The sequence below is a fragment of the Enterococcus sp. ZJ1622 genome (assembly GCF_011038845.1).
Classification (GTDB): Bacteria; Bacillota; Bacilli; order Lactobacillales; family Enterococcaceae; genus Enterococcus_B.
In genome coordinates, this window is the sequence record NZ_JAAKDW010000004.1 from 1 (window position 1) to 57,671 (window position 57,671).

Sequence of the window (57,671 nt, forward strand, 5' to 3'; positions counted from 1 at the left end):
TGAACAATCATATTTTAACGATTTGAAGGGCTTTTTGGTAGAACCCTTTATTCCCCACCCGCATAGCAGGTGGTTTTATGTTTCACTCGCTTTGCGAGCTCAACTAGGTCTAAAGACAATAATAAAAAAAGCTGCCCGAGTTTTCTCAGGCAGCTTTTCGATTAGCGCATTGTAGGGAATAATAATACGTCACGAATGGACTGTGCATCCGTTAAAAGCATGACTAAGCGGTCGATTCCGATACCAAGTCCCCCAGTTGGCGGCATACCGTATTCTAACGCTTCAAGGAAATCTTCATCCACACCATGTGCTTCATCGTTTCCTAGTTCCCGTTCTTTTTCTTGAGCTTCAAAACGTTCTCTTTGATCGATTGGATCATTCAATTCGGTGAAGGCGTTCGCGAATTCTCTACCGACGATAAACAATTCAAAGCGATCGGTGAATCTTGGATCTTCAGGATTTTTCTTCGCTAGCGGTGACACTTCTACTGGATGTCCATAGATAAAGGTTGGCTGTACCAGAGTTTCTTCGACAAATGTTTCAAAGAATTCATTGATTACGTGCCCTACACCCATTGCATCCGTTACTTCTACATTATGTTCTTTAGCAAGCGCTAAAGCTTCATCCAATGTCATCTCTTTCCAAAAATCAACACCAGTTTGTTCTTTGATTGCATCTACCATATGAACGCGTTTGAAGTCACTCTCCAAATCTACAGCTTGACCATCATAAGTAATCTTGGCTGTTCCCAGCACTTTTTCTGCTGCGTTACGGATGATGCCTTCTGTTAAATTCATCACATCTTGGAAATCTGTATAAGCTGTGTATGCTTCTAACATCGTAAATTCTGGATTGTGCGTTGTGTCGATCCCTTCATTACGGAATACTCGGCCGATTTCATATACTTTTTCCATACCGCCGACGATCAAACGTTTCAAGTGCAATTCCAAGGCGATACGTAAGTAAAGATCCATGTCCAATGCATTATGATGCGTGATGAATGGACGGGCTGCTGCACCCCCTGCTTCATTATGCAGCACTGGTGTTTCAACTTCGATATAGCCGTTCCCATCTAAATAGCGGCGAATCTCACTGATGATTTGACTGCGTTTCATGAATCGGTCAAAACTTTCACGATTGCTGATCAAATCCAAATAGCGTTGTCTGTAGCGTTGCTCCACGTTTGTCAAACCATGATATTTATCAGGCAGTGGGCGTAACGCTTTTGACAATATAGTGATTTCTGAGGCTTTGATCGATACTTCACCCGTGTCTGTTTTCATGATTTGCCCTGTTACACCGAAAAAGTCTCCTAAGTCTGCGTGTTTGAACACATCATAAGCTTCATCGCCTACTTGATCTTTACGTACATAGATTTGGATTTGCCCTTCACGATCTTGAAGATGCGCAAAGCCTGCTTTTCCTTTACCGCGGCGAGTCATCATACGTCCTGCTACGCTAGCAGTCAATCCCATTTCCGCTAATTCTTCTTTTGTTCTTGGATCAAAAAGTTCATGCAGCTCTGCTGAATTGTGTGTACGGTCAAAACGCTTGCCGAATGGATCAATCCCATTTTCTCTTAATTGCTCCATTTTTTGACGACGAACAAGCATTTGATCATTTAAATCTTCTACTTGATGTTGTTGTTCCTGTGTCACAAAAGTTCCTCCATTCTCATGTTAATCTCTTTCCTATAATGCCAATGAAACACAAAAAAAGCAAGCCGAACTTGAAGTTTCGGCTTGAAAATTCATGAAAAACTTAAAAATCACCTTTATTGTTTCACAGGAGATTTCTCTGTTTTTTCTAAAAACTGATCTAAGAGATCGTTGATTTCTTGCTGGTTTTCCGTATGATTGATTGCTGCTTTCACTTTAGCTGCACGCGAAATCCCCTTCAAATAATAAGAAGCATGCGTTCTGAATTCACGACAAGCGATGATTTCACCTTTCAAATCTACTAGACGTTCTAAATGTACCTTGGCTGTTTCGATTTTTTCTCTGGGTGTCGGTTCTGGAATCAGTTCGCCTGTCTCCAAGTATTGCTGCGTGCGGTGAATCATCCACGGATTTCCCAAAGCTGCTCGACCGATCATCACTGCGTCTGCTCCTACGTACTCGAGCATTCGCTTGGCATCTTCAGGTGTTTTTACATCCCCATTTCCCATGAATGGGACTGTCAGATGCTTCTTGACTTCTTTCAATACTTCCCAATCTGCTTTTCCTTCATACATTTGTACACGTGTCCGTCCATGCATCGCGATAGCACTAGCTCCTGCCGCTTCTGCTGCCAGCGCGTTCTGCACAGCAAAGACGTGCTGCTCATCCCAGCCGATACGCATTTTCACTGTCACAGGGATATCTACAGCAGAAGAAACGGCATGAACCATCTCATATACTTTGTCCGGATCCAGCAGCCATTTTGCTCCCGCTTCAGCTTTGATTATTTTATTCACTGGACACCCCATATTGATGTCGATGATGTCTGCTGTCGTATTTTCCTGTACGAATTGAGCGGCTTCTACCAACGTATCCTTATTTCCGCCAAATATCTGCAGACTCAATGGGTGTTCTGTTTCTTCGATGTGGAGCATCTCAAGCGTTTTTTTGTTCCTGAAATGGATCCCCTGGTCACTGATCATTTCGCAAACGACTAGGCCTGCACCAAACTCTTTCACCGTGACGCGAAAAGCAGCATTTGTGATTCCTGCCATTGGCGCAACGACTACACGATTCGGGATATCAACATTCCCGATTTTCCATGTGTGATCCAATTAGTTTCCTCCTAATGCTTCTGCTTTCAATTCTGTCAACTCTTGTTCTGTATATTCATATTTGTTATTACAGAAAGAGCAGACTGCTTCTGCGCCATGATCTTCTTCGATCATTGCCTGGATTTCTTCTGCGCCTAACGCGATGATCGCTTCAGCGAATTTTTCTTTTGAGCAGTCACATTTGAATTGGACAGGCATTTTTTCTAAAATATTCAGTTCATCTGTTCCTAGCAATCCCTCCAAGATTTCTTCAGGTGTCTGACCTTCATCCAATAAAGTGGAGATCCTTGGCGTGGTTTTTAATTGCTCTTCGATTTTACTGATCGTCTCGTCATCTGCACCAGGCATGATCTGGATCATGAACCCGCCTGCGGTTTTGATGCTGTCATCAGTGTTGACGAGAACACTTAATCCGACTGCTGATGGTATTTGTTCAGATATAGCGAGATAATAAGTGAAATCCTCTGCAATTTCGCCTGAAACGATCGGTGTTTGTCCAGAAAAAGGTTCTTTCAGCCCAAGGTCTTTTGTTACAGTAAACATCCCTTGTGTACCTACCGCCCCGCGTACGTCGATTTTTCCTTCAGCGTTCAATGGAAGACTCAAATGAGGATTCTTGATATATCCTTTTACTTCTCCCTTGCCGTTCGCATCCACTACGATACCATTTGCCGGGCCGTCCCCCTGGATCCGTACAGTCAATTTATCTTCACCTTTCAATGTCGCACCAAGCAAAAGACTACCAACTAATGTACGTCCTAAAGCCGCAGAAGAGGTGTGCCATGTATCATGACGCTCTTGCGCCTCCGCTACAGTATTTGTTGCTCGAACAGCATATGCTCGGACAAATCCGTCATGAGCAAGTGCTTTGATCAAATAATCTTCCATCATTTATGTACCCCTTTTTCCGTTTTTAAACTCATAGTGAATCATACTAGCAACTTTCATTTTTTTCAACTTTTGAATGCTTAACTTAAAAATAAATCAACGAACCGGGATTAAGAACTGCACTATCAAAAAAAGAACTGCGGACAAATCCGCAGTTCTTTCTAGTTTCTCGTTCTAGCGTTCATTCGAATCGTTCTTGGAGGAATGACCATCTGACTGATGTTCTTCTTTTTCCTCTTCGTTCAATTCATGTTTTGCTTCTTCAAAATCCTTTTTTTCTTCCGCTTGTTTTTCCGCGTCTTTTTCTTCCAAAGCACGTTTTGCTTCTTCGAAAGTTTTCGCTTCTTTTTCGCTTGGATAATCGGCAGATTCTGAACCTTCAGGCATTACACCTTTTTCGAACAGGGATTTGATTGCTTTTGCATCTAGTGTTTCGAATTCTAAAAGTTTTTCAGCGATCAGTTTATGCTGTTCACGGTGTGCTTCGATGATTTCACGTGCTTTGACATGTGCTTCCATCAGAATCTTGCGAACTTCCTGATCGATCTCGAATGCGACTTGTTCAGAATAAGCTTTCGTTTGACCGTAATCTCGACCAACGAATACTTGATGGTTTCCTTCGTATTGAACTGGACCTAAGCGATCGCTCATCCCATACTCTGTTACCATGCTTCGTGCTAAAGCAGTTGCTTGTTCAAAGTCATTTGAAGCCCCTGTAGATTGTACATTGAAGATGATTTCTTCTGCTGTACGTCCGCCGAGCAATCCAACGATTTGTTCAAACATATCTTCTTTTGTCATCAAGAACTGATCTTCTTTTGGCAAAGCGATCATATATCCGCCAGCGCGGCCGCGAGGGATGATCGTTACTTTGTGGACAACACGTGCACGGCTCAAAACAAGTCCGACGATCGTATGCCCAGCTTCATGGTACGCAACCATTTCGCGTTCTTTTTTGCTAATTACGCGGTCTTTCTTCGCAGGTCCTGCGATCACGCGATCTTCTGCTTCATCAATATCTGAAGCATCGATTTTCTTTTTGTTCCGACGAGCAGCTACAAGCGCCGCTTCATTCAAGACATTTTCTAAATCAGCACCGGCAAAGCCTGGTGTTTGTTGTGCAACGACTTTCAAATCGACATCGTCTGCCATTGGCTTGTTCCGTGCATGGACACGAAGGATTGCTTCACGACCTTTTACGTCTGGACGACCGACTAAGATCTGACGGTCAAAACGTCCTGGACGCAACAACGCAGGGTCCAATACATCGGATCGGTTCGTTGCGGCAATGACGATAACTCCTTCATTTCCGTCAAACCCATCCATCTCAACAAGCAATTGGTTCAATGTTTGTTCTCGTTCATCATGTCCGCCGCCCATGCCGGCACCACGTTGGCGTCCGACCGCATCAATTTCATCGATAAAGATGATGGCAGGGGCGTTTTTCTTCGCTGTTTCAAATAAATCACGCACACGGCTTGCACCGACACCGACAAACATCTCAACGAAATCAGAACCTGAGATAGAGTAGAACGGTACGCCGGCTTCTCCGGCTACAGCTTTCGCTAACAATGTTTTACCAGTTCCCGGAGGTCCTTCTAGAAGGACACCAGCTGGGATACGCGCGCCTAGTTCGACGAATCGGCGAGGATCTTTCAGAAACTCAACAACTTCGACAAGTTCTTGTTTTTCTTCTTCCGCGCCTGCTACATCTGAGAAACGTACGCGATTGGCTTTTTTATCTGCTTCTTTCGCTTTCGATTTCCCGAAGTTCATCACACGGCCACCGCCGCCACCGCCGCCGCCTTGTTGTCCCATCATCATATAGAAGAAGAAAATGATGATAACGATCGGCAAGAAGCTAAGCAGTAAGGATACCCAGACACCGCTACTTGATTCTTCTTTCACTGTTGTAGCGACATTATTTTCTTTTGCCAGATCTGTCACTTGGCTGAGTGTCGTATCATTTGGCAAAATAATCGTTGTAAAATGGGTAGTAGTCGTATCTGTTGAACCTAAGATAGCTAATCCGCCGCTGTTAGCGACTTTTTGCTGCTCTTTGTATTCACCAGTGATCTTATATACACCATTTGCAGGCTGTACTTCAAACTCTTTGATCTTGCCTGCTTGTAGTTGTTCTGTGAATTTTGAGTACTCGATATCTGACGATCGCTGGCCATTGTTACCAAAAATAAAGTAAACGACCATAACCATCGCTAAGATTACGAGGACATAATACAAGGCATTTTTCATCATGCCATTGTTCTTTTTGTTCATAGTTGCCCTCCCTAAGCGTCAATTTAATTTAGCAGTCTTTTATCAATCCTGACCATTCTATTGTACCATAATTTATGGAAGATACAGCACTAATTTGATTGATAAACACTTGGTTTCAATACACCGATGTATGGCAGATTACGATAAGCTTCTGCATAATCCAAACCATATCCTACGACAAATTCGTTCGGTACATTGAATCCGACATAGTCTGCTTCGATATTGACGACTCTTCCTTCTGGCTTATCAAGCAATGTCACGATTTTCACTGAGTTTGCTTTGCGATATTTGAAAAGATCGACCAGATAAGCGAGCGTACGTCCACTGTCAATAATGTCTTCTACGATCAGCAGATCACGACCTTCGACATTTGTATCCAAGTCTTTGACAATCTTTACTTCTCCTGAGGAAACCGTCGCATTTCCATAACTTGATACATCCATGAAATCCAATTCCAAGTACGTATCAATCGAACGCACGATATCTGCCATGAATGGAACAGCCCCTTTTAAGACACCTACCACTAACGGATTCGTGTCTTTATAAATCGCTGTTAACTCTTTGCCTAATTCTTCACAACGAATTTGTATCTCTTCTTTTGAAATCAAGACTCTTTCAATATCCTTTTCTAACATCAGTTTCTCCTTCCAATTGCTTCTTTTTGATATTTGTAAAGAAGTATGTAGTGTATTTTATCAGTTTCTGCACTAATACTCAAATGAGAATAGGCAAAAGGAAGCAGACTGTAGATATTTCTTTCTTCATCGGTGACGACCCAAGCCTGTTTTCTTTGTGAATCAGGTATTTTACGATCGATGAAATATCTGGAGATTTTTTTTGACAGCTTTTCAGTTAATTGGATGCGGTCACCAGGTTTCCGCTTATCGGCAAAAAGCTGCTGGTCAGGCGCAAGCCAAAGGTCATGCGAAAATTCCGACCATGTATGAATCGTTTGTGCTTCTTTTTCTGCTAGCTCCGGCGAGAACAAGCCAATCCATTCTGTCTCGCTGACATAAACCTTTTGATTCGGCACTAGCAAAAACTTCTCTGATTCCTCGTCACTACGTTCTTTCAGATTCTTCTTTTCAAGAACAACCTGTTCATACACTTGTCTCAGTACCCAGTCGTTTCCAATATCGATCTGCCACTGCCCTTTAGGATGATCTAATTGTGTCAGGATCAATTTAAGCTGCTGTTCTTTGATGACAATCTCTGTTTGCGGAAATGCCCAATCGAACAGACCTTGAAAAAAGAAGTAACGCTCATAGGATGCTAGAGAGCGAATCAGTGTTGTCGGTAATTCGAATCTTTCTGGGGATTCCACCACATTTTTTTCAATCAGCTGTCTCACTTGTTTTTGGATAAATAAATCCGCTTGCTGGATTTGATTGGAAAAATCCTGGAAATGCGCAATTGCTTGGCTGTTTTCCTTTTTCAGCTGAGGAACGACCAGATGGCGCAAACGATTCCGCTGCACATCCAGCTCCTGATTCGTAGGGTCTTCAAAGTAGACAAGCTGTTTAGCTTTTGCATACGCATAAAGTTGTGCCTTACTGAATCCTAACAAAGGTCGAACGAGTTTCCCAACAGAAAACTTTTGACTGCTTTTGATGCCAGAAAATGTTCGTAATTGTCCTCCGCGCAGAATCTTCATCAGGATCGTTTCGATTTGATCGTCTCCATGATGGGCAGTCATCAGCGTATCATAGTGATGCTCTTCCATCAGCTGTGCGAATGTGTCATAACGAAACTGGCGTGCAGCTGTCTCTATCCCATGATCTGCAGGTTTTTCCCAGATGACTGGATGCAACGTCAGATCCTTTTCTCGGCAATATCGTTTTACATAAGCTGCTTCTTGTGCGGACGCTTCTCTCAGCTGATGATCGACATGGACGACGCTCAATGAGAAACCTGCTTGCTGCTTTGCGATCAGCAATAGGTGAAGCAGAACCATCGAATCAACACCACCAGATACGGCGACTAAAATCTTAGAATCCTTTGTCCAAGCACCACTTATCTCATTCAGTCGAATAAATGACTGCTGTAAAGCGGCTGCTTTGTTCCCATCTTCTCCCATAGCCATTTTCTCCATCCTTTCTCCGTAAGAAAAAGAGAGCAGTCAAACGTCTAAAACGACAATCGACCTGCCCTCTATGAATTTTCTAGTGCTAGTTTTCTTATATTAAAAAGAAAGTAAACATCCTAGGCTTAGCTTTCCTTCATTTATGACATAGGACAACCAGAACCAGTTCTCTCTTATTTCCTGTCTTAGCTGCGACGTCCGCCACGTCCGCCACGTTTTCCTTCTGTATTGCGTTTCAAGGAAGTTAACCGATCATCACTATCTTTCAAAAATGAACTCATCAATGAATCGAAGTCTTCTTTGTTGTTAGTCGTTTGACTGCGAGAAAAAGGCTTTTTCTGCGTTGAACGGCTGCGATTATCTCGAGGATCCTTTTGCTGAAATTTTTTTGGACGGTGTTCTTCACCAGTTTCTGCTGGCTGTTCTTGCGCTTTGCGAATGGACAAGCCGATTTTTCCATCATCATTGACAGAAATGACTTTGACTGTGACTTCATCTCCCACACTCAAAACATCATGAATATCTTTTACATACCCGTTCGATACTTCACTGATATGAACGAGACCAGTTTTCCCGGATCCAAGATCAATAAATGCACCAAAATTTGTGATTCCTGATACTTTTCCTTGCAGTTTTGCGCCTACCTCGATTGACATAAAAAAAATGTTCCTCCTAATTATTCCCTTTTTTTATAATACTGCTTAGTTTGCAGTTGTAGAACTCGTTGATCGGTCGGATTCATCCGCTGAGCTGCCAGTATTCGATTCAAATACAGGATAGACTTTTTCGCCTTCTTTGGAATAAAAGAATTTGCTTCTGGCAAGCTTTGCAACATAATCGTCGTCTTTCAGCAGAGTGACGTCTTCATTCAGCTGACTGACGTCTGCTTTGACCTCTTTCATTTCCGTATTTGCTTCGACTCTCAATTCGTTCAATTGATTCATTCGTTGCATGTCATGGAAAATTTGTATACCTATGATCGCGAAAATGACCAAAGCACCTAAAAAGATCACAGCCAGTCTACGTCTTCGAAAAATCAGTTGACGTTGTTGCTGTTGAAATTCCGCATATTTCCTTTTGGCATATTCCGTATCCAGCGCAGCGATTTTATTGCTTTTTTTCGTCATCCATCTTCGCTCCAATCTTTTTTGATTGTCTTTTTTATTATACCAACATCCTGAATGCTTGTCTAATCTATTTCGCTCGTGTTTGAGGTACGATTTTCGGAAATGATCTCATACATTTTCAACGCGTCCTCTTTTTTCGTCGACTCATGTAATTCGCTGATTTTCACTTCCATTGTTTTGTTCCCGAATTGGATCTTTAGTATGTCGCCTACCTTGACGTCGCTTGAAGATTTGGCTAGTTTTCCATTGATTTGGATTCTTCCTTTATCCGCCACTTCTTTGGCTACGGATCGTCGTTTGATGATTCGGGAGATTTTAAGAAATTTGTCTAAACGCATCATGATTCCTCACTTTTCGCTTTTATTTTTGTTTTGGTTTTTATTTAAACGTAATATTTTTTTACCAAATGGCAGCATCAGCCACTCTCGAAGAGTAAACAGTTTTGTTCGAATGACGGCATAGATGAAAACAGTCGCTCCTAATCCTACACCTGCGAGACTTGCAAAAAATGCTGTTGATCGATGGGCGACAGGCCCAAAGATAAGACTCTGCACACCATAGTACATAAACAATGCAGCAATCATCCAGCCTAAACACTGCACCAGCTTCTTTCCAAATTGCCGTTCTTTCCAAAAGCTATTCAACGCTTCCGGTCCAGTGTGGACAAAGTACCATAACGTCACGGATAATCCTAGCAAGGTGGATAGGCTAGCGCCTACTGTACCTAGACTTCCTGTCAGAAAGGAAGTGGTCAAGCCTTTTGCCAGCAATCCCCAGCCAGCTCCTTTCAACGAAGGACGGAAGGAATTCCTGCTTTGCGCAATGCTTTGATAAGCTTGGATCACAGCGGTCAAAGCAATAGAAAATACAAATAACACTAGCGCAGCATTTCCTGCATAATCTTTGAACAACGCATAATTGATGTAAGGAAGCAAGACAGCTAGACCAACAGAAGCCGCCAACGCCAAAGCAGTCGTCAGCCGAAGATAGATCTTTGCCGTTTTGAGAAACTGATCATGTTCCCTTTGTGCCAGATAGCGTGTCAAAGCAGGCAAAAATGTTGCACTCAATGCCGTAGCAATCACCAGGCCCAGCTGCACCAAAGGCTGTCCACGGTCATAGACTCCCTTGGCGATTTTCGAATTGAATTCTGTCAGCCCATGGATCTGCAAGGCATTTTTGACAAAAAAAGAATCGATCAGCTGAAAAAAAATCAGCAATCCGCTATAGATAGAGACCAAGCCACCTTCTACTAGAAAACGACGAATCAAATGCTGCGTAGGCAGTCTGAAAATCGGGAATCGGCGAAAGCTCAAGGCACCTCCGTGGATTTTCCCCTCATAATAATGTAAAACCCCATACGCACACGCTCCACCAAAAACTGCACCGCTCATGGCAGCTGTTCCGGTTTCATAAACGGTCCAACCTAACTGCTTAAAAGCAATCGCACTGAAAACGATGATCGCCACCCGCACAAACTGCTCCACCACTTGTGAAACAGCTGTTGGTTCCATCAGAAATCTCCCTTGAAAATTCCCGCGATAAAAAGAAAGTCCCGGCATCAGTAAAAACGTGAACGACACCACTTGGATCAAGGGGCGCAGTTGTCCGTCCCCCATCAGCTGTGCGATCAGCTTGCTGAACAAAAAAGTAAACAGCCAAAGCAGCACGCCTGTCCAAAAAACAAGTGGATACAGATTTTGCAGTGCTTCTTTTCGCTTCAACGGGTCTTTTCTTTCCGCTACGTATTTCGAGATGAATTGCGGAAGTCCTGATAGAGCAAGTGTCATGGCGATCCCGTAAATCGGGTAGACTTGCTGATACACATAAAAGCCTTCGTCGCCGACTAAATTCTGGAGCGGTATACGATAGAGTGCACTTAGCACTTTTGCAACGAAAGAAGCAAGCGTCAGTACAAACGCACCTTGCATCACTCGCCGCATCTCTTTGTGGTCCAAAGGGGTCGCTCCTTCCTATGCTGTCAGGTATTTTTGTTCACGCAAGGCTTTGACAAACTGCTGGATCTCTAAAAGCCAAGCTGCTTCATCGAGTGATTGCGGAATCGTCAAACGGATCACCATCTGTTCTTTTTCGACACCTAGCCCCGCTTTCAATTTTGTCGCTGTCAATGCTTCGAATAATTGTTCTACGGTATATCGTTTCGTTCCGACTTTGCTTAGTGTGAAAATCACCGTCTGCTGCTGTTTTCGGATCGTTTCCAGCAATGCTCGATCCCCATCCATCTTGATCTGACCGATTGTCAGCAAATGAGCGACTTCTTTCGGATATTCACCAAAACGGTCTAGGAGATCATCTTCTAGTTCATCCAGCATTTCTTGCGAATCGAGTTCTCTGATCCGTTTGTAAATCTCGATTTTTTGACGCTGATCAGAGACGTACTGTTCTGGCAGATACGCATCGACACCTAGATCGATCTCTACTGTTGTTTTTTCCACTTGATTGTTCTTGCCTTGTTTGCGTGCTACTGCTTCGCTCAGCATCTGTGAATACATGTCAAAACCGACCGCATCAATAAATCCATGCTGCTGTGCACCTAAAAGATTGCCTGCGCCACGGATGGAAAGATCGCGCATGGCGATCTTGAATCCTGATCCCAGCTCGGTAAAGTCTTTGATCGCTTGCAGACGCTTTTCGCTGACTTCATTCAGGATCTTCTGCTGTTCATACATAAAGTAGGCGTAAGCTACACGGTTGCTTCTTCCTACGCGTCCTCGAAGCTGGTAAAGTGTCGAAAGACCCATATAGTCTGCATTTTCAACAAACAATGTATTCACATTCGGGATATCTACCCCTGTTTCGATGATCGTTGTCGTGATTAAGACATCATACTGTCCTTCGATAAAATCAAAAAGTGTATTCTCCAACTGCGCTTCGGTCATTTGTCCGTGCGCAAAACCGATGCGGGCTTCTGGTACGAGTTCCTGGATCTCTTCTACTTTTTGTTCGATCGTCTCTACACGATTGTACAGATAGAAGACTTGACCGCCTCGTCCCATTTCACGATGGATCGCCTCTCGGATTGCTCCGGGATTTTTTTCCATGACATAAGTCTGGATCGGGTATCGATTTGCCGGAGGTGTCTCGATCACAGACAAGTCTCTTACCCCTAGCATCGACATATGGAGTGTTCGAGGAATTGGCGTGGCTGTCAGCGTCAGAACATCGACTTGTGCTCGAAGCTGTTTCAATCGTTCTTTATGTTTTACACCAAACCGCTGCTCTTCGTCAATGATTAATAATCCTAAATCACTGAATTCAATATCTTTAGATAAGATCCGGTGAGTCCCCACGACAATATCTATTTGTCCTGTACGCAATTGTTCGATCGTTTCTTTTTGCTGCTTTCTCGTACGGAAACGGCTTAACAATCCGACATTGACTGGGAACCCTTCGAAACGTTCAAGCATCGTTTCATAATGCTGCTGTGCAAGAATCGTCGTTGGCACAAGGAAAGCGACTTGCTTGCTTTCTTTGATCGCTTTGAAAGCTGCTCTGAGTGCCACTTCGGTTTTCCCGTATCCCACATCACCGACCAGCAAGCGATCCATTGGTTTTTCTTTTTCCATGTCCCGTTTGATCTCAGCCGCACTACGCAACTGATCGTCTGTTTCAGAATAAGGGAAGGCATTTTCAAATTCCTTTTGATAAGCATCATCGGGTCCGAATGCGTACCCTTTTTCAGATTCACGAGCAGCATATAATTTGATAAGATCATCTGCAATGTCTTCGATTTTCGAAGTGACTTTCCGTTTGGTCTTCGTCCACTCGCTTCCTCCAAGCTTATTGATACGTGGCGCTTTGGATTCAGAGGCAACGTATTTCTGGATCAGATTCAGCTGAGTGACTGGAATAAACAGTTTATCATCATTCTGATACAGGATCGTCATGTAATCCTGATGGACACCGTCGACTTCCAGCGTTTCCATCCCGATGTATTTCCCGATCCCGTGGTTTGCGTGGACGACATAATCGCCAGCTTTCAATTCATTGTAGCTCTTCAGCCGTTCTGCGTTCGTCACTGTTTGCCGGCGCGTATGTTTCTTGGTGGTTTTTTGGAAAATTTCCTTTTCAGTAATCGTCACCAGTTTTTCTTGCGGCAGTTCGAACCCAGTTTGCAGGGCACCTTCGACCAGCTGGACTTGCCCTCTGATCAGTTTGTCTTTTTCTGTTTCTACTACTAATATGTCTTCATCCCGGAGCATTTCTTCTGCTTTTCGGATACGTTCTTTGGTTGGGATAAAAATGACTACTGTTTGCTTTTGCTTACGCCAACGGTCCATTTCTGTTTTCAATAATGGCATCTGACCGAAAAACTGCTGCATCGTTCGGTATTGGAAATGATGGATCGCTTGAAAGCGTAGATTGCCCATCCCTTTTTGGAACAAGGCAAAGAAAGTCGTTGTAAACTGTTCCTTTTGGACAAGCTTATGGACATCTGCGGTAAAGGTCTGCTCTGAAAACACGCGCATCTCACTGATTTTTTGTGTTTGCCACTCTGCTGCTTCGCGTTCGATCTCCCGATTCGTTTCCATGATTCGCTGATAATCGTCTACGACCAGCAGGCTGTTTGAAGGAAAGTAATCCAAGATCGTTACTAGTTCCGGGTATAAAAGATCAGTATAAAATTTCGCTTCGTCTGTCGGAATGCCCGCTTGCCAATTCGACATTAGCTGACCGAAGTATTCTTGTAAAAATTGACGGTCTGATTCATTTGCGGCAGTGGCTGATCTTTTTTCCAGTAATTTTTCTAATTCCGCCATCCCGTGAGCCAAATCATCTGCTGAATAGACCTGTTCGCTTGTGGGGGATACCCAGATTTCTTCCGTTTTATCGATGGAACGTTGTGTTTCCGCTTCGAAATAGCGCATCGAATCGATCTCTACGTCAAACAATTCTACACGCACAGGATACTCCATCGTCAAAGGATAGATATCGACAATACTGCCGCGTATACTGAATTCACCAGGTTTTGCAACCATCTCCTCACGAGTGTATCCCATCAATGTCAATTGACGAGGCAGGTTTTCGACATCGATTTCGTCACCTATCTGCCAGTGAAGCTGGGCATCCTTCCAGGTTTTCTGTTCAGGCAGACGTTTGTGAAGGGCTGCGACCGGCAATAGATAGATCCCCTTCTTTTTTCCCTGCAATGCATTCAAAGTAGCAACTCGTTCCGCTCTCGCTTCTGGAGAAGAAAAAGCCATTTCAGCCGAAATCACTTCATCTACTGGAAACAAATGAATCTGATCTTGCGGAATCACATGTTGAAGATCATCTGCTAATTGGTTCGCATAATACAGATTCGGCATGAGAATGATCAAATTTTTGTTCAATTTTTGAAAAGCCCGTGCAAATAAAAGAGTTTTTGCTGAACCAGCCAATCCTGTCACTAATTGCCTAGGCGTTTTTTCTTCTAACTTGCTGATCCATTCTTTTACTTGCACATCTTTTCCGACTAATTGGATAATATCCAAGTTTCTTCCCCCTTTCTCAATTGAATTCATTCATCGCGTCTACGAATGAATGCCCTTCGATCATAAATTCAGCAGCTTTTGCTGATTGGTCGATCGCTGCTTCTATCAGCGGCTGGTTTGCCTTGCTGAAAGGACTCAACACATGCTGAACGACCGTTTGTTTCCCTTCAGGTCTTCCGATCCCTACTTTTATCCGGTCAAATACGTTGGTATCCAAATGAGAGATGATACTTTTGATCCCATTGTGTCCACCTGCACTGCCTTTTTGGCGCAAACGGATTTTCCCGACTGCAAGATCGAGATCATCATAGATCACCAGCAGCTCTTCTGGATAGATGCCAAAATAAGTCATCAAAGGACCTACTGCACGTCCTGATTCATTCATGAATGTCTGAGGTTTGACTAGCAGGATCTTCTCTCCTCCTTGAAAGAACTCGGCTACTTCTGCCTCAAAAGGATTTTTTTTGAATACAGCTTGATGGTCCTGCGCAAGACGATCTACGACCATAAAACCGATATTATGTTTTGTTTTCTGATATTTCGTTCCTGGGTTTCCCAACCCGACGATCATTTTCATGTTTAAATACCACCTAATTCTAAAAAGCAACACAAAAGGCTGGACTGCTAGTCAGCGGTCCAGTCCATGGCTCATTTTTCTTTTTTGTACTTTCAATAGTAGTATAACACATAATGAGGTATTTCGGCTAAAAGAGATTCGTTAATAAATGATAAAGAAATTAAAATTTTCTTCAAAGTTTAATGGAACGCTTGTTTTTAAGAATAGTGAAATAACGCACATGTAAGCTTTTACATATAGAACACCTTCAAAAACTGTTACATTTCCTAGCCAAATAGGGTGACATGAGGCTTGAGAAATGTTAGCATAAGCATGGGAAAAAACAAATCAATGGAAGGATTGATATCAATGACTGCATCTGCAGAAAAAAAAGATCATCAAAAAGTTATTCTTGTCGGAGATGGCGCCGTAGGTTCTAGTTATGCTTTTGCATTAGTTACTCAAAACATTGCTCAAGAAGTGGGTATTGTAGATATAAACACTGCTAAAACTGAAGGAGACGCAATCGACTTGTCACATGCGTTGGCATTCACTTCTCCTAAAAAAATCTACTCTGCTACTTACGCAGACGCTCATGACGCTGACCTTGTTGTTATCACAGCTGGTGCTCCTCAAAAACCAGGTGAAACACGTTTGGATCTAGTAAATAAAAACTTGAAAATCAACCGCGACGTAGTAACTCAAATCGTTGAATCAGGTTTCAACGGTATTTTCTTAGTCGCTGCTAACCCAGTAGACATTTTGACTTACTCAACATGGAAATTCTCAGGATTCCCTAAAGAACGCGTTATCGGTTCAGGTACTTCACTTGACTCTGCTCGTTTCCGTCAAGCACTTGCTGAATTAGTTGATGTAGACGCACGTAACGTCCATGCGTATATCTTAGGTGAACACGGAGACTCAGAATTCCCAGTTTGGTCACATGCAAATGTTGCCGGTCTGCAAATTTATGAATGGGTGAAAAACAACCCTGATATCGATGAAGAAGCTATGGTCAACTTGTTCTTCGGAGTACGTGACGCTGCCTACACAATCATCGAGAAAAAAGGTGCTACTTTCTATGGTATCGCCGTAGCATTAGCTCGTATCACTCGTGCAATCCTTGATGACGAAAATGCTGTTTTACCATTATCTGTCTTCATGAATGGCGAATACGGCTTGAACGATATCTACATTGGTGCACCAGCTGTCATCAACCGTCAAGGTATCCAAAAAGTCATCGAAATTCCTTTAAGTGATAGCGAACAAGACCGTATGGCTGCTTCTGCTAAACAATTGAAAGAAATTTTGGATGAAGCTTTTGCTAAATTAGATGCTGAATAAGCTTATCTGAATATGTAATGCTCGGGAAAAGACCTTGTGTCTTTTCTCGAGTTTTTTTATTGGTTTCTAAATTTTTTCATAAAGAGCATTTAACCTTCGTCTTTTCGAATAAATTGTGCTATGATGATTGCGTTACACCCTAATCTATTTCTTAAGGAGTTGTCGCTATGACAAGAGCTTCCCACCGAAAAAAATCGACGCACATTGGCATACTCGCTGCCCTTGGTGTGATTTTGGTTCTCGTCGGTTTTTATACCTATCGCAGTACATATTACACAAAACACTTCCTGCCAAACACTGAGATAAACACAGTGAATGTCAGTAACCTGACGATCGAGCAAGCAAACGAAAAATTGAAAGATGCTTATTCGAACAAGACGCTTTCTATTGAAGATAACGGCAAAGTCTGGCAAGAAGTAGCGAAATCTGAGCTTGGCTACAAAAAAGATTTCTCGGAGGATCTCTCAAGCGTTCTGAAAGATCAGAATGCCTGGAGCTGGGGCATGAATTACGTGTCAGCTGCTGAGAAACAAGAGATCGACCCTCTTAGTACAGACCATGGAACCTTGGATGCTACTATCGAGAAACTGTCAGACGAATTAACAGAACTGAATAAAGAAAAAACGCCGACTTCGGATGCAACGATCGAGAAATCCGGCAATGCTTTCACCATCAAGCCAGAGGTCAATGGCGACACGATCGATGTGGATGCTGCAATCAAAGAATTGAAAAACACCGTCAACTCCGGAAGCAGCAAACTAGAATTGACCAACTTCAAAACAAAACCGAAAGTTACTTCTGAAGATAAAAATCTGAAGACACAATTGGATTCGATGAATGCAATCGCGAATGTGAAAGCAACTTATAGCATCAATGGCAATACGTTCCAAATCCCATCTACTGATATCTCTAGCTGGCTAACGTATACTGACGGCAAAGTCGATCTAGACAATGACAAGGTCAAACAGTATGTAACAGATTTAGGGGCAAAATACAACACAAGTACAAATGACACGAAATTTAAAAGTACAAAACGCGGAGAAGTAACCGTCCCAGTTGGTACCTACAGTTGGACGATCCAAACTGACGCTGAAACAGAGGCACTGGAAAAAGCGATCTTAGCTGGCAAAGACTTCACTCGTTCACCGATTGTGCAAGGCGGTACGACCGCAGATCATCCACTGATCGAAAACACGTATATCGAAGTTGATCTTGAAAACCAGCATATGTGGTACTACAAGGATGGACAAGTTGCTTTAGAAACAGATATCGTTTCCGGTAAACCAACTACTCCTACTCCAGCAGGCGTTTTCTACGTTTGGGACAAAGATGAAGATTCCGTTTTGAGAGGAACAAATGACGACGGAACGCCTTATGAAAGCCCAGTGAATTACTGGATGCCGATCGACTGGACAGGCGTGGGGATCCACGATTCAGATTGGCAGCCAGCATATGGCGGCGACTTATGGAAGACCCGAGGCTCACACGGATGTATCAATACCCCACCAAGTGTGATGAAAGAATTATTCGGAATGGTCGAAAAAGGAACTCCTGTACTGGTCTTTTAATCAAAAACAACCACCTGCAAGCAATTTGCAGATGGTTGTTTTTTTTCATTCTGTTACATTTCTGCTGAAGTGAAGACCTCTGATACATCATCATCGTCTTCTAGTCGTTCAACTAGTCGTTCTAATTGTTCCTGCTGATCTTCTTCCAGTACGATCGTTGTTCGGGGAATCATAGTCAGCTCTGCTTGAGCTAAGGTGAATTCTTTTTCCAATCGATCACGAACAGCCACGAAATCTTCTGGTGCGGTGTAGATTTCAAATACTTCTGGAGAGGTCTCCAAATCTTCTGCTCCAGCTTCCAGTACATCTTCAAACATCGTCTCTTCATCCACAGCCAAGCCAAAACGTTCGATCACGAGATATCCTTTTCGGTCAAACATGTAACTGACTGATCCGGTTTCTCCTAATGATCCACCATTTCGAGTAAATGCGACACGTACATTCGTTGCCGTACGATTTCGATTATCTGTCAATGCATGGACTAAAATCGCGACCCCACCTGGTCCATAACCTTCATAAGTGATCTCGTCATAATTGGTCTCATCTGCGGCACTTGTTGCTTTTTTGATCGCCCGGTCGACATTGTCATTGGGCATGTTCGCTGATTTTGCTTTATCTACTACTAAACGCAATGCGGGATTCATCGCCGGATCAGGCCCACCCGCTTTTGCTGCCATATAGATTTCTCTAGAAAGCTTTTGAAAGATTTTTCCACGTTTTGCATCCTGTGCGTTTTTTCTTCCCTGGATGTTGTGCCATTTACTATGTCCTGACATGTTGATTCCTCCCTTATATTCCACACTACTATTTTAGACCTTCTACTGAAAAAAGCAATTCTAGTACAATCAGACTTTTTCAGTCACAATCGTTTTTTGAAAGCAGCGAAAAGCACACATAAGACAACTGCTGTCAATGCACCCATGGAGTCTAGCATCACATCTTGGAACATCGGTGAACGACCACCTGTCATCATCTGATGAAATTCATCTAATCCAGCATACCCCGTTGCAGCAAGCCAGGCAAGGATACTAGTCAGCCACCAGATTTTCATTTTCGGAAATACACCTAAAAACAGGCTTCCGCCCAGAATGAAGTACGTACCGAAATGCGCTGCTTTTCGAATGAAAAACTCAATGAAATTAGCGTAACCTAGATGGTTGATGCTCACTTCGCTGCCGCCATACATAAAGCGGATATCCCCCAGCATTTCTTTAAACGGCTGATTAGGCAGCCACTGCGTTATTCGAGATACCTGAGACTGCTGTCCATAGGTTTGTGATGAGCTGTAAAATAAAACAGCGATGATCACAAATGCGATCACTAAATAAAAATTACCGTTTTGTCTTTGATTTTTGAATGAATTCATAGGTCACCTCTGTTTTCTATCTTAGCCTTTTTTTCGAAAAACAACAATCGTTTCAAGACTTCTTCATTGATAAAATGATATACTTAAAATTGTACGATCATATGGAAGGAGTTTTTTTATGAGCTATTCATTAGTTTGGGATTTAGATTCGATTTTTCCAGGAGGCAGCCACTCCACGGCTTTAAACGAACGTATGGAACAACTAGGACATCAGATGAATGAGTACTATCAACTTGTCAGTCAATGGGAATATTCCGCTGGACATCAAGAACAGCTAACAGCTATCTTGCAGCTTCAAGAAACGATCACTGATGGATTCACGCAGTGTGATAGCTATATCACTGCTTTACTTTCTGCGAATGTATCAGATGCTCAAGCAAAGATCCTTTCTGGCAGACTGTATGCGTTATTACCTAAATTGCAAGCAGCTGAAACAGTTTTGTCGAATAAATTTGCAGAAATATCTGACGATGACTGGAAAGCACTCACAGCAAATGATTCTTTGCAAAAGATCGCTTTTCGGTTGAACGAGATCCGTCGTGATGGCTCACAGTTATTATCAGAAGCAGAAGAAAACATCATCAACACGCTTTCTCTTGATGGGCTTAATGCTTGGAGCAGCCACTACGATACGATCGTCGCAAGTATCACGATCCCTTTTGAAGAAGATGGGAAAATGATCGAATTATCAGCTGGACAAGCATTCAACAAGATGATGGGTGATCCTGATCCTCAAGTACGTAAAAATCTATTCGATGCTTGGGAAAAAGCCTGGCAGGAAAAAGCCCCTCTGCTGACCGATACGTTGAACCATTTGGACGGCTTCCGTCTTTCTGCTTATAAATTGCACGGAATCGATGATTTTTTGCAAAAGCCTTTGGAATACAATCGCTTGAAGAAAGAAACCTTAGCCGTCATGTGGGAAACCGTCCAAAAAAACAAGCAGCCTTTAGTGGATTACTTGACGCGTAAAGCCAATCTTTTCGGTAAAGAGAAAATGGAATGGCAAGACCAGGATGCACCAATCATTTTAGGTGATTTGAAGGAAAAAACCTTCACTTTTGATGAAGCTGCCGCATTTATTATCGAAAACTTTAAAAAATTCAGTCCGAAAATGGCTTCATTCGCTCAATCTGCCTTTGAAAAGAGCTGGATCGAAGCAGAAGATCGTCCTGGAAAACGTCCAGGAGGATATTGTACGGAGCTTCCAGAGACAAAAGAATCCCGTATATTCATGACTTATAGTAATTCGGTCAATGAAGTGGCTACCTTAGCCCATGAACTTGGTCATGCGTTCCATAGCAGCACGATGTGGGATCTGCCAGCTCTCAATCGGGAATATGCAATGAATGTAGCAGAAACTGCAAGCACTTTTGCTGAGCTGATCGTAGCTGACGCAACACTCAAAGCTGCACAAACGAAAGAAGAGAAAATCAATCTTCTAGATACGAAACTGCAAAACGCTTTGGCAATGTTCATGAATATCCATTCTCGGTTTATCTTTGAAAATCGTTTCTATGAAGCACGTCAAGAAGGTTTGGTAGCAGAAGATACGATTACAAACATGATGCTCGAAGCCCAAAAAGAAGGCTATCAAGATGCCTTAGCAACCTATCATCCATATTTTTGGGCAGCGAAACTCCATTTCTTCATAGATGATGTCCCATTTTACAATTTTCCGTACACGTTCGGTTACCTATTCAGCTTAGGGATCTATGCCTATGCGAATAAACAAGGCTCAAGCTTCGAACAGGAATATATCGACTTGTTAAGAGATACTGCTTCGATGACAACGGAAGAACTTGCACAAAAACATCTTGGAGTAGACTTGACTCAGCCTGACTTCTGGCAAGCCGGGATCGACATGGTCTTAGAAGACATCGATACGTTCATGGAATTAACAGAGACATTCATTTGATCATCGATTCCATCACAATAAAAAAAGAGTTAGTCCAAATCGGGCTAACTCTTTTTGAATAGTCATTCTTACATGCTGACAGCAAAGTCAGGTGCGAACCATTGAACTGATCCGACTTTCACGCTTTCGCCAGGTTGTGGTGCGTGGATATATTGTCCGCCGCCCAAAGCAATCGCTACGTGATAAGTTCCGCCAGCTGCGCCCCAGAATAGCAAGTCTCCAGCTTTCGCTTGAGAAACTGCGATTTTAGTTCCGGCAGCTTCTTGAGGAACTGTGTATCCACCGATGTCACGGCCAGTTACTTGCAAGTAAACATAGCGTGTGAATCCAGAACAATCGAAACCACTTGGATCTTTACCGCCCCAAACATACGGTGTACCGATATATTTGTAAGCTTCCGCTACGATTGCCGCGCCGTTCACGCTGCCAGAAGGTGCTGGAGCTGGTGTTGGATCAGGCACAGTTGGTGTTGCAGGCGTTGGTGTTGGTGTTGGTGTCGGAGTTGGTGTTGGAGCAGGTGTGCTGTCTTGTGTACCATTTCCGTTTCCAGGATCAACGCTTGGTTGTTCTGTAGTTGGTGCTGTTGGTGTTGAATCTTCTGTAGAAGATTCAGGCACTGTTGTTTCTTCTGTTGCTGAAGACTGAGCAGCTGATGATGAATCTTCTGTTGCAGATGAAGATTGTGCAGCTGATGATGATGCTTCAGTTGTTGAAGATTGAACAGTTGATGATGCTTCGGTTGCTGAAGTTGAAGATTGTGCAGCAGCTTGTGCTTGTGCTTCAGCTTGCGCTTGTTCACGTGCTTCTTTTTCAGCTTTTTCTTGTGCAGCTTGTTGACGTGCTTGTTCAGCTAAACGTTCTTGTTCGCGGATACGAGCTTGTTCAGCTTCTGCTTCTGCTTTCTTGCGGTTCAAGTCAGCTTTCTTGTCTTCAGCAGTTGCTTGTTCAGCAGCTAATGAAGTTTTCAATACATTCAAGTCAGCTTGTTTTGATAAAAGATCGCCTTTTTGAGCTTCCAAAGTTGCTTGGTTCGCAGCTAATTCTTTCAATTTAGCGTCGTTTTCAGCTTTTTTGTCTTCAACAGCTTTTTTATCTTGTTTTTGTTGTTCCATCAATTCATTGTTTGCTTTTACCATTGTCGTCATCGCTTGGATACGGCCAACAGCATCAGCTAATGAATCAGCGTCCATCACTGCATCGATGTAGTTTGAGCTTGTGTTGCTCACTTGTGCTTCACGTGCTTGTTTTTGGATTGTTTCTTCGCGTTTTTCAATACGTTCTTGTAGATCTGCAATGTCTTTTTCTAATTGAGCAGACTCTTGACGCAATGTGTCTTGTTTTGATAGTAAGTCTTGTGCTTTCGTGTTGATTTCAGAAACTTGGCTTTCCAGCGCATCGATTTGTGATTGCGCATCTGCTTGTTGGTTCTGCAAATCTGCAATTTTTTGATCCTGTTGTTGTATCTGTGAATCAAAATCGTCCGCCGCGGCAGCGATCGGTGATGCTACGGCAGTTAAGGTCATTGAACACACCATTACTGCTGATATTAAACTTTTTTTCACTCTTCATTCCTCCGACTGGCTTAATTTAATAAATATCTAAACATATTTAAGTCTTTCTTAACGATAACAAAATTGTACCATAGCAGTATGTCAGCGATATAATAGTTATGTTACAAAAATGTTTCAAATCGACCTCTAAAAATGACAAATTTGTTCGTTTACAAAAAAGAAAAAAAAAAGAAATTATTCATCGCTGAATAATTTCTTAAATGGAAAGATAAACAATACGAAAAGAATCATATTCAATAATAACGTAGGACCTAAGAAGCGAGTAATGAAATACGTACTGTTCACAACAGCTAGTTTGAAAACCAGTTGGACTAGCATCGTAAACAACTCATACCCTGTAACGAAGATGATCATACTGAAAAATTCAGTAAAAACGTTGATATGAATGATTTTTTTCATGGAATACATGAGGAGCACGATCACAGGGATCGCTACGGCATAGATTCCGATCACCCCAATATAGTAGGCATCGAAAATCGCACCGATAATGATCGTCGTTATCAATAAATAACGTTTCGAAAACTTAAGACTGCAACATAGCAAAGCCAGTATCAAAAAATGAGCAGTCGGCATATACACACCATGTGTCCATTCACCTAACATCCTTGTCATATGCCCATCGATCAGCATCAGAAAAAACAAAATGACCGGCAGATAATATTTCATTGTTTCTTTTTTCAACATGGACTATTCCTCCACAAGTCGTTGGACAATCGTCACAACTGACAGATCATACATTTGTGCATAAGGCTTCACATAGATTTCTCTATCCAAGCCATAGCTGTCAGGTTTGGTCTTCATGACTGTGCCAATCGGCAAGCTGGCTGGTGAATTGCCGCCAAGTCCTGAGGTTTGGACGACATCCCCTTCTTTGATATTCGTCTCTCCAGTCAACTGGGTCACGACTAACGCTTGCAGTTTTTCGTCATAGTTTTTTAGTAACCCGAATGCCTCACCGCTGTCAGAGGAAACTCGGACTGGAAAATGATTCGAACTTTCATTGGATGAAGTCAGCAGCTCGATTTTTGAAGAAGCTGTATTGACTTCCACTACTCGTCCAATCAATCCTTCTTGAGACATAACGGCCATGTTAGCTTCGATTCCGTCTTTTGAACCTTTATCGACGATCAACATATCCTGCCAGCTGTCTGGCGAGCGGGTGATCACATTTGCCGTCACTTTCTCATAACTGGTCAATGTCTGATTCAGGTTAAGCTCTTTTTTCAATGCTTCGATTTCTTTTTCATAATTTTTATTTTGCTGGGCGACTTCATCATAGCTATCGATTTTTTCTTTCAGACGCTCATTTTCAGAATAAGTGGAAAATAGGTTATGGACGGAATTCACCCCATTTTCGACCCATCGTACGGGAGCAGAGATTGTTTTATCAATCATTGCCACACTGTCATTAACGATAGATTGGAAGAAATTAGGCTTTCCTTCGTTCGCTCGCTGGGCAGCGGTCACACTTAATATCGTCACCACAATGATAACAATAACTAAGGTAATAATAATATTTTTATTAGGATTGAACTTCTTCACAAAGACACCTCGAATTAATTAGACTCTTAAGTTCAATTTTATCACTAAATACAGCGAAACAAAAGGCAAGTCGCTTCTCTTAAGCTTTTTTTTAGCAAATAATTGATGTTGTCATTTTTTCTTCATAAAAACTGTTTTGACTATGGAGAAAACCACTCAGTCTTTGCTTTGAATAACTGCAATCATACCTGATGAAAAAGAGAATGAAGCAGTCTCTGAAATAAATTCATTGCTAGCATAAGAAGTCGGCTGCAATACTTGGGCGTCATCCAGCGTATATTTGCTATTCTTCAAGGTCAAATGAGCGACCGGCGTCATGCAACAGTACGCGAGGTATTTCATATCAGTTATTCTTTGGATCTCGTATTTTCCCGGCGGATAAAAGGTTAGATGGTTTTTCTTGTCCTTCAGAGTGATTTGACGGACATATGGGTAGAATCTAGGTTCTAGAGCCAGCCACAGATTTGCCAGCAGATGATCCAGTCTTCCTCCTGTGGCACCGATCAGTGTGACCGAAGCTCTAGGAAAGCGTTCAAACGTTCTTACTAACCCTAATTGTGTATCTGTATCGTCTTTTTCTGCAGGAGCTCGATTCACTTCCCTAGCTTTGCCAAAAACCAGCTTTCTCTCCTCTTCTTCAAGCGAGTCGAAATCACCGATTGCCAGATCTAGCGGAAATCCGTTTTCCAGAAGATAAAAGGCACCGCGATCGATGCCTACATAATAATCAAACTGTTTCTCAAGCGGATCGGGCCAATTCTCCGGCTGCCCGCCTGCGACTAGTAAAATTTCCATTTATGCCAGCGCCTCTTTTAATTTGCTGATCTGTCCAACTGGATCTTCTGCTCCGTAAATGTAAGATCCTGCTACAAAAATATCCGCCCCTGCATCTCGGCAAATCTTCGCTGTTTCGGGAACGATACCGCCATCTACTTCAATCGTATACTGCCAGCCGTTTTCTTCGCGCAATCGGGCTAATTCTGCGATTTTCGCTACAGTTTCTTCGATAAAACTTTGCCCGCCGAAACCGGGATTGACGGTCATCACCAGGACTTGGTCTGTCAATGAAAGAACATGTTCAATCATCGATATCGGTGTTCCAGGGTTGATGACGACTCCTGCTTTCACGCCTAAATTCCGAGTCATTTGGACCGCACGATGGATATGCGGTGTCGATTCGACATGCACAGTGATGATATCTGCGCCTGCTTTCGCGAAATCAGAGATATAGTTTTCAGGATTCACGATCATCAAATGGACATCCAATGGCAGTTTTGTCACTGGTCGTATCGCCTGGACAACATTTGGTCCAAAAGTGATGTTCGGAACGAACTGGCCGTCCATCACATCGACATGGATATAATCTGCGCCGCCTTTTTCCACTAATTCGATCTCACTTTGCAGGTTTGCGAAATCTGCGCTTAAAATAGATGGTGCTATCTTCATCAAAAATTCCTCCTACTTTCGTTTACCTTCTTTTTTTGTATAGACAGGACGTCTTTTTTCAACCTCTTGCAGAAACTGCAGATAATTGTCATATCGAGATTGTGCGATCTCGCCGTTCTCGACTCTTCGTTTCACTTCACATCCAGGCTCTTTGGCATGCATGCACTCTCTGAAGCGGCAATGGACAGATGCTTCTACGAATTCTGGAAATTGTTTTGGGAGTTCCGAAGCTTCGATGGTCAAAAAATCGATCGAGCTGAAACCAGGCGTGTCTGCGACAAGTCCGTCGTACAAGGGTAATAATTCTACATGGCGAGTCGTATGGCGCCCGCGGCCAAGCGAAGTCGATATTTCACCTGTTTCCAAATTCAGATCAGGAGAAATCTGATTCAGCAAAGTCGATTTTCCCGCCCCAGATTGTCCCATAAACACAGATAATCTTTCCGGAAAATAACGAATAAGTTCTGAGGTATCTCCAGGATGTCTAGGGATGATCACAGAATAGCCGATCGTTTCATATATTTGTCTGATTTCCTTGATTTTGGGACTATCCGGTGCTAAATCCGTCTTCGTCAAGTAAATGATCGGTTCGATCGATTCATATTCTAGCATCACTAAAAAACGGTCCAGAAGATTATAAGAAAAATCCGGTTCGACCAAGCTTGTGACAACGATCCCTAGATCAACATTCGTGATTGGCGGACGTACAAGTTCATTTTTCCGCGGCAGGATCTCCATTAAATAACCATCTGTCTTGTTCTCACTCTCAAAAATCACTTGGTCTCCTACCAGTGGTGTGATCTTTCGATTACGAAAATTCCCTCGTCCTCTTGTCTGATAGGTTTCGCCGTCTGCGTACACATAGTAGAAACCGCTGATTGCTTTTCTGATTTGTCCTTTGATGTGTGCCACCTCCGTTTTTTTATTTATTTTAACACAGGAAGGAGAAAGTAGGTGTTTTCATGACAAACTTCTTAAAAAGTATACAGCACTTAAAAAGACAAAAAGCATCGAAGCGACAAGCAAGCCTCGATGCGGATGGTTCAGCCTATCGCTTCGAATCGATAGCAAAACACAGTTTTTTTACAAATAAGGAGCAATGCCTTCCTTGATAATCAGCAGCCCTTTTTCTAAGACATCCAGATGGTTCGAAGATAAGGAGATGCGGATAAAAGCATCTGGCTGCTTTTGACTCGTAAAGCGATTCGAATGATAAATCCGGATACCTTTTGCGAGAAAATCCGTTTCAATTTCCGTTTGCGAAAAACGCGGATCAATCGGGATATTCCTGTAATAGGGATAAGGATTTGAAGGTCTGGGCAACTCAAAAAAATCATCAAATAATTGATTCGCCTTTTGTGTATATCCTGCTTTTATTTCTAATATTCTTCTTGCAGTTGGCGAACGAAGCACTTGTGTCACGATCTCAGTATCGAGTCCTGATGTCTTCACATTGATATTGAAGATGGCCCGTTCAATTTTCTTTTTCACTGTTTCCGGAAAGACGAGGTAAGCCACTCGTAATCCGGAACAGATATATTTTGTCAATCCAGCCAAGTAGATCGTTTGTTCAGGAAGCAGTTTTTGAAAAGGCGGAATGACTTTGTCTTGACAGTAAATCGTCAAAAAAGAATGGATATCGTCTTCAATCACCCAAAGATTTTCTTTTTTGATCACTTGCATCAAGTCATTACGTCTCTCAAACGTCATCTGGAACCCCATGGGATTGCTGCAAGAAGGCATGAGGAAAATACCATGAATTTTTTTCTTGCGGCATTCTTGCTTTAATAATTCCGGACGCATTCCTTGATCATCAAAATCCACCGGAACGACTTCCAGATGATAAAGATGGGCCAATTCAATAAAATTTGAATACGTATAACGATCGACTGCAATCCTGTCTCCAGGAGAAAAAAGAGCGGCCAGCGTGACTGCCAATCCATTTTGTACGCCCGAAACCACAGCAATGTTCTCTGGCTCTGCGGTGACCCCTTGCGTTTGAAGCCAATTCGATGCGGTCATCAACTGGAAATTCGTCCCTCTAGGTTCTTGATAATTCAACAATCCTGAAATATTAGGATTCTGGCTGACTGATTGAATGAACGGCAGAATAAGATCATTACATTGTTCAAAAGAGCTAACTAACCCGAAGTCAATGATATGCTCTGCTACTTCATGATTCGAGATCGTGATCGAATCAAAAGCATGAGGCGAGACGAACGTGCCGCTTCCAGTGTTCGTATACAAAAGCTCTTTTCTTATCGCATACTTATAGGCTTGACCTATCGTGGTGAAGTTCAGATCTAAATAATCTGCCAATTCACGCTGGGAAGGTAATTGCGTATTCGGTTGCAATTTGTTCGACAAAATATCATCTTCCAATTGCTTTACGAGCGACTTATAGATGGGCCTGCTCAATTTCTTTTTATCCGGCCGCCAAGTCAATAGGTAATTTTCATAAGAGTTGATAGGCATGAGATTTCCTCCTCAAAATATATTCCATACCATCCTTTTACTCATCAGATAATGAATAAATATAAAAGTCTGGTTAGGAGGTTCACTGTGTCAAAAAAAACAGAAAAATTTCGTCTATTCGTACAAAAATCAGCGTATTGATTCTATCGATAATTTATCATAACAAATAAAACACAAAGTCAAAAGAATAAAAATCCAGCGCAAACAAATTGCTTATTTAAAATTGTATCCCATACAATTTTAGCGTTGATTGTATAGTTACGAAGAAGTAAGATTTTTCGTGAAAGGAGAATGACAATGAAAATAATCCGTTCTAATGACGTAACCCAGCTTTTGAGTTTCCAAGAAGCCATCCAACTAATGAAACAATGCTTTATCGATTATGAAAACAAAAAGATTTCTCAAAATATCCGTACCGTAGCTACTTTACCTGATGGAGAAGGAAAAAATATATTTGCTGTAATGCCCGCATACTTAGGAAAAGACCGCTATTTCGGGGCCAAAGTGATTACAGCTTTTCCCGGGAATCGTTCTCTTGGCATCCCCTCTCATCTGGGAGAAGTTTTGCTTTTCGATTCTAAAAATGGCAGTCCAGTCGCTTTGATCGATGCAAATGCAATCACGTGGATCCGCACGGCAGCTGTATCAGCACTTGCGACAGATTACCTGGCAAAAAAAGACGTGCGCAAGCTTACTTTGATCGGTGCCGGCCAGCAAGCAGAATCTCATCTAGCTGCCATCACTTGCATCCGCGATATCTGTGAAGTACTGGTCTATGACCTTAGCGAGGAAAGACGTCGTCACTTCATCAACAAAGCAAAAAAACAATATCCACAAATCACTTTTATCAGCTGTACCTCTGTTCAAGAAGCCGTTCATCAAAGTGACATCATCTGCACTTTAACTTCTGCTAAAGAACCGTTTCTAAGAAAAGAATGGATTTCCCCTGATGCACATATCAATGCCATTGGTACATTCACTCCAGATACACGAGAGCTTACCAGCGAATTAATGGGCGCTGGGCAACTATTCGTCGATGATTATGCCGCTGCTTTTCAGGAAAGTGGTGATTTACTGATTCCGATCGCTGAGAAAAAGCTCGATGAAACAGCGGTTGTCGGATCGTTAGGCGAGCTAGCTGCTGGAAAGGTCAAAACAAAAATCGATCGTTCGAAAATCACGATTTTTGATGCTGTAGGTTTGGCGGTAGAAGACCTTTGTTGTGCAGAATATATTTACCAAAAATCAGAGGAGAATCTAATATGAATCTAGAATATTACGTAGTAGACGCCTTTTCGAATGAAGTATTCAAAGGGAATCCGGCTGCCGTTTATGTATTAGAAGAATGGCTGCCTGATGAGTTGATGCAAAAAATCGCTATTGAAAATAATCTTTCCGAAACAGCATTTACGGTAAAAAGAGACCATGGATTTGAACTCAGATGGTTCACACCAGATCGTGAGATTGATCTTTGCGGTCATGCGACCTTAGCGACCGCTTTTGTTTTATTTAATTATTATGGAATATCTGAAAATCCAGTAAAATTCGCCAGTCAAAGCGGCGATTTGTTCGTTACTAAAAACGGTCATAGTTACTATATGGATTTCCCTAGTATCTTACCGAAGAAGACCCCTATATTACCAGAATATGAACAAGCGATAGGCGCTAAGATATCAGAAGCATATCTCGCCCGTGATTTGTTTTTTGTATTAGCAGATGAGACTACTGTAGCGGAATTGACACCTGACTTTACGGCAATCGAGAAATTTGAGCTTGGCGTAGGGGTCATTGTCACAGCAAAAGGGTCGAAAGAAGATTTTGTTTCCCGAACATTCTTTCCAAAACTAACGATCAATGAAGACCCTGTGTGCGGTTCCGCGCATTCGAATCTTATTCCTTACTGGGCTGGAAAATTGGACAAAACAAAATTAAGTGCACATCAGATTTCTCCAAGAGGCGGATATCTGGCATGTGAATTAAAAAATGACCGTGTAGTAATCGGTGGAACAGCCACTCTTTTTGCCAAAGGGACCGCGTTCTTGTAAGAGAGAAAAATATTAAAGATAGAGCACAGAATCAGTATTCGCTGATCCTGTGCTCTATTTTCTTTTCTATAAGGGGTTCATGTCAAAGCAAACGGTTATTTTCGCACCTTTTTGTAACTGATCAGTATCCATCCTATACCGAATAGAAGTAACAGGCTGCCTGTCGCTATCATCCATTTATCTGATACACTTCCAGTTTCTGGAAGTACTTTCGAGGATTTATTGGCTTGAGAATCATTTGTTCTATTCGTTACAGTACCATTCCTACTGTTATCGGGATTTGGTTCTGATGCCAAAAATGTCCTTTGACTGCTATCACTTATAGTTGTCGCGTCCGTGCTACCGTATATAGATGCTACGCTTTCGCCCATAGTCGTTGGGACTGTAATGCTGCTTGAAGACGTAGTAGTTGTGCTACTAGACTCTGAGTTTGTGCTGGTGCTTGTAGTTGTCGTACCTATGCTACCATCCATAGTCGCTGGAAATTCTGTGCTTCTACTTGTAGATGTTGGTTCCGTACTGTCGCTTGTGACTGTTGTTCCTGTACTGTCGCTTGTCGCTGTTGGTTCCGTGCTTTCACTTGTGACTGTTGTTCCTGTGCTTTCACTTGTGGCCGTTGAGTCCGTGCTCTCACTTGTGACTGTTGGTTCTGTGCTTTCACTTGTGACTGTTGTTCCTGTACTGTCACTTGTGATCGTTGAGTCCGTGCTTTCACTTGTGACTGTTGTTCCTGTACTGTCACTTGTCGCTGTTGGGTCCGTGCTTTCACTTGTGGCCGTTGAGTCCGTGCTCTCACTTGTGGCCGTTGTTCCTGTACTGTCGCTTGTAGATGTTGGTTCTGTACTTTCACTTGTGACTGTTGTTTCTGTGCTTTCACTTGTGGCCGTTGAGTCCGTGCTCTCACTTGTTGCTGTTGTTCCTGTACTATCGCTTGTAGATGTTGGGTCCGTACCATTGCTCATAAATATTTCATTAGGGTCCCAACGATTCGTAGCCGCATCTAAAACCACATTTTTCCCTATAATCGTGCCATCTTGATTTTGAGTAATACGAACGTCAGCATTTGGTGCAAGAATCGTTCCCTGAAAAGGGGCACTAATCGTCAGATCCGTCAGATCGTTCCCGAAATTCCAAGAGAGATTCGCATCTGTAAAATCTTCAGTTTCATGGTTCGTACGGTCATTGTATTTGATCGGTGACTGAATATTTAACGTAGACGAATTACCAGTCACATTAAATACCGCCACTTGATTACTTGGATTAATGATTTGAAGAGGCGTATTCATCGCGAATACTTCTGCATCAATGTTTACTAATAGAAATCCAGCATCAGATAGACCAGTCAAATCAATCGTCCGATGATTCATATCTGGGAAATCCGCCACACGGTATGTTTTAGTTGGCGTTCCATTAGCAAGATCGTTTGCTGCTACGTTCAACCGAGCAAATTCTTTCTCAAAATCAATATAGTTGCTCCCATCGCGATCCTGATAGAAATCATCAGGGGTCAAATGATCGATTCTTGCTCCATTTACAGCGGGACGGCCTTCTTGGAGTGCGACATTTATACTACTGCCGACAACAAATTTATTCACCCTAGTATCACCTGTAGGTATGCCGGAAGAGTTGATGAAAGAGTCAGTTTTCTGTATATAATTAATTTCTTGGTTTAAGAAACCTTCGTGAAGTTCTGTGCCAAAATTATCCTTTGCATCGAGTTCGCTTGTAGCTATATTCCCATCCGTGTGTGCGTTAACAATTGTCTTGTCTTTAGCAAATACATGGAATTGTCCAGCTATTCCTAGCAATCCGTAATTACCTGTCAGATCCTCGTAGATATTGCCAGGGTCTTTAGGGATGTATGCTTCTTCTGCTGATACTGCCATTCCACACATCAGGAGATTGAACGTCAAAGTGACTAGCGTTATTAAAGTTATCCTTTTTTTCATCTCTTGTTTTCCTCGTATTTTTCATCTATTTTCTTTATGAGTTCCTCTTTGCCTATCGCAAAAGAATAAAGACTTTCTGCCCTGATAGTTCACTAGTGATGTATCGAAAATTTTCAGGACCTAACAAAAATCTGTGTCATATTTCAGAAGAATACATTTTTATCATTGTACAATCAATAATAAAAGTGTATGGCATACACTTTTATAAACACATCCCTATTAAACTAGGAATAAAGAATTCACTTTCTTTGAAACAATCTCATTTATAAGACGGAAACCGATTTGAATATGATCCTGATAGTCCGTTTAATCTGCTAACCACAAAAAAACATCGAAGCAGGAATACTATCCTTTACTTCGATGTTCATCACTTGATTATTCTGCATGGAAACTTTTATCCAAGTCTCCGCTATTCTTTTACTTAACTGTTTGTGGTTGAAGAACTGTTCGTACTACTTGTACTGCTAGAGCTTTCCTTTGAAGAGCTGCTCGTGCTGCTCGTACTTTCAGAAGACTCCTTGCTCGTACTTGAAGATGCAGGATCAGGCCCTTTTGAATAAATGACATTCACGACGGTTCCTTTGGTGATTTTAGCACCAACACCTGGAACTGTACGGATCACTTTGTCTTTTTCGACAGAATCCGAGTACTCATAAGTTTCATGTCCGATGTATTCTGCGCCGATCTCTGTCAAGTAGCTTTGAGCATCGCTTTTCGTATAACCGGAGATGTCATTCAACGTTGCACTTGGTTCCGGTCCTTGACTGACCACAAAGCTGACATAAGTTTCAGCTGCTACATATTCGCCTGAAGCTGGGTCTTGACTGATGATCGTACCAGATGGCGCTGTATCGCTATATTCATATCTGCTGACACTGACATTGAATCCTGCTGCTGTCAGGGAACTGCTGACTGTTTCATAGTTTTCGCCGACATGGCTGCGCAAGGAGACTGTTTCGGGCCCTTTGCTTACTACAAATGTAATCGTATCGGATTTTGGATCCACAGAAGAATCTTCATCTGGTGTTTGAGAGATGATCATCCCGCTCTCTACTTCGCTGCTGAATTCTTCTTTTGACTTGATCCGGCTCGAAGAAAATCCTAGGTCGATCAAGCTCGATTTGGCTTCATCAAAGCTCATTCCGCTGTAATCTTCCAGCTTGATTTTTTTCTTTCCACTGCTGATGTACAGTTTGATCTCCCGTTTTTGTTTCACGGTCGTCCCCGCTGCAGGATCCGTTTTGACCACATCGCCTTCTTCGATCTTCTCGTCTGCGATTTCTTCTGTCCTTGTTGCTGGCTCCAATTTTGCTTTAGCTAAAGTTTCTCTTGCGCTTGCTTCAGAAAGACCAGAAACATCAGGGACGACTACCTCTCCTCGGCCGCCAGAAGCAAATAATACTGCCGCTCCTATACCAAGCACGGCAATCAGAGCCAAGAGAATCAGCCACCATTTTTTCCGTTTTTTGTTCTTAGGATCAGGCACTGTCTCTTCCTCTGCTAGCGGAGCTGTTTCTATCGTCTCTTCATTTGGCAATGGCATCGACTTGAATGACTCTGGCATCGGTGTATCCTCAGTCAATGGCGTAAGCACCTTTGTTTCGTTGATCATTGCCTGCGGGTGCCATTTTTCTTCATTTGCCCGCGCTGGAGACAAGACGGTCGAAAGATCATCCAGCATCTCTTCGGCTGATTTATAGCGATCAGAAGGTTCCTTTGCCGTAGCTCGTAAAATGACATTTTCTAATGCTTGCGGTGCTTGCGGATCTAAGGCTTTGACTGATGGCAGTTCGTCTTGGAAATGCTTCAATGCGATCGTTACTGCAGATTCACCATCAAAAGGTACACTCCCGGTCAGCATTTCATATAAGATGATCCCCAATGCATAGATATCTGACTGCTTGGTCGCCATGCTTCCTCTTGCCTGCTCTGGAGATAAATAGTGAACCGAACCTAGCATCGTATTGGTTTGTGTGATCGATGTTTCTGACAAAGCGATCGCAATACCGAAATCTGTGATCTTCACTACACCTTCATTGTCGATCAGTACATTTTGCGGCTTCAGATCACGATGGATGATCTGGTGGCTATGCGCCAAAGAGATCGCAGACAGGATCTGCTGCATGATGTTCACAGCTGTTTCGTAAGGAATCGGATAATGGGTCTGGATGTATCGTTTCAGATCCATCCCTTTGACATACTCCATCACTAGATACTGCATGTTATCCTCTTCGCCTACATCATATACACTGACAATATTAGGATGGACAAGCTCTGTTGCGGCAAGTGCTTCACGCTGAAAACGACGGATCGCTGTCTGATCGTTCTGGAAATCGAAACGTAAGACTTTGACTGCCACATCCCGGTCCAAAATCAAGTCATGCGCCAAGAACACATTTGCCATACCGCCACTGCCGATATTCCCAGTGATTTGATAACGTCCATTCAATTTTTTTCCTAATTCTATCATGCACAGTCCTCCTTGTATTCGATGAGAAGAACTGTAATGTTATCCGCACCGCCCGCTTCATTTGCACGTGCGATCAGCTCATTGACTTTATCGGCTAGTTCGCCTTCCTGATTGACGATCGTGCCGATCATTTCTTCCGATAACATATTAGTCAAGCCATCTGAGCACAGAAGAAGCCGGTCTTTCAGCTGCCAAAAATAAGTAGAGACATCTACTTCGACTGTTCCAGGCATTCCTACTGAGCGAGTCAGGATGTTTTTTCTAGGATGATTGACTGCCATTTCCTCACTGATCTCCCCAGATTTGACTAGTTCATTGACGAGCGAATGATCTTCTGTCAACTGCATGATCTTGTTTTCGCGGATAAGATATGCACGACTGTCGCCTACATTTGCGATCGTGAAGCGTTCATCAGATAATGCAGCCGCCACGATCGTTGTACCCATTCCGCTGTATTCAGGCTGTTCTTGTCCTCGCTGATAGATCATCGTATTTTCATCCTGAATCGATTTGATGAACCACTGCGCGATTTTCTCATCATCCGAGAGTTCTTGTTCTTCCCAAGCAGTCCCTAAGTTCGTGACAGCCATTTGACTCGCGATATCGCCAGCCCGATGACCGCCCATACCGTCTGCCAGTACAGCAAGTTTGATTCCTGAACGGTTAGTAAAGACACTTGCATAGTCTTGATTCGTATTACGTCGTCTTCCTACATCTGATTGATATTCAATCTGCATTTTTTCACCTCATTACTTTTTACGCAAACAACAAATGAAAAATCCATCTGTATAAAACTGATGCGGATACAAAGCCAACATTTTATCTTCGATTGATGATTGTAGCACAGGATCAGCTAACACATCAATCTTCTCAAAATCAGGATGCCGTTCCAGGAAAGCAGAAACGACTTCCTGATTTTCTTCTCTCAAGATCGTACATGTGCTATATGTCAGTAGCCCCGCAGGTTTCAACGCTGCTGCACAGCTTTCTAGGATCTCCAACTGGATTTTTGGCAGATTTTTTAAATCTTCCGGCTGTTTTTTATATCGAATGTCTGGTTTCCGTCGAAGAAGCCCTAAACCAGAGCAAGGAGCATCCACTAAAATACGATCGAACTGCGCCGCCGCAAACTGGTCTTTTACCTCTCTAGCATCCATTTTCTGTGCATAGACAGCAGAAGCCACACCTAATCGCTCCGCATTTTCTTCGATCAGTTTGACTTTATGATCATGGACGTCCAATGCAATGACTTCCCCGCCACATGAAGGATCTAAAAACGAAGCGATATGCGTCGTCTTTCCTCCTGGTGCAGCACAAGCATCCAGCACATGATGTTCCGGTTCGATCCGCATCGCAGGAGCAACTAGCATCGAACTTTCATCTTGGATCGTCATCATCCCATCATGGAATAAGGAACTGGAAGCGAGATGACCTTTTTCTGCTACGATCCCATAAGGACTGATCTGGCTTTCTTTGGCTGTGATCTCTTCTTCTTCCAAGGTAGCGATTGCCTGTTCTCTTGAAACTCGCCGAACATCGACCCGAGCACTTGCATGACTTGGTTTGTACAAAGACAAGCCCAGTTTCTCCGTTTCTTCATAACCAATCTGATCGATCAAACGCTGTGTCATCCATGTAGGCAAACTGATTTTCACTGCTAATCGTTCAATTGGGTCGTCTATCTCTTCGATAGCTGGTTTTCCTTGCCGTTGGTAGCTTCTTAAAACCCCATTCACAAATTTTCCTGTGCCGGGATTTCCTTTGACTTTCGCGATTTCTACTGCTTCATTTAAAATGGCATGATCTGGAACTTTATCCAAAAACTCTAGCTGATAAACAGATAGATAAAGGAGTGTCTTTACCCAATCATCTACTTTTTTGGCTTTTACAATCAATGGAGCGACGTAAAATTCCAGTAAACGCTGATGACTGATCGTTCCATAAACAAGCTCAGTGAACAAACCGATATCTTTGTGGTTCAAATCACCCTGGTTGATCATTTCATTCAATAACAAATTAGAGTAAGCACCGCCTTTATTGACACGCTCGAGCGTCATCAATGCCATGAAGCGGACTGATTTTTTCATTTTTTTAGGGATTTTTGTCATCATTTCACCTGCTGTCCGATCTGAACATGCTGTCCACTGCCGTTCAAGAATTCATGGATAGCCAACTTTCCTTTACCGGCTGGCTGAAGCTCTTTGATGGCTAAAACGGTTTGTTGTCCGCAAGCGATCCAGAGATTTTTTTTGTCTTTACGAATGATCGTACCTGGTGCTTCTTTTGTGTTTTCTTCTAATACTTCGACTGATAGGAGTTTCCAGCGTACACCTTCGTAAGTCGTGAAAGCAATTGGCCAAGGACGCATCCCGCGTACTTGATTGTCGATTTGTTCTGCTGTTTTCGTCCAGTCGATCGCCTCTTGCTCTCTTGTGATATTGGGCGAAAAAGTCACCGCTGATTCATCTTGCGGGACTGGTTTGAGCTGACCATCTAAGATTTTCGGTAAAGTTTTCAATAGCAACTCTCTTCCAAGCAGACTCAATTTGTCGAACATCGTTCCTACATCGTCCTGCTTTGTGATAGGCAGACTTTCTTGCGCAAAAATACCACCTGCATCCATTTTTTTGATCATCTCCATGATCGTGACACCTGTTTCTTTCTCACCATCGATGATCGCGTAATGTACTGGAGCACCTCCTCGATATTTCGGTAACAAAGAAGCATGCACATTGATAGCACCGAATGTCGGTACCTGTAATAATTTTTCAGGTAAGAACTGGCCAAAAGCGGCAGTTACAAGCACGTCTGGTTTCAGTTCGATGATCTCATCCATTTCAGGAGATCCAGAGATTTTTTCTGGCTGCAATACTCGGATACCATGCTTGATCGCTGCTTCTTTTACTGGTGTGGGTGTAATGATTTTTTTTCGCCCGACTGGACGGTCTGGCTGGGTCACAACTGCCTGGATCTCATACCCTTCTTCAATCAAACCTTCAAGAATAGGTACTGAAAAAGCAGGAGTGCCCATAAATACTAGTTTAGTCATCAAGATGTTCCTCCATATATTCTTCGAGTTCTTCTTCCGGGATTTGTTCAATCATTTTTTCGACGAACAATACACCGTCTAAATGATCGATCTCGTGCTGGAATGCTCTGGCTAAATAACCGAACGCCGTCACTTCGATCTCTTGTCCTTCACGATCATAATAACGGACGGTCACTTCATCTGCTCGTTTGACCGTGCCATACACATGCGGAATGCTTAAGCAGCCTTCTACATCGATACTTTCACCTTTTGCTTCGATGATTTCGGGATTGATCAGTTCAAATTTATCGCCCTCATCTACTTCTACAACGGCGATCCGTTTATTCTTGCCGATTTGAGGAGCGGCGATGCCGATGCCGTCGTTTGCGACCATGGTTTCATAAAGATTGTCCAACAGCGCGATCGTTTCATCTGTGATGACATCGATTGGCTGAGAGGGTCTGTTCAATTGTTCATTCGGGTGGATCAATATTGGATAGCGCATAGTAAATCCTTTCTTAGATAAAATGTAATGGTTCATTATCGATTGCTACGAACAAGCCTTGCCGCTGTTCCTTTTGGCTTCCATCCAAAATCTCCTTCAATACCCGCGACAATCCGGGCTCCTGTTTATATTTGAGTATCAGCTGGTAATAGTATCTGTTTTTCACTCGTAAGATCGTACTAGGTGTTGGTCCAAGCAGCAAGCTTTGCGGACTCAATGCCTGTTTCAGCTGATTGGCGATTTGAAAGATTTTCTTAGCTGCCACCTGCTCTTCTGCATGGCTTGCTGTGATTTTTACTGTAAAGTAATAAGGCGGATAGCCTCCGCGATGCCGAACATGCATTTCCTGCTGATAAAAGCGTTCATAATCTTGCTCTTTAGCCAGTTCGATCGCATAATGCTGTGGATTGAATGTCTGGATCACGACTTCCCCTGTTTTCTCTGCGCGCCCGGCTCTACCTGATACTTGCGTCAGCAGCTGGAACGTGTGCTCGCTCGAACGAAAATCTGGCAGATTCAGTGAGGTATCTGCGTTCAGTACACCAACTAATGTGACGTCTGGAAAATCGAGACCTTTCGCAATCATCTGTGTACCTAGTAAAATATCAGCTTCTTTTGCTCCGAACTTCTGCAAAATCCGCTCATGCGCCCCTTTTCGTCGTGTCGTGTCCACATCCATCCGCAAGATCCTTGCTTCTGGATACAGTTCCTGCAATTCTTCTTCTACTTTTTGCGTACCAGTACCGTAATAACGGATCTTGTTCCCTCCGCAATTCGGACAGCGATTAGGGATCGGTTCTTCATGCCCGCAATAATGACAGCGCATGGACCGAGTATCCATGTGGAGCGTCAACGAAATATCGCAATTCGGACACGGCAGGACAAATCCGCAGTCACGACACATCACAAAGGAAGAATATCCTCGCCGATTCAGCAGTAAAACGATTTGTTCCTGCTTGTCCAGACGGTCTTGTATTTTTTCTTGCAGAAGGGTCGAAAAAGTGGAAGTGTGATGCTTCTGGAATTCTTCCCGCATATCGACGACTTCGATGGTTGGCAGTTCTGCCGAAGCTTTTGCTCGTTTGCTCAAGCTCAATAATTCATAGACGCCTTTTTGGGCACGTGCTCGCGATTCTAAAGAAGGCGTAGCACTTCCAAGGACCACTGGACAGTGATGATAGCCGCTTCGCCAAATCGCTAAGTCTCGTGCATGGTAACGTGGTGTTTCATCTTGCTTGTAACTTGATTCATGCTCTTCATCGATAATAATCAGACCGATGTTCTCTAAAGGAGCGAAAATCGCAGAGCGAGCACCGACGACGACTTGTGCTTCACCGCGTTCGATCTTGCGCCATTCATCGTATTTTTCTCCTTGTGACAAGCCACTGTGGAGAACAGCGACTGACTCACCGAATCGTCCTTTGAAACGCTCCACCATCTGTGGCGTCAGTGCGATCTCCGGAACAAGCATGATCGCTGTCTTGTTGTCTGAAAGCACCTCTGCGATCGATTGGAGGTACACTTCGGTTTTCCCGCTGCCTGTGATGCCTTCTAATAAAAAAGTCTGATTCTCGGCCTGACGACAAGCTTCGATGATCCGATCAACAGCGACTTGCTGCTCGTTATTGAGCTGTAAGGCAGTGGTTTGATCGAATGCTCGATCCTGATAAGGGTCTCGATAGCTTTCGACTTCTTCGAAACGAAGCCAGCCTTTTTCTTTTCCTTGGTTCAAGACAGCTGTACTGATTCCCTTTTCTTTAAAATACGCGATTGGTTCATCTTTTTCCAGCTCTGACAAACATAACAACAAATCTTTTTGTTTCTTTGCGTTTTGTCGCAATTTTGCCCATTCTGATTCGATCTTCTGCTCATTTAAAAGAGGGTGAACCATACGAATCGTTTTTACTTTGTTTTTCGTATGTACTTCATATTTGATATCTACAAGTTTTTTCTGACGCCAACGGACTAGCTGGGAAAGGATCTCCTGTTCTTCTGCTTCTTTCCAGGAAATCGTCTCGCGTCCACGAAATACTGCTTGTATCTCCGGCGTATCTTCCAAAGGGTAGATGAGTTTGTCATATTCTGCTTTCATCACACTAGGAAGCATTGTCTGTAAACAGGTTATTTTATAGGCATACGTGATCGTCTTCATGTAATCTGCCAGCAGCAGCAATTCTTGATTGACCACCGGTGCCAGATCAAGGACACGGATCACTGACTTCAGCTGTTGTCGGTTCGGTTCAACCGATGCTAAAGCCATCACAAAACCCTGGACATGACGGTCTCCTTTGCCAAAAGGAACTTCCACTCGCATCCCTACTTGAAGGACGGCTTCCATTTCAGAAGGAACCAGATAAGTGAATGGTTGGTCGGTTTGCATTGTGGGGACATCCACAATGACTTCAGCTGTTGATGCCATGGTCCTCTTCCTCCTTTATGATTGTTCATTTTATACGTATAGACAAAAAGACCTTTGCCTATTTTACTAGAGATCCGTCTATTTGTCTTACTTTCTGCCGAATCCTAACAAAAAATTAACGCCATATAAGAAAAAAAGGAGTTGTGCCGCTGTGGCGCAACTCTCTTTGAATCAATCCCAGATCACAGCTTTTGTTCATCACGGATACGTGATTCTAATTCTTGCTGTTCGCGCTCTTTTTGCGCTTGGCGTTCTTCGTCTTCCATTCTTAAACGTTCCCGCTTTAGTTCAGGATGAGGATCATTTACTACGTTTCCTGCATCGATTTCTTCCAATGCTTGTCCAACGCTTTTTACTGATTCAAAAGTATCCATCGTAGGCTGTGCATTTGCATCTAATTCATGCGCACGTTTGCTAGCTAGGATCACTAGAGAATATTTTGAATTGACACGATCTAATAATGAGTCGATTGAAGGTTTTAACATCATAAGACTACATCTCCTTTAACATTTTTATATATTTTCCGATGACACGGTCTACTCGAAAATGTTCGCTCGCAATGATATCTTTGATTCGTTCCACTGCTAGCGGTACTTCGTCGTTTACAACAGCGTAGTCATAAAGAGCCATCATTTCGATTTCTTCTTTTGCTACTTTCATCCGTTCCTCGATTACTTCGTCCGCATCTGTCCCGCGGCCTACGATCCGAGATTTCAACTCTGCTAAATCAGGCGGGGTCAAAAAGATGAACACTCCATCAGGCACTTTTTCTTTGACTTGTTTTGCCCCTTGGACCTCGATCTCCAAAAAGACATCTTTTCCTTCGTCCAATGTTTGATTTACATAAGATAAAGGTGTTCCGTAATAATTTCCTACATATTCTGCGTATTCCAGCATTTCGCCGGCTTCGATCATTTCTTCAAATTCTTCTTTGCTTCTGAAGAAATAATCCACACCTTCTACTTCTCCTTCACGCATTTTTCGGGTAGTCATCGAGATCGAATACTGAAAATCATTATCCTCACTCTCAAAAATTGCTTTTCGCACTGTGCCTTTTCCTACACCGGATGGACCAGACAACACGATTAATAATCCACGCTCTGACATGACGACGTCCTTTCAACTAGTCTTTTTATACTTATCGTTTATTTTGCACTTTTTTTCTGCAACTTTCAAGGTTAACTTTATTATAGACAGTATTTGGGAAAAAAGCTAGCCTGTATAAAAGAGGTTGTGACAGTGCCGTTCAGCTTTGAGGGATAAGAAAAATTTTGGGAAAATGGCTTCTCACATTTTTGCATAAATTTGACTTATCTCCGAAAAGCTGGCACTGGAACACCGTGTATGAGGTTGTGAAAGCAGCGCTTTGACCTGAGTATTAGAGAGGAAAAATGGAAAATAGTTGCCCATATTTTGCATTTTTATGAACTAATATCGAAGGTCAGCTACTTGAACACCGTGAATCAGAGGTTGTGATCCTGCCGCTTAACTCTGAGGCACAAGGAACAATTTCAAAAAACAGCTTCTCATGTTTGATGAATATTGTGACTTGTGCCCGAGGAGTTGGTAGGAGAACACCGTGTATGAGGTTGTGAAAAAGCTGTCCTGCATCAAGTAATAAGAACAGCCAAACAAAAATAGCTCTTCATATTTTTCGTTTGGTTGGGCTTATTACCGCAGATGCAAGCTTTTGAACACCGTTTATCAGAGGTCGTGAAAGAGACGTTCAGCCTTGAGCGATAAGAAGCGATTTTGAAAAATAGCTCCCCATATTTTACAAAATCGTGCCTTATTGCCGATAGGCTGTCTCCTTGAACACCGTTTAGTAGAGAGGTTGTGACAACTGCGTTCTGCTTTGAGGGCCAAGTAGGTACGTTGCATCATCGAATCACTGATGTTCTTCGTGATTTAACGCAATAAGAAAATTTTTGGGAAAATGGCTTCTCACATTTTTGCATAAATTAGGCTTATCGTCGAAAAGAAACGCGCTGATTCCAAAGCAAAAGGCTGGGGATAACCCCAGCCTGCTGATGTTCATATTTTCGACTCGCACTCTTTTTTAAAAACCCATATTGGATAGTGTATTGACTACACCCATGATCTCGTCTTTTCTCGATTGTGCTTTTTCAGTAGGATCTTCTACTTCTTCTGTATCTATTCGAACGATAAACTTTCGATTCATCGTGACATATGTGCCATCATTGATCAAAATAAATAATTCGTTCTCTGTGAAACCTGCACAGGCATCTTGCCAGACGTCAAATCCTTCTTTTTCGGAAGGTACTGTTCGTTTGACTACTGTTTTCCCGCTCAATTCATGAAATGTCACATCATAATACTTCATATTTCTCGCCTCTTTTATTCGATATTTTGGACTTGTTCCCGGATTTTTTCCAAGATCGTTTTTGATTGTACTACTTGCGTTTTGATTTCGATTGCATTGGATTTAGACCCGATCGTATTGATCTCTCGATTCATCTCTTGGATAAGAAAATCAAGTTCTCTTCCCACAGGATATTCTGCCGCGATCAGCTCATCCAGCTTCTGGATATGGATCGCTAGCCGATCCAACTCTTCATGGATATCGCCTCGTTCCAGCAAAATAGCCAATTCTGTCAAAAGACGCTGTTCGTCTACTTTCGCACCCAGAAATTCTTCTAATTTCTTCTGATATTTCAATTGAAATTCCTGTTCATAAAGTTCGATGAAACTATTTAGCTTTGTCAAAACGCTTTTGAATTCCTCGGCGTTTTGCCGGATGACTGAAGCGAGTGCATCGCCTTCTTTTTTCCTGCTTGCTTCGATGGAATCAAGCGCTGCTTTCAGTGTTTCCATCGTTAATTCTATTAACTGTTCGTTGTTTTCATCTGCTTTTTCTTCGATGAATACAAAATCTTCTTTTACTGCCAGCCGTTCGATGAGGCGCCCGATCGATAGCTGATCTTGGCAACCGTACCGCTCTTTAAGACCTTCGGATAACTGGTCCGTCAATGAATCAATCAAAGCCCAGTCGATAACGACTTTTTTCTTATTGTCTCCGATAAGCGAAAAATTGACGAACACTTCAATTCTGCCTCGGCTCAGTTGCTGTTTGATTAACTGTCTCAGATCATTTTCAATGCCATTCAATACTTTCGGACTTCGTATCTGGATGTCTAAAAACCGTTGATTGACGCTTTTTATCTCAATATCAAGCTGATATTCTTCTGTTTCGCGGATGGCTTTGCCAAAACCAGTCATGCTTTTCATTCGACAGGGTCCTTTCTATCACATATTTTCGATTGCTTTTTGGAGCTGCTCAAATTCTTCGTTCGTCAAGGTCAGTCCTTTCCCCATTTTTTCATGGTCTGGTGCCCAGTCACGAAGATCGAACTTCGGCGGACGTCCATTCCAGCTGACAAGGTTCAGTTCCTTGCGCCAGCCCTTGTTGTTTTCGGACAAAACAGCGATTTCTTCTACGATCTCATATGAAAATTCTTGTGCCATACACGTTCCCCCTTAAGATAATATAAATATACGATCAGCAATGTGTCAAATGGCTGGGCGCGCAGTTGAGCCTGCAATGTTGCCCGGTCTTTTTTCCAGAAAGCATCAGCTAATAAAGATACTTTTTTCTGGACATTCTCTACTTGATGCTGGTACTTCAAGTATCTCCGCCACTCCTCCGCACTCAGCTGGCCAATCGCTGGCAAGACAGATTCGGGAATATCGAAGCTTTCTGTCTGACAGATCGACTCGACCATCTCATCGACTTTATACACTTTGTTCGGTAACAGGTACATTTTTTTTGCTAAAAGTTCCAGCATCGCCAATCCGCATGTTTCGATTTCGACCCTGTCTATATATAAGTTACGCATTTTTTTCCAAAATTTTACGTCATCTAGAAAAGATAATTCAATTTCTTCTGTTTTTAAATCCTCCAAAAATTTCCGCCAGTAGGTTTCAGCCTTCTGGACATCGTCGAAAGTATACCAGTTTCCCTGATAACAATGCAGTCTTTTTTTGGCTTCCAGATAACCCAATTCCATGTTCAACTGATTCCGCTGGCTGTCGAATACCAGAAAGCTTCCTAAAGTCCACAATGTTCGACAATCCCACTGGACAAACTGGTCTGGTCTTTGATATTTCTTTGGAAAGCCCAGGCCTTGGACATTGACGACAAATGCCTCTGTTGCCCCTTGCTGAATAGCTATGTCGATGGGAAGATCGTTTCGATAGCCGCCATCGATATATTTCGACTGGCTGATCTGGCGATAAGCCATCGCAGGATAAAACGAAGCAGAGGCAAGAAGCCAGTCAGCCATTTCTTCTGGCGATTTTTCCTGGATACAGGTAACGATTTCTGAAAGATCCGGCAGACGAGTAGATACTGTGAATAATCGTGGCGTCGTTATCTGCTTGATTTTCTCTGTATCCAGATATTCGTCCAGCAGTTTTTCTAAAGGATCCGTCGGTACACCTCGTTTGATGATCGCGGTCTTTGCCATCTGGCGGGTTTCTTGGAGGAAACGTTCACGAGGATCATCCGATAGGACACGACCTGGGAGTGAAAGAACCTGGCTCGTTGAAAGGCGTGACCACAAATCAGCAGCTTTTTCAAAATCTCCTTGTAAAACCAACGCCCCATTCAATGCGCCGACAGACGTTCCAGTGATGACTTCAAAGAAGATCCCCTGTTCCCTTAATGCTTTCCATACACCGATCTGATAAGCGCCATGAGCTCCTCCTCCACCTAATACAAGTGCTGTATGATAGGTCAAAGTCTTCGTCTGCTTTGCTATTCCTTCATACCCGTTTTTCTTAAAAATCAGCTGCCATTCCTCTGAAAGGCTGTCAGAAAATGAAAAAGCGCAGTTTTTTTTGAGGAAAAAACGTGCACAGCCTTCCAACAATTGAAAGAACGCTGACCAACTTGGAAAATCCCCGATCACAAGCAGATTCGTGAAGCAAGCGCAATCCTCATCCTTTTCCAGAGTGAAATATATCGTTATTTTTTTAGCAGCTGCTTTCCATGTCTGCTGCTTTTTTGCTGCTTTCCAAAAAGCATCCCGACTTTCCTGATGGCTTTTAAAAAACGGTAATAGCTGTCTGGCACGCTGGACTGCTGGATACATCGCATATTTCTCCGACGGATAGACTTGCAGGATTTCCATATTCTTCTCCTTTTTTCTTTAAGTATACCAGTCCGATCGAAAAAGGTCATGATGTACCTATCTTCCCTTATACATCTGATTTTCTATGGAAAACAAAAATTAAAATGAAAATTTTTAGTATTTTCAATGAAAACGTGACTCTGTAATGGAATTTTAAAATAAAAGAAACAAGCTTTTTTCTACTAAATGTTGTAAAATGAGAGTGATTAAGGAAGACATAAGGAGGAGCATGATGACTGAGTCAGTTTATGTACATATTGATACCACAAGTAATGCAGTTTTAACTAAAGGGCTGACTGCCAATGATTTTGCAGCCAGTATCGTGCATTTTCCTCAAAATCTGCTTTTGTTGGACCCAGCAGCTTCTGCCGGTGAATATGAAACACATACAGGGCTGAAGATCATCCGTGGCACGGAGAATATCCAGCGATTCTTTGCTTCTTCACGAAACAAGAACGGGTCGACCGATTTGAAATGGATCGACTTTTCCGATCTGACCATGCTGAAAGAACTGACTCCCTTAGAAATTTCAGAACTGTTATATTTCGGACATATGAAAACACATCTTCATTCACCGTTTTTTTACAAACTGCAAAACAATTTTGTCTACTTTGATTTGAGCGATCAGTTGAGCCGAATCTATTACCGTTATTTAGATGAGTTTTACCGCATATTCGCCAATAAACTGAGCTGGATCCTTTCAGAAAAGATCAACGAGAAAAAGTCTTTTTTCAGAAGAGAGATCCCCGTCGAAAAAATCAGTGTCGAATTATTAAAGAACATGCGCAATCTCATGCAAGAAGGCATCATCTTCTCATTCGATCAAGGCGGCTTGATCAACGGAGAATACCACATACCGATCTACGTGATTGAAGATTATATCTGGAAGCTTAAAGGAACTCGGTACCGTGAAGAAGAATCCATCGGTACGTTGATCTACCATTCTGGCAATCATCGCTGGGAATTGATCGGTGAAGCAGCTGACTTCAATTACAGTTCATTGAACATTTGAATAAATGAAGTAGAGGTTGTGACAGAAGTGGGCAGCTTCAAGAAATAAGCCGAAATTTACGAAAATTGCTTCTCAAATTTTCGTGGAATTTCGGCTTATTTTTCGGAGAAGTTACTTCTGGAACACCGTGTGAGGTTGTAAAAAAGCTGTCCTGCATCAAGCAGTAAGAACAATCAGATAAAAATAGCTTTCCATATTTTTCATCTGATTGGGCTTAGTGCCGTAGATGCAAGCTTTTGAACACCGTGAATCAGAGGTTGTGACAACTGCGTTCTGCTTTAAGGAATAAGGACACTGGACAGAAAATAGCTCCTCATATTTTCTTGTGCAGTGAACTTATTGCCGAGAAGCAGCAGGTGGAACACCGTTTATAGAGGTCGTGGAAAAGCTGTCCTGCATCAAGCAGTAAGAACAATCAGATAAAAATAGCGTTCCATATTTTTCATCTGATTGGGCTTAGTGCCGTAGATGCAAGCTTTTGAACACCGTGAATCAGAGGTCGTGACAACTGCGTTCTGCTTTAAGGAATAAGGACACTGGACAGAAAATAGCTTCCCATATTTTCTTGTGCAGTGAACTTATTGCCGAGAAGCAGCAGGTGGAACACCGTTTATAGAGGTCGTGAAAAAGCTGCTCTGCATCAAGTAATAAGAACAGCCAAACAAAAATAGCTCTTCATATTTTTCATCTGTTCATACTTAGTGCCGTAGATGCAAGCTTTTCGAATAGATAGCGTTCCGCAAACCTCAAAAAAGAAGGCGCTTACTCATAAACTAGTGTATACTGTGTTTGTCATCAAAAAGCCCAGGATTTCAAAAATACAGCTTACAGGAAAGGATTTCTTATGCCAATAGAGAAAGTTACAGATACTCAACGCACTACGGACAAGCAACAAAAAAAAGTATTCATTTTTGACATTACTTTCAGCTTTATCGCTACAGAAGGACTCCTGCAAACTCAATATCTAGAAAGAAAACTATCCAAGTTTTTTGAACAAGAACAGAAAAACATCACGGTTGAAGTGTATAATTCAAATCAGGTAGATAAAAAAGCAGCAGATGCTGATATCATCCTTTTAACTCCTTCCTTCGCATACGCAAAAGAAGAAATCGAGAAAAAGTTCCCGATGATTCCTGTTATCTTGATCACGAAGAAAGAATACGGGACTACAGACAGTCGTTCGTTGTCTCATAAAATCGAGAAACGTCTATAAGTGAGTAGCGAAACTCCAATTAACGAAACGATTGTACCGGTCTCCGAAAATCAGACTTTTTGGTCTATCTTTTGGGGGCCGGTATCTATTTGATATATTTTCAAAATCACAACTGATGGATATGATCTTTGCTTTCATTCCACAGTTCGTTTGGAGCATAGCGGTCATTTCCATTAAGTATGACCGTTCCATCTTCTGTTATATCTATAGATGCCCCTAAACCTGTCACATGAGGTGTTAACAGTACATTTTTTTCTTACCTTTTTTCATTGAATATGCTTCAGCATGTTCTTTGTTTAGGTGAGACTTCAAGTACCTTGTTTCCCCGTTATCGAATTCAATTTTTAAGATAGTACTCATCATTTCTACGTTTACTGCTTTAGGCATTTGATTGTTCATGCGCTTTTCCTCCCATATATTTATAATTATTTTCATCCTGATCAAAGTTGGCATTGATTCTGTCCCCATGCTTATTTGAATTTTTTTTAGCTATCCTCCACTTTCCGACTCAATAGAAACCGCTTTCTAAAATTCATCTTAACATACTAGGATCCAATGCTCCACATCATCTTTCGAAACGCATTGGAGTAGATGAAAAAAGAGGTCGTGACAACTGCGTTCTGCTTTAAGGAATAAGGACACTGGACAGAAAATAGCTTCCCATATTTTCTTGTGCAGTGAACTTATTGCCGAGAAGCAGCAGGTGGAACACCGTTTATAGAGGTCGTGGAAAAGCTGCCCGGCATCAAGTAATAAGAACAGCCAAACAAAAATAATTCTTCATATTTTTCATCTGTTCATTCTTAGTGCCGTAGATGCAACCTTTTGAACACCATTTATTCAAAAAAGGAGGGAGCTTTGACAAGTCTTTTGTCACAGCTCCCACAACTAATTATTTAAGTTCATATGTTCTATGGGCTTTTAATCATACTCAGTGAAAAGCCGCAACATCCGTTTTAATTTTTCCTTTTCTCCGGAACAAATAGTGCCGGCATCGTTTTTTGGATGATCAGTAGCACGATGATCGTCACCGCTCCCGTTGCGATACCGCTCGCTCCGTTCATTACAAGCGAGAATAGCCAAGGATTCATTCCCCACAAAGCATAGCTTCCCCAGAAAACGACTCCGGCGACAAAATGCCAAAAATACCTTGCGCCGGCTCCAGCTAATGCACCTGCAATGATGGCTTGTCTCATTTGTTTCGGTTCATCTTTTGCAAAACTTGATTGGACCTTTCCTGCAAACAGCCCGGCAAACCCAGCAAATGTAAAAGCGATCGGATATTCGATCAATACTTGTATCACACTCAAATAATAAACCTGCCCCGTTGGAAAGTGAAGGATCCCCCATATAAAGCCAGACATCACGCCTGCTTTCCACCCTCTCCTCAAAGCAAACAGTGTCAGTGGAATCTGACCTAATGAAATAGAAAAGCTACTTCCGATCTGAAGCGGGATAAACGACAAGACCATTGCTAATGCCGCAACGATCGTTCCTTCGACCCATACTCTGTTTTTTTCCATAAAAAAACTTCCCCCTTGATGTCTAATCACAAAGGAGGAAGCAGCATAGCTGAATTCCGCATACACGGTGAGACAAAAGCAGCGACTCCTGCTCATTGTCTCAAAACAGCCGACTGGAAACAAACTGTCCATTCACAATTCCTACGCTCGCATAACCGAAACAGGTACGAAGGGTTTAGAATCATCTTCAATCTCAGCCCGATTGGACTCCCCTTTGTGATCATATTTATTTGTTTTATTTGTTCTTACTTTACTTTTTTGTTTCAAACAAAGGACTTACTGGTTTGTTTTCGTGGATACGCTTGATGGCATCTCCCATCAACCCACCAACACTTACTTCATCGATCTTATCGATTTTGCGGTCGTCAGGAAGATAGATAGAATCTGTGACAACCAGACGTTCGATCGCTGAATCTTCAATTCTTTGTAATGCTGGACCAGATAACACTGGATGTGTACATGACGCGTAGACACTTGTTGCTCCTGCTTCTTTCAGTGCATTGGCAGCCAAAGTGATCGTTCCAGCTGTATCGATCATATCGTCGATCAACACACAAGTTTTGCCTTCGACTTGTCCGATGATATTCATTACCTCAGCCACGTTGGCTTTTGGACGTCGTTTATCGATGATGGCAATCGGTGATTTCAAGAATTCTGCCAATTTACGTGCGCGTGTCACACCGCCGTGGTCTGGTGAAACGACTACAACATCGTCGCCTTTGATCCCTTTTTCTAAGAAATAATTCGCGATCAGCGGCGCACCCATCAAGTGGTCAACTGGGATATCGAAAAAGCCTTGGATCTGTACAGCATGCAGATCAAGTGTCAGCATTCTCGTTGCTCCTGCTTTTTGGATCATGTTTGCAACTAATTTTGCAGTGATTGGTTCCCGTGCGCGTGCTTTACGGTCTTGGCGCGCATAGCCGTAATAAGGCATAACTACATTGATCGTTTTTGCGCTGGCACGTTTCAAAGCATCGATCATGATCAGCAATTCCATCAAGTTATCATTGACTGGGCTGCTAGTTGACTGGATGACATATACATGTGATCCGCGAATACTTTCTTCGATATTCACTTGGATTTCTCCGTCACTAAACTGAGTAACAGATGATTTGCCTAATTCAACACCGACTGCTGCTGCGATTTTTTCTGCTAATGGGCGATTTGAATTTAACGCAAAAATTTTTAATCTTGGGTCAAAGTAATGTTTTGACATGGGGACCTCCGCTTTCTTTTTCACAACTCTAGGATTCTACCTAATAAATAGTAGTCATATTTTTTAAATAAATCAAGGGTTTTTGCAAAAGTCTTAGTTTAGATAAGGGAGTTTTTTCGCATATCCTTCTTTATTTATCTGTCTCGCACGTGCAATTGCCAACGCATATTCGGGAATATCATCTGTGATCGTTGAACCTGCTGCGATCGAGCTGTTCTTCGCCACGTCGACTGGACCAATGAGATTTGTGCCTGATCCGATAAAACTGTGGTCGCCGATCGTCGTGTGGTGCTTGTTCTTGCCATCGTAATTGACAAAAACCACGCCGCAGCCGACATTGATCTCTTCGCCTAAAGTCGCATCACCGACATAAGTCAAGTGGCCGACTTTTGTCTTTTTGCCGATCTGAGCATTTTTCACTTCCACGAAATTACCGATATGGACGCCTTCTCCGATTTCTGCTTTTGGACGCAAGTGTGCGTAAGGCCCGACATCTGCATGTTTCTTGACATAGCTGTTTTCGATAACAGAACGCTCCACTACGACATGGTCTTCGATCGTACTGTCTACGATGCGTGAATGTGCACCGATAACACAGTCTGATCCGATCACAGTGTCTCCTTGTAACTGTACGCCTGCTTCGATCACGGTATCTGGACCGATCTCAACACCGGCATCGATGTAAGTCGTTGCAGAATCAATAAAGCTGACCCCATTGATCATGTGTCCTTCATTGATTCGCTGACGCATGATCTCATTGGCTTTTGCCAAAGCGATCCGGTCATTGACGCCCATTGATTCTTCGAAATCTTCTGTCTGGTAGGCAGCGACTGTCTTTCCGTCTTCTTTGAGGATCTCGATGATATCTGTCAGGTAATATTCGCCTTGCGCATTGTTCGTTCCCACTTTGCTTAGTGCCTCGAACAAGGCTTCATTATCAAAGCAGTAAGTGCCTGTATTGATTTCCTGTACCAATGCTTCTTCTGCCGTAGCGTCTTTTTGCTCAACGATTTTTTCAACGATCCCTACATGGTCACGCAAGATACGTCCGTAGCCTGTCGGATCTTCGGCTTGTGCGGTCAAAATGGTGGCACTGGCGTTTTTCCCTTGATGATATTCAAATAAATTGTTCAAAGTCTCTGTCGTCAGAAGTGGTGTATCTCCGCTGATGACTAATGTGGTCCCCGCTTTTCCTTCTAAGAAAGGAGCTGCTTGTAAAACAGCGTGTCCAGTTCCCAGCTGCTCTGCCTGCAAAGCATAGCTGCTGCGGTCACCTAATTGTGCCTTCACCTGCTCTGCGCCGTGTCCTATGATCGTAATGATCTCATCGGGATTCGTTTCACTTACCCGATTGATGATATGTTCCACCATTGGTTTTCCGGAAACCGGATGTAATACTTTATATAATTTGGACTTCATACGGGTTCCTTTTCCCGCTGCCAAAATAATTGCATAACGTGCGTCCAACTGCGTCACTCCTAATTATAATTTGTTGTTTTCAGTGTAGCCCACTATGCCTATTTTTTCAACTGAACTGACGATTTTTCTTGGCTATACCAATTATACCTCCATAAAAAAAGGGATCGTAACATTGGTTTGTCACAATCCCAGACCAGTCACTTTTGACCAATCAATGGCGCTCCAAGTGCCCTCTTCAGGAATGGATCACTTGTACGCAAAACTATTAAAAAGTATTTTTATCTTTGGTCATACTGCTTGATGCAGGACAGCTTTTTCACAACCTCTCCACTAAACGGTGTTCAAACAGCTTGCATCTTCGGCACTAAGCCCAAACAGACGAAAAACATGAAAAGCTATTTTTCTCTGTTTATTCTTACTGCTTGATGCAGAGCAGCTTTTTCACAACCTCTCCACTAAACGGTGTTCAAACAGCTGACCTTCGACATTAGTTCAGAAAAACGCAAAATATGGATAGCTATTTTTCATTTTTCTTCTCTAATGCTCAAGTCAAATCACTGTTTTCACAACCTCTTATTCCGAAAAATAATTTCCCGGCACAACTGTGATATTTTTCGTTTTCGTATCTACATCTTTCACATAAAGCAAAGAAGTGTAGTCATCGATTGCTCGATGGCCATTGAATTTGGATTCCGCAAAAACAGTGATCCCGACAAGCTCAGATTCAAATTCTTCGATCAAGCTCTTCATTCCGTTCACTGTTCCGCCGCCTTTCATGAAATCATCGACGACAAGTACACGGGAGCCACGTTTCAAACTTCTTTTTGACAGTTCCATTTTTTCGATTCTTTCTGACGAACCGGAGACATAATTGACACTGACAGTTGATCCTTCTGTTATTTTAGAATCTCGGCGTACGATAACGAATGGCGCGTTCAAATAATAAGAGACAGCTTGTGCAATCGGCACACCTTTAGTTGCCACAGTCATCACTGCATCGATTTTTTCGCCCAGATACTTAGAAGCGATGATGCGTCCTACTTGTCGAAGCAGTTCCGGTTCTCCAAGCAGATCAGATAAGTAAACGTATCCTCCTGGCAATAGACGATCCTGTTCAGACAAACGTTCAGCTAGCGACTCGATATACTTCTTTGCTTCTTCGTAGGAGATTTCCGGGATGAACAACACTCCTCCGGCAGCTCCTGGTATGGTCTCAAGTGTCCCATACCCTCTTTCTCTAAATGTTTTTTTGATGATCCCCAAATCTTCACTGATAGAAGATTTAGCAGATTCATAACGTTCGGCAAAGCTTGTTAATGAAATCAATTCATGCGGATGATCTAATAAATACTGAGTCATGTCAACAAGACGCTCACTGCGACGTACTTTCACCTATTTCAGCTCCTTTTAAGAAATTTTATCGTTTTACATTATATAAGTTTTTATTCAAAAATTCGAGCATTTTATGAAAAAATAAGAAAATAGTTCGGCATTTATCAAAAAAAAGAGAAAGCCTACAGACATTTTTCGTGTCCATCGACTTTCTTTTTTGCTTTTTTTAGTTATTTTTTCTTTTTACTGAGACAAAAATCCGTTTGATCAGATTCACGATCAGGAACAACGCGATAAATACTAAAGTAATCGTCGCACCTGGCGGAGTGTCCAGATAAAACGAACTCGTCAAGCCGGAAAGCATCCCTAAAAAACCGACAAAGATGCTGACAGCAATCACTACGTTGAAGCTTTTGCCTAAACGCATGCCGATCGCAGCAGGCAAGACCATGATCGCTGAAATCAGCAATGCTCCGGCAATCGGAATCATCACGGCGATCGCTACTCCTGTCACCACATTGAACAGCATCGACATCCAGTGTACTGGAAGACCATCGACATGTGCGGTATCTTCATCAAAGGTCATGACATACATCGGGCGTTTGAATAAAAAGAAGGAAATGCCGATGATTACGAACAAGATGCCTAGAAAAATCACTTGATCCCACGTGATCGTCACGATCGAACCGAATAAGTAAGACTGGATGCTTGTCGCAGAATTCCCGCCACTAAGGTTCATCAGCACTAATGCCAGAGCTAGCCCGCCCGCCATCAAAATCGCGATCGATATCTCTGAATAAGTTCGGTAGATCGTCCGTAGGTATTCCAAAATAACTGCGGCAAGTACTACAACCAACATCGTTGTCACTGTAGGATTGATGTTTAGAAAGAAGCCAAGTGCCACACCTGCCAAAGAGACATGAGAAAGCGTATCAGCCATCAAAGACTGACGTCGGATCACTAAAAACACGCCTAGCATAGGGGCGATCCCCGCAATAAAAATCGCTGCGAGAAAGGCTCGTCTCATGAATTCATATGAAAGCAGCGCCATTGAGAATCCTCCTTTCTCACCAAACGGATCTGTCTATCCGCATATTGTTTGATGTCTTCGTGATCATGCGTGATCATCAGCACAGATTTCCCATGGACATGCGCACTGTGTCGGAGGAGCCGATAAAACTCATTTCTCGATTCCTCATCCATTCCAGTCGTGGGTTCGTCTAAAACAAACAGATCCGGATCTGTTGCAAAAACACGAGCCAAACTGATCCGCTGTTTCTGACCGCCGGAAAGTTCGCCGATCCGTCGATTCCGCATATTCCACATACCGACTGCTTCCAGAGCTCGCTGGACATGTTCATGGTCTTTTTTCGACAAACGCTTGAACCATTTGCCGCGCGGGTAGCGCCCAGAACGGACCAATTCGATCACCGTACTGGGAAACCCTGCATTGAAGGAGGAAACTTGCTGCGGGATGTAGCCAATACTCAACTTTTTGCCTTCCTGGTTTTTCTCGGCTATTTTCACCGTTCCTTTTGAAGGCTTCAATAAACCTAAAGATGCTTTTACCAGCGTCGATTTCGCTGCACCGTTCTCTCCTGTTAAAATAACGAATTCCCCAGCATCCACATGGTAAGAAACATCTTCTAAGACAGGTTCTTCATCATAATAAAAAGTCAAGTCGGATATCTCTATATAATGCACCTTATGACCTCCGTTCTATCTATTAATTGATACTTTCTTTCAGTGCGTCCAGATTCTTTTCCATCACAGAGATATAATTCTCGCCATTTTTGATCTGTTCATTCGTCAGACTTTCTAATGGATTCAATACCTCTAGCTGCACACCTGTTTCACTTGATAATGTTTCGGCAACTTTCGAAGAAGCATTTTCTTCAAAGTAAATGACTTTGATATTGTTCTCCTTCACAAAATCTTTCAGTTCAGCCAATCTGCTTGGTGTTGGTTCTTGGTCTGGTGAGACACCGGAGATCGCAACTTGTTTCAAGTCATACTGATTGGCCATGTACGCAAATGCTGCATGCTGTGTGACGAATGTCCGATTTTTTGCATCTTTCAATTCACTTGAATATTTTTGATCCAGTGCTTCCAGTTTTTTGATATAGGCATCCGCATTTTTCGTAAATGTTTCTTTCTTGTCTGGATACTGTTCACCTAATTCTCTGGCGATCGTCTTCACTTCTTGGATCGCAAGGACAGGATCGAGCCAAACGTGCGGATCGTACTCGTGGTCATGATGCTCATCAGCTTCTTCGCTATGTTCTTCCTCGTGTTCTTCTTGAGATTCCAACCGTTTGATCCCTTTGGCTGCCTCGATCATCTTCGTTTTGTCAGTATCTATTGAATCTTTCAGTGAGTCAACGAAAAATTCCATGTCTGAACTATTATACACGAAAACATCAGCATCGGAAATCTCTGCTCTTTCTTTTGCACTTGGTTCAAAATCATGGGGCTCGGTACCAGCTGGGATCAAAAGTTCGACGTCCCCCTCGTCACCTACGATCTCTTTCGTAAAATCATACATTGGATAAAAAGTCGTTACGATTTTCAAGTCCTCGTTTTTCGAAGAATCTTGAGAAGTATTCCCGCAAGCTGCAAACAATAAAGTTCCCGCAGCTGCTACAGCTGCTAAAAGATATTTTTTCATTTCAGTCCAGTGCTCCTTTCTAAGCAAATCGTAATTTTACGATTTATCGACGTGAACTAATGTATCAGAATAAAAAAACGCCGTCAATAGAAAACCGTCAATTTCTGATTTAAACACCTATAAATCGATTAAATCGTAAAATAGATGAGTTTGCATTCATGTTTAGGTGCATCAAACGATCTTGTTTTTTCTGTTTTGACCAAGCCTCAAAAAAAGAGAAGGTACTGTGACAAAAATCTTGTCACAGCACCTTTTTTCCGAATGAACGATGTTCCAGAAGTAGCTTCTTCGAAAAATAAGTCGGAATTCCACAAAAATTTGAGAAGCATTTTTCGTAAATCCCTTCTTATTTTCTTGAAGCTGTTCACTTCTGTCACAACCTCTAAACGTATTATGCTACTTTTTATAACGTTCGTACTAAATAAACTTCATCGCAGAACCCTTTTAATCCATTATAAACTCTCTGCGCTCTCGAATAGTGTTGACATAAGGCAAATACAGTCGGACCGCTTCCGCTCATCAAGGCGGCGTCAGCACCATACCTGATCATCCGCTCTTTGATCTGCTGGATGATCGGATGTCTCTTTCCTGTCACGTCTTCTAAACTATTCCCCATTTTTCCGATCATCTTTTGATAATCTTGTTCCTTGATCGCTTCGACAAGCCCAGCGATATCATGGTGACGGATGCTTTGCGTATCGACTTCTCGAAAGACTGTGCGTGTAGAGACACTCATTCTTGGTTTCACAAGTACTACCCAGCACTGGGGCATCGGCGGAAGCACATGGATGTCTTCTCCTTTTCCACCAATAAACGCTGTATTCCCATAGACACAGTATGGGACATCTGTTCCTACTTCAAGTCCGATCTCTGCTAATTCCTCAAGCGAACAGCCTAATCGCCACAACTGGTTGATCCCTCTCAAAGCAGCTGCACAATCTGTACTTCCCCCGCCGAGTCCAGCAGCTACAGGGATATTTTTTTTCACAAAAATCTTGACACCTTTTTTTATCTGATATTTATTTTTCAGCAATAACGCTGCTTGATAGACATTATTGCGCTGATCTACTGGTAAAAATGCTTTGTTTGTTTCTACGATGATCTGGTCTTCAGGTATTTCTTCAAAGAACAAGTGATCTGCTAAATCCACGCTCGACATAACCATCTCTAGCTCATGGTATCCATCGGGTCGCTTATATAATACATCTAGCCCTAAGTTTATCTTAGCTGGCGCTTTTTCAATCAATTCCATCCTCTCACCCATTCGAAAAGTCTAAGTCGAAAGTA

51 protein-coding genes and 1 riboswitch are annotated in these 57,671 nt (G+C 42.5%); of the genes, 8 read left to right on the plus strand and 43 right to left on the minus strand.

What is annotated here, in order from left to right; all coding sequences use genetic code 11:
- Positions 1-161: 161 nt before the first annotated feature.
- The 12 genes from lysS to pth form a co-directional block, all read right to left on the minus strand.
- Positions 162-1,658: a lysine--tRNA ligase gene (lysS, locus tag G7Y42_RS04615; protein ID WP_165005254.1), complete on the minus strand. Its 1,497-nt coding sequence runs from the start codon at positions 1,656-1,658 to the stop codon at positions 162-164.
- Between the two features lie 116 nt (positions 1,659-1,774).
- Positions 1,775-2,773: a tRNA dihydrouridine synthase DusB gene (dusB, locus tag G7Y42_RS04620; protein ID WP_165005253.1), complete on the minus strand. Its 999-nt coding sequence runs from the start codon at positions 2,771-2,773 to the stop codon at positions 1,775-1,777.
- Complete coding sequence (gene hslO, locus G7Y42_RS04625; protein ID WP_165005259.1) at positions 2,774-3,661, minus strand: Hsp33 family molecular chaperone HslO; 888 nt, start codon at positions 3,659-3,661, stop codon at positions 2,774-2,776.
- Between the two features lie 174 nt (positions 3,662-3,835).
- A complete protein-coding gene (gene ftsH, locus G7Y42_RS04630) occupies positions 3,836-5,938 on the minus strand; it encodes an ATP-dependent zinc metalloprotease FtsH (protein ID WP_165005252.1) in 2,103 nt (700 codons plus the stop codon).
- A gap of 89 nt (positions 5,939-6,027) precedes the next feature.
- Positions 6,028-6,573 (minus strand): hypoxanthine phosphoribosyltransferase, encoded by a 546-nt coding sequence (gene hpt / locus G7Y42_RS04635; protein WP_165005251.1) that lies wholly within the window; start codon positions 6,571-6,573, stop codon positions 6,028-6,030.
- Positions 6,573-8,021, minus strand: coding sequence for a tRNA lysidine(34) synthetase TilS (gene tilS, locus G7Y42_RS04640; RefSeq protein ID WP_277424421.1), 1,449 nt, complete (start codon positions 8,019-8,021; stop codon positions 6,573-6,575). The genes hpt and tilS overlap by 1 nt, the downstream gene beginning before the upstream one ends.
- 185 nt (positions 8,022-8,206) lie before the next feature.
- A complete protein-coding gene (locus G7Y42_RS04645; protein WP_165005249.1) occupies positions 8,207-8,677 on the minus strand; it encodes a S1 domain-containing RNA-binding protein in 471 nt (156 codons plus the stop codon).
- A gap of 45 nt (positions 8,678-8,722) precedes the next feature.
- Positions 8,723-9,148 carry a septum formation initiator family protein gene (locus G7Y42_RS04650; protein ID WP_165005248.1) on the minus strand — a complete coding sequence of 142 codons (426 nt, stop codon included), beginning with the start codon at positions 9,146-9,148 and terminating at the stop codon, positions 8,723-8,725.
- 62 nt (positions 9,149-9,210) lie between these two features.
- Positions 9,211-9,486: an RNA-binding S4 domain-containing protein gene (locus G7Y42_RS04655; protein ID WP_165005247.1), complete on the minus strand. Its 276-nt coding sequence runs from the start codon at positions 9,484-9,486 to the stop codon at positions 9,211-9,213.
- Between the two features lie 9 nt (positions 9,487-9,495).
- Entirely contained in the window at positions 9,496-11,106 is a 1,611-nt protein-coding gene (locus G7Y42_RS04660) for an oligosaccharide flippase family protein (protein ID WP_165005246.1), read from the minus strand.
- Positions 11,107-11,121: 15 nt separating this feature from the next.
- Complete coding sequence (gene mfd, locus G7Y42_RS04665; RefSeq protein WP_165005245.1) at positions 11,122-14,643, minus strand: transcription-repair coupling factor; 3,522 nt, start codon at positions 14,641-14,643, stop codon at positions 11,122-11,124.
- Positions 14,644-14,659: 16 nt separating this feature from the next.
- Positions 14,660-15,220, minus strand: coding sequence for an aminoacyl-tRNA hydrolase (pth, locus tag G7Y42_RS04670; RefSeq protein ID WP_165005244.1), 561 nt, complete (start codon positions 15,218-15,220; stop codon positions 14,660-14,662).
- Positions 15,221-15,568: 348 nt separating this feature from the next.
- On the opposite strand from pth, the gene G7Y42_RS04675 reads away from it, so the two are divergent.
- A complete protein-coding gene (locus G7Y42_RS04675; RefSeq protein ID WP_165005243.1) occupies positions 15,569-16,543 on the plus strand; it encodes an L-lactate dehydrogenase in 975 nt (324 codons plus the stop codon).
- A 167-nt stretch (positions 16,544-16,710) separates the two neighbouring features.
- Positions 16,711-18,111, plus strand: coding sequence for a L,D-transpeptidase family protein (locus G7Y42_RS04680; protein WP_165005242.1), 1,401 nt, complete (start codon positions 16,711-16,713; stop codon positions 18,109-18,111).
- A 53-nt stretch (positions 18,112-18,164) separates the two neighbouring features.
- Here the strand turns inward: G7Y42_RS04680 and G7Y42_RS04685 are convergent, their stop codons facing one another.
- Together G7Y42_RS04685 and G7Y42_RS04690 are read right to left on the minus strand one after the other, a co-directional pair.
- Complete coding sequence (locus tag G7Y42_RS04685; protein WP_165005241.1) at positions 18,165-18,887, minus strand: YebC/PmpR family DNA-binding transcriptional regulator; 723 nt, start codon at positions 18,885-18,887, stop codon at positions 18,165-18,167.
- Between the two features lie 83 nt (positions 18,888-18,970).
- Entirely contained in the window at positions 18,971-19,477 is a 507-nt protein-coding gene (locus tag G7Y42_RS04690) for a VanZ family protein (protein WP_165037829.1), read from the minus strand.
- Positions 19,478-19,595: 118 nt separating this feature from the next.
- On the opposite strand from G7Y42_RS04690, the gene G7Y42_RS04695 reads away from it, so the two are divergent.
- Positions 19,596-21,395, plus strand: a complete 1,800-nt coding sequence (locus G7Y42_RS04695; protein ID WP_165005239.1) for a M3 family oligoendopeptidase — start codon at positions 19,596-19,598, stop codon at positions 21,393-21,395.
- A gap of 68 nt (positions 21,396-21,463) precedes the next feature.
- Here G7Y42_RS04695 and G7Y42_RS04700 read toward each other — a convergent pair whose 3' ends face one another.
- The 7 genes from G7Y42_RS04700 to G7Y42_RS04730 form a co-directional block, all read right to left on the minus strand.
- Positions 21,464-22,957: an NlpC/P60 family protein gene (locus tag G7Y42_RS04700; RefSeq protein WP_165037831.1), complete on the minus strand. Its 1,494-nt coding sequence runs from the start codon at positions 22,955-22,957 to the stop codon at positions 21,464-21,466.
- Between the two features lie 183 nt (positions 22,958-23,140).
- Positions 23,141-23,650, minus strand: a complete 510-nt coding sequence (gene mreD / locus G7Y42_RS04705; RefSeq protein ID WP_165005237.1) for a rod shape-determining protein MreD — start codon at positions 23,648-23,650, stop codon at positions 23,141-23,143.
- A 3-nt stretch (positions 23,651-23,653) separates the two neighbouring features.
- Positions 23,654-24,508: a rod shape-determining protein MreC gene (gene mreC / locus G7Y42_RS04710; protein WP_165005236.1), complete on the minus strand. Its 855-nt coding sequence runs from the start codon at positions 24,506-24,508 to the stop codon at positions 23,654-23,656.
- Positions 24,509-24,664: 156 nt separating this feature from the next.
- Positions 24,665-25,303 carry a thiamine diphosphokinase gene (locus G7Y42_RS04715; protein WP_165005235.1) on the minus strand — a complete coding sequence of 213 codons (639 nt, stop codon included), beginning with the start codon at positions 25,301-25,303 and terminating at the stop codon, positions 24,665-24,667.
- Positions 25,304-25,954, minus strand: coding sequence for a ribulose-phosphate 3-epimerase (gene rpe / locus G7Y42_RS04720; protein ID WP_165005234.1), 651 nt, complete (start codon positions 25,952-25,954; stop codon positions 25,304-25,306). It abuts the gene before it with no gap.
- A gap of 12 nt (positions 25,955-25,966) precedes the next feature.
- Positions 25,967-26,866 carry a ribosome small subunit-dependent GTPase A gene (gene rsgA, locus G7Y42_RS04725; protein WP_165005233.1) on the minus strand — a complete coding sequence of 300 codons (900 nt, stop codon included), beginning with the start codon at positions 26,864-26,866 and terminating at the stop codon, positions 25,967-25,969.
- 171 nt (positions 26,867-27,037) lie between these two features.
- On the minus strand, positions 27,038-28,429 hold the full coding sequence (locus G7Y42_RS04730; RefSeq protein ID WP_165005232.1) for a PLP-dependent aminotransferase family protein: 1,392 nt from the start codon (positions 28,427-28,429) through the stop codon (positions 27,038-27,040).
- Between the two features lie 297 nt (positions 28,430-28,726).
- On the opposite strand from G7Y42_RS04730, the gene G7Y42_RS04735 reads away from it, so the two are divergent.
- Positions 28,727-29,695 (plus strand): ornithine cyclodeaminase family protein, encoded by a 969-nt coding sequence (locus G7Y42_RS04735; RefSeq protein WP_165005231.1) that lies wholly within the window; start codon positions 28,727-28,729, stop codon positions 29,693-29,695.
- Entirely contained in the window at positions 29,692-30,474 is a 783-nt protein-coding gene (locus G7Y42_RS04740; protein WP_165005230.1) for a PhzF family phenazine biosynthesis protein, read from the plus strand. The genes G7Y42_RS04735 and G7Y42_RS04740 overlap by 4 nt, the downstream gene beginning before the upstream one ends.
- 95 nt (positions 30,475-30,569) lie before the next feature.
- On the opposite strand, the gene G7Y42_RS04745 is transcribed toward G7Y42_RS04740, so the two are convergent.
- The 13 genes from G7Y42_RS04745 to G7Y42_RS04805 all read right to left on the minus strand — a co-directional run bounded on the left by G7Y42_RS04745 (position 30,570) and on the right by G7Y42_RS04805 (position 45,998).
- Positions 30,570-32,423, minus strand: a complete 1,854-nt coding sequence (locus tag G7Y42_RS04745) for a collagen-binding domain-containing protein (RefSeq protein WP_165005229.1) — start codon at positions 32,421-32,423, stop codon at positions 30,570-30,572.
- A 421-nt stretch (positions 32,424-32,844) separates the two neighbouring features.
- Positions 32,845-34,893, minus strand: a complete 2,049-nt coding sequence (pknB, locus tag G7Y42_RS04750; protein WP_165005228.1) for a Stk1 family PASTA domain-containing Ser/Thr kinase — start codon at positions 34,891-34,893, stop codon at positions 32,845-32,847.
- Positions 34,890-35,630, minus strand: coding sequence for a Stp1/IreP family PP2C-type Ser/Thr phosphatase (locus G7Y42_RS04755; RefSeq protein ID WP_165005227.1), 741 nt, complete (start codon positions 35,628-35,630; stop codon positions 34,890-34,892). The genes pknB and G7Y42_RS04755 overlap by 4 nt, the downstream gene beginning before the upstream one ends.
- Before the next feature lie 12 nt (positions 35,631-35,642).
- Entirely contained in the window at positions 35,643-37,001 is a 1,359-nt protein-coding gene (gene rsmB / locus G7Y42_RS04760; protein WP_165005226.1) for a 16S rRNA (cytosine(967)-C(5))-methyltransferase RsmB, read from the minus strand.
- The gene (gene fmt, locus G7Y42_RS04765) at positions 37,001-37,942 is read right to left on the minus strand and encodes a methionyl-tRNA formyltransferase (protein ID WP_165005225.1); all 942 of its coding nucleotides are present in this window, start codon (positions 37,940-37,942) and stop codon (positions 37,001-37,003) included. Before fmt ends, rsmB begins: the two co-directional genes overlap by 1 nt.
- The gene (gene def / locus G7Y42_RS04770; RefSeq protein WP_165005224.1) at positions 37,935-38,426 is read right to left on the minus strand and encodes a peptide deformylase; all 492 of its coding nucleotides are present in this window, start codon (positions 38,424-38,426) and stop codon (positions 37,935-37,937) included. The genes fmt and def overlap by 8 nt, the downstream gene beginning before the upstream one ends.
- Positions 38,427-38,439: 13 nt before the next feature.
- Positions 38,440-40,845 carry a primosomal protein N' gene (gene priA, locus G7Y42_RS04775; protein WP_165005223.1) on the minus strand — a complete coding sequence of 802 codons (2,406 nt, stop codon included), beginning with the start codon at positions 40,843-40,845 and terminating at the stop codon, positions 38,440-38,442.
- Between the two features lie 182 nt (positions 40,846-41,027).
- Entirely contained in the window at positions 41,028-41,333 is a 306-nt protein-coding gene (gene rpoZ, locus G7Y42_RS04780; protein ID WP_165005222.1) for a DNA-directed RNA polymerase subunit omega, read from the minus strand.
- Positions 41,334-41,337: 4 nt separating this feature from the next.
- A complete protein-coding gene (gmk, locus tag G7Y42_RS04785) occupies positions 41,338-41,952 on the minus strand; it encodes a guanylate kinase (protein WP_165005221.1) in 615 nt (204 codons plus the stop codon).
- A 952-nt stretch (positions 41,953-42,904) separates the two neighbouring features.
- On the minus strand, positions 42,905-43,189 hold the full coding sequence (locus G7Y42_RS04790) for a hypothetical protein (protein ID WP_165005220.1): 285 nt from the start codon (positions 43,187-43,189) through the stop codon (positions 42,905-42,907).
- Positions 43,190-43,203: 14 nt separating this feature from the next.
- Positions 43,204-44,094 carry a YicC/YloC family endoribonuclease gene (locus G7Y42_RS04795; RefSeq protein ID WP_165005219.1) on the minus strand — a complete coding sequence of 297 codons (891 nt, stop codon included), beginning with the start codon at positions 44,092-44,094 and terminating at the stop codon, positions 43,204-43,206.
- An 18-nt stretch (positions 44,095-44,112) separates the two neighbouring features.
- On the minus strand, positions 44,113-44,331 hold the full coding sequence (locus G7Y42_RS04800) for a YdbC family protein (RefSeq protein WP_002293064.1): 219 nt from the start codon (positions 44,329-44,331) through the stop codon (positions 44,113-44,115).
- A complete protein-coding gene (locus tag G7Y42_RS04805) occupies positions 44,301-45,998 on the minus strand; it encodes a patatin-like phospholipase family protein (protein WP_165005218.1) in 1,698 nt (565 codons plus the stop codon). Before G7Y42_RS04805 ends, G7Y42_RS04800 begins: the two co-directional genes overlap by 31 nt.
- Positions 45,999-46,230: 232 nt before the next feature.
- Here G7Y42_RS04805 and G7Y42_RS04810 point away from each other — a divergent pair, with 232 nt between their 5' ends.
- Together G7Y42_RS04810 and G7Y42_RS04815 are read left to right on the plus strand one after the other, a co-directional pair.
- Entirely contained in the window at positions 46,231-47,010 is a 780-nt protein-coding gene (locus tag G7Y42_RS04810) for a hypothetical protein (RefSeq protein WP_165005217.1), read from the plus strand.
- A gap of 844 nt (positions 47,011-47,854) precedes the next feature.
- On the plus strand, positions 47,855-48,223 hold the full coding sequence (locus G7Y42_RS04815) for a hypothetical protein (RefSeq protein WP_165005216.1): 369 nt from the start codon (positions 47,855-47,857) through the stop codon (positions 48,221-48,223).
- A 237-nt stretch (positions 48,224-48,460) separates the two neighbouring features.
- Here G7Y42_RS04815 and G7Y42_RS14960 read toward each other — a convergent pair whose 3' ends face one another.
- The 4 genes from G7Y42_RS14960 to glmU all read right to left on the minus strand — a co-directional run bounded on the left by G7Y42_RS14960 (position 48,461) and on the right by glmU (position 52,432).
- Positions 48,461-48,622, minus strand: a complete 162-nt coding sequence (locus G7Y42_RS14960; RefSeq protein ID WP_241161908.1) for a hypothetical protein — start codon at positions 48,620-48,622, stop codon at positions 48,461-48,463.
- 557 nt (positions 48,623-49,179) lie between these two features.
- Entirely contained in the window at positions 49,180-49,746 is a 567-nt protein-coding gene (gene thiT / locus G7Y42_RS04825) for an energy-coupled thiamine transporter ThiT (RefSeq protein WP_165005215.1), read from the minus strand.
- Positions 49,747-49,867: 121 nt separating this feature from the next.
- Positions 49,868-49,970, minus strand: a riboswitch (TPP riboswitch).
- 26 nt (positions 49,971-49,996) lie between these two features.
- A complete protein-coding gene (locus G7Y42_RS04830; RefSeq protein WP_165005214.1) occupies positions 49,997-50,965 on the minus strand; it encodes a ribose-phosphate diphosphokinase in 969 nt (322 codons plus the stop codon).
- Positions 50,966-51,058: 93 nt separating this feature from the next.
- Complete coding sequence (gene glmU / locus G7Y42_RS04835; protein ID WP_165005213.1) at positions 51,059-52,432, minus strand: bifunctional UDP-N-acetylglucosamine diphosphorylase/glucosamine-1-phosphate N-acetyltransferase GlmU; 1,374 nt, start codon at positions 52,430-52,432, stop codon at positions 51,059-51,061.
- 46 nt (positions 52,433-52,478) lie between these two features.
- Here glmU and G7Y42_RS04840 point away from each other — a divergent pair, with 46 nt between their 5' ends.
- Entirely contained in the window at positions 52,479-52,685 is a 207-nt protein-coding gene (locus G7Y42_RS04840) for a hypothetical protein (RefSeq protein WP_165005212.1), read from the plus strand.
- 272 nt (positions 52,686-52,957) lie between these two features.
- On the opposite strand, the gene purR is transcribed toward G7Y42_RS04840, so the two are convergent.
- From purR to ispE, 5 genes are all read right to left on the minus strand, one after another.
- Entirely contained in the window at positions 52,958-53,776 is an 819-nt protein-coding gene (gene purR / locus G7Y42_RS04845) for a pur operon repressor (RefSeq protein ID WP_165005211.1), read from the minus strand.
- A 166-nt stretch (positions 53,777-53,942) separates the two neighbouring features.
- The gene (locus G7Y42_RS04850; protein ID WP_165005210.1) at positions 53,943-54,767 is read right to left on the minus strand and encodes a metal ABC transporter permease; all 825 of its coding nucleotides are present in this window, start codon (positions 54,765-54,767) and stop codon (positions 53,943-53,945) included.
- Positions 54,740-55,420: a metal ABC transporter ATP-binding protein gene (locus tag G7Y42_RS04855; protein ID WP_165005209.1), complete on the minus strand. Its 681-nt coding sequence runs from the start codon at positions 55,418-55,420 to the stop codon at positions 54,740-54,742. The genes G7Y42_RS04850 and G7Y42_RS04855 overlap by 28 nt, the downstream gene beginning before the upstream one ends.
- Positions 55,421-55,442: 22 nt before the next feature.
- A complete protein-coding gene (locus G7Y42_RS04860; RefSeq protein WP_165005208.1) occupies positions 55,443-56,384 on the minus strand; it encodes a metal ABC transporter substrate-binding protein in 942 nt (313 codons plus the stop codon).
- A gap of 403 nt (positions 56,385-56,787) precedes the next feature.
- Positions 56,788-57,636, minus strand: a complete 849-nt coding sequence (ispE, locus tag G7Y42_RS04865; RefSeq protein ID WP_165005207.1) for a 4-(cytidine 5'-diphospho)-2-C-methyl-D-erythritol kinase — start codon at positions 57,634-57,636, stop codon at positions 56,788-56,790.
- Positions 57,637-57,671: the final 35 nt, after the last annotated feature.

What these genes read in the sequence shown, in the direction of transcription:
- hslO (WP_165005259.1), bottom strand. Translation starts at nt 3,661, where the DNA reads ATGGAAGATTATTTGATCAAAGCACTTGCTCATGACGGATTTGTCCGA.
- ftsH (WP_165005252.1), bottom strand. Translation starts at nt 5,938, where the DNA reads ATGAACAAAAAGAACAATGGCATGATGAAAAATGCCTTGTATTATGTC.
- hpt (WP_165005251.1), bottom strand. Translation starts at nt 6,573, where the DNA reads ATGTTAGAAAAGGATATTGAAAGAGTCTTGATTTCAAAAGAAGAGATA.
- tilS (WP_277424421.1), bottom strand. Translation starts at nt 8,021, where the DNA reads ATGGCTATGGGAGAAGATGGGAACAAAGCAGCCGCTTTACAGCAGTCA.
- G7Y42_RS04645 (WP_165005249.1), bottom strand. Translation starts at nt 8,677, where the DNA reads ATGTCAATCGAGGTAGGCGCAAAACTGCAAGGAAAAGTATCAGGAATC.
- G7Y42_RS04650 (WP_165005248.1), bottom strand. Translation starts at nt 9,148, where the DNA reads ATGACGAAAAAAAGCAATAAAATCGCTGCGCTGGATACGGAATATGCC.
- G7Y42_RS04655 (WP_165005247.1), bottom strand. Translation starts at nt 9,486, where the DNA reads ATGCGTTTAGACAAATTTCTTAAAATCTCCCGAATCATCAAACGACGA.
- pth (WP_165005244.1), bottom strand. Translation starts at nt 15,220, where the DNA reads ATGAAAATGATCGTCGGGTTGGGAAACCCAGGAACGAAATATCAGAAA.
- G7Y42_RS04675 (WP_165005243.1), top strand. Translation starts at nt 15,569, where the DNA reads ATGACTGCATCTGCAGAAAAAAAAGATCATCAAAAAGTTATTCTTGTC.
- G7Y42_RS04680 (WP_165005242.1), top strand. Translation starts at nt 16,711, where the DNA reads ATGACAAGAGCTTCCCACCGAAAAAAATCGACGCACATTGGCATACTC.
- G7Y42_RS04685 (WP_165005241.1), bottom strand. Translation starts at nt 18,887, where the DNA reads ATGTCAGGACATAGTAAATGGCACAACATCCAGGGAAGAAAAAACGCA.
- G7Y42_RS04690 (WP_165037829.1), bottom strand. Translation starts at nt 19,477, where the DNA reads ATGAATTCATTCAAAAATCAAAGACAAAACGGTAATTTTTATTTAGTG.
- G7Y42_RS04695 (WP_165005239.1), top strand. Translation starts at nt 19,596, where the DNA reads ATGAGCTATTCATTAGTTTGGGATTTAGATTCGATTTTTCCAGGAGGC.
- mreD (WP_165005237.1), bottom strand. Translation starts at nt 23,650, where the DNA reads ATGTTGAAAAAAGAAACAATGAAATATTATCTGCCGGTCATTTTGTTT.
- G7Y42_RS04715 (WP_165005235.1), bottom strand. Translation starts at nt 25,303, where the DNA reads ATGGAAATTTTACTAGTCGCAGGCGGGCAGCCGGAGAATTGGCCCGAT.
- rpe (WP_165005234.1), bottom strand. Translation starts at nt 25,954, where the DNA reads ATGAAGATAGCACCATCTATTTTAAGCGCAGATTTCGCAAACCTGCAA.
- G7Y42_RS04730 (WP_165005232.1), bottom strand. Translation starts at nt 28,429, where the DNA reads ATGCCTATCAACTCTTATGAAAATTACCTATTGACTTGGCGGCCGGAT.
- G7Y42_RS04735 (WP_165005231.1), top strand. Translation starts at nt 28,727, where the DNA reads ATGAAAATAATCCGTTCTAATGACGTAACCCAGCTTTTGAGTTTCCAA.
- G7Y42_RS04740 (WP_165005230.1), top strand. Translation starts at nt 29,692, where the DNA reads ATGAATCTAGAATATTACGTAGTAGACGCCTTTTCGAATGAAGTATTC.
- G7Y42_RS04745 (WP_165005229.1), bottom strand. Translation starts at nt 32,423, where the DNA reads ATGAAAAAAAGGATAACTTTAATAACGCTAGTCACTTTGACGTTCAAT.
- pknB (WP_165005228.1), bottom strand. Translation starts at nt 34,893, where the DNA reads ATGATAGAATTAGGAAAAAAATTGAATGGACGTTATCAAATCACTGGG.
- G7Y42_RS04755 (WP_165005227.1), bottom strand. Translation starts at nt 35,630, where the DNA reads ATGCAGATTGAATATCAATCAGATGTAGGAAGACGACGTAATACGAAT.
- rsmB (WP_165005226.1), bottom strand. Translation starts at nt 37,001, where the DNA reads ATGACAAAAATCCCTAAAAAAATGAAAAAATCAGTCCGCTTCATGGCA.
- fmt (WP_165005225.1), bottom strand. Translation starts at nt 37,942, where the DNA reads ATGACTAAACTAGTATTTATGGGCACTCCTGCTTTTTCAGTACCTATT.
- def (WP_165005224.1), bottom strand. Translation starts at nt 38,426, where the DNA reads ATGCGCTATCCAATATTGATCCACCCGAATGAACAATTGAACAGACCC.
- priA (WP_165005223.1), bottom strand. Translation starts at nt 40,845, where the DNA reads ATGGCATCAACAGCTGAAGTCATTGTGGATGTCCCCACAATGCAAACC.
- rpoZ (WP_165005222.1), bottom strand. Translation starts at nt 41,333, where the DNA reads ATGATGTTAAAACCTTCAATCGACTCATTATTAGATCGTGTCAATTCA.
- gmk (WP_165005221.1), bottom strand. Translation starts at nt 41,952, where the DNA reads ATGTCAGAGCGTGGATTATTAATCGTGTTGTCTGGTCCATCCGGTGTA.
- G7Y42_RS04790 (WP_165005220.1), bottom strand. Translation starts at nt 43,189, where the DNA reads ATGAAGTATTATGATGTGACATTTCATGAATTGAGCGGGAAAACAGTA.
- G7Y42_RS04795 (WP_165005219.1), bottom strand. Translation starts at nt 44,094, where the DNA reads ATGAAAAGCATGACTGGTTTTGGCAAAGCCATCCGCGAAACAGAAGAA.
- G7Y42_RS04800 (WP_002293064.1), bottom strand. Translation starts at nt 44,331, where the DNA reads ATGGCACAAGAATTTTCATATGAGATCGTAGAAGAAATCGCTGTTTTG.
- G7Y42_RS04805 (WP_165005218.1), bottom strand. Translation starts at nt 45,998, where the DNA reads ATGGAAATCCTGCAAGTCTATCCGTCGGAGAAATATGCGATGTATCCA.
- G7Y42_RS04810 (WP_165005217.1), top strand. Translation starts at nt 46,231, where the DNA reads ATGACTGAGTCAGTTTATGTACATATTGATACCACAAGTAATGCAGTT.
- G7Y42_RS04815 (WP_165005216.1), top strand. Translation starts at nt 47,855, where the DNA reads ATGCCAATAGAGAAAGTTACAGATACTCAACGCACTACGGACAAGCAA.
- G7Y42_RS14960 (WP_241161908.1), bottom strand. Translation starts at nt 48,622, where the DNA reads ATGAACAATCAAATGCCTAAAGCAGTAAACGTAGAAATGATGAGTACT.
- thiT (WP_165005215.1), bottom strand. Translation starts at nt 49,746, where the DNA reads ATGGAAAAAAACAGAGTATGGGTCGAAGGAACGATCGTTGCGGCATTA.
- G7Y42_RS04830 (WP_165005214.1), bottom strand. Translation starts at nt 50,965, where the DNA reads ATGTCAAAACATTACTTTGACCCAAGATTAAAAATTTTTGCGTTAAAT.
- G7Y42_RS04840 (WP_165005212.1), top strand. Translation starts at nt 52,479, where the DNA reads ATGCCTATTTTTTCAACTGAACTGACGATTTTTCTTGGCTATACCAAT.
- G7Y42_RS04850 (WP_165005210.1), bottom strand. Translation starts at nt 54,767, where the DNA reads ATGGCGCTGCTTTCATATGAATTCATGAGACGAGCCTTTCTCGCAGCG.
- G7Y42_RS04860 (WP_165005208.1), bottom strand. Translation starts at nt 56,384, where the DNA reads ATGAAAAAATATCTTTTAGCAGCTGTAGCAGCTGCGGGAACTTTATTG.
- ispE (WP_165005207.1), bottom strand. Translation starts at nt 57,636, where the DNA reads ATGGAATTGATTGAAAAAGCGCCAGCTAAGATAAACTTAGGGCTAGAT.